Origin of the sequence: Zobellia uliginosa, assembly GCF_900156625.1 — a bacterium.
Taxonomy (GTDB): domain Bacteria; phylum Bacteroidota; class Bacteroidia; order Flavobacteriales; family Flavobacteriaceae; genus Zobellia; species Zobellia uliginosa.
Genome location: NZ_FTOB01000002.1, coordinates 460,983 through 518,653 on the forward strand (window position 1 = coordinate 460,983; position 57,671 = coordinate 518,653).

43 protein-coding genes and 1 riboswitch (2 of these 44 cut by a window edge) are annotated in these 57,671 nt (G+C 43.1%); of the genes, 19 read left to right on the forward strand and 24 right to left on the reverse strand.

Annotation, left to right across the window (positions count from 1 at the left end; translation table 11 throughout):
• From BW980_RS06540 to thiD, 6 genes are all read right to left on the reverse strand, one after another.
• Positions 1 to 652 carry the 5' portion of an alpha-L-fucosidase gene (locus BW980_RS06540; RefSeq protein WP_076454127.1) on the reverse strand. Its footprint begins 860 nt before the window's first position, so 652 of the gene's 1,512 nt are visible here — the first part of the coding sequence; its start codon is at positions 650 to 652; the stop codon falls past the left edge of the window.
• A gap of 23 nt (positions 653 to 675) precedes the next feature.
• The gene (locus BW980_RS06545; RefSeq protein ID WP_076454128.1) at positions 676 to 1,425 is read right to left on the reverse strand and encodes a 3-keto-disaccharide hydrolase; all 750 of its coding nucleotides are present in this window, start codon (positions 1,423 to 1,425) and stop codon (positions 676 to 678) included.
• A 159-nt stretch (positions 1,426 to 1,584) separates the two neighbouring features.
• Complete coding sequence (locus tag BW980_RS06550) at positions 1,585 to 2,187, reverse strand: short chain dehydrogenase (protein WP_076454129.1); 603 nt, start codon at positions 2,185 to 2,187, stop codon at positions 1,585 to 1,587.
• A gap of 7 nt (positions 2,188 to 2,194) precedes the next feature.
• Positions 2,195 to 2,464 carry a CBU_0592 family membrane protein gene (locus BW980_RS06555; RefSeq protein WP_076454130.1) on the reverse strand — a complete coding sequence of 90 codons (270 nt, stop codon included), beginning with the start codon at positions 2,462 to 2,464 and terminating at the stop codon, positions 2,195 to 2,197.
• 45 nt (positions 2,465 to 2,509) lie between these two features.
• Complete coding sequence (locus tag BW980_RS06560; protein ID WP_394333489.1) at positions 2,510 to 2,758, reverse strand: ArsR/SmtB family transcription factor; 249 nt, start codon at positions 2,756 to 2,758, stop codon at positions 2,510 to 2,512.
• A 95-nt stretch (positions 2,759 to 2,853) separates the two neighbouring features.
• Complete coding sequence (gene thiD / locus BW980_RS06565; protein WP_076454132.1) at positions 2,854 to 3,663, reverse strand: bifunctional hydroxymethylpyrimidine kinase/phosphomethylpyrimidine kinase; 810 nt, start codon at positions 3,661 to 3,663, stop codon at positions 2,854 to 2,856.
• A 488-nt stretch (positions 3,664 to 4,151) separates the two neighbouring features.
• Between thiD and BW980_RS06570 the strand changes: the two genes are divergently transcribed.
• From BW980_RS06570 to thiH, 9 genes are all read left to right on the forward strand, one after another.
• Positions 4,152 to 17,405, forward strand: a complete 13,254-nt coding sequence (locus tag BW980_RS06570; RefSeq protein ID WP_076454133.1) for a T9SS type B sorting domain-containing protein — start codon at positions 4,152 to 4,154, stop codon at positions 17,403 to 17,405.
• A gap of 25 nt (positions 17,406 to 17,430) precedes the next feature.
• Entirely contained in the window at positions 17,431 to 18,363 is a 933-nt protein-coding gene (locus BW980_RS06575; protein WP_076454134.1) for a PorP/SprF family type IX secretion system membrane protein, read from the forward strand.
• A 10-nt stretch (positions 18,364 to 18,373) separates the two neighbouring features.
• The gene (locus tag BW980_RS06580; protein WP_076454135.1) at positions 18,374 to 20,311 is read left to right on the forward strand and encodes an OmpA family protein; all 1,938 of its coding nucleotides are present in this window, start codon (positions 18,374 to 18,376) and stop codon (positions 20,309 to 20,311) included.
• 184 nt (positions 20,312 to 20,495) lie between these two features.
• A riboswitch (TPP riboswitch) is annotated at positions 20,496 to 20,592 on the forward strand.
• Positions 20,593 to 20,702: 110 nt separating this feature from the next.
• Entirely contained in the window at positions 20,703 to 20,906 is a 204-nt protein-coding gene (gene thiS, locus BW980_RS06585) for a sulfur carrier protein ThiS (protein ID WP_083690393.1), read from the forward strand.
• A 106-nt stretch (positions 20,907 to 21,012) separates the two neighbouring features.
• Entirely contained in the window at positions 21,013 to 22,872 is a 1,860-nt protein-coding gene (gene thiC / locus BW980_RS06590) for a phosphomethylpyrimidine synthase ThiC (RefSeq protein WP_076454136.1), read from the forward strand.
• Positions 22,873 to 22,882: 10 nt separating this feature from the next.
• Positions 22,883 to 23,515 (forward strand): thiamine phosphate synthase, encoded by a 633-nt coding sequence (locus tag BW980_RS06595; RefSeq protein ID WP_076454137.1) that lies wholly within the window; start codon positions 22,883 to 22,885, stop codon positions 23,513 to 23,515.
• Between the two features lie 5 nt (positions 23,516 to 23,520).
• Entirely contained in the window at positions 23,521 to 24,174 is a 654-nt protein-coding gene (gene thiE, locus BW980_RS06600; RefSeq protein ID WP_076454138.1) for a thiamine phosphate synthase, read from the forward strand.
• Between the two features lie 2 nt (positions 24,175 to 24,176).
• Positions 24,177 to 24,947 carry a thiazole synthase gene (locus BW980_RS06605; protein WP_076454139.1) on the forward strand — a complete coding sequence of 257 codons (771 nt, stop codon included), beginning with the start codon at positions 24,177 to 24,179 and terminating at the stop codon, positions 24,945 to 24,947.
• A 10-nt stretch (positions 24,948 to 24,957) separates the two neighbouring features.
• Positions 24,958 to 26,064: a 2-iminoacetate synthase ThiH gene (gene thiH, locus BW980_RS06610; protein WP_076454140.1), complete on the forward strand. Its 1,107-nt coding sequence runs from the start codon at positions 24,958 to 24,960 to the stop codon at positions 26,062 to 26,064.
• Positions 26,065 to 26,084: 20 nt separating this feature from the next.
• Here the strand turns inward: thiH and BW980_RS06615 are convergent, their stop codons facing one another.
• The 17 genes from BW980_RS06615 to BW980_RS06695 form a co-directional block, all read right to left on the reverse strand.
• Positions 26,085 to 26,897: an RluA family pseudouridine synthase gene (locus BW980_RS06615; protein ID WP_076454141.1), complete on the reverse strand. Its 813-nt coding sequence runs from the start codon at positions 26,895 to 26,897 to the stop codon at positions 26,085 to 26,087.
• Positions 26,898 to 27,035: 138 nt separating this feature from the next.
• On the reverse strand, positions 27,036 to 27,800 hold the full coding sequence (locus BW980_RS06620; protein WP_076454142.1) for a YoaK family protein: 765 nt from the start codon (positions 27,798 to 27,800) through the stop codon (positions 27,036 to 27,038).
• Between the two features lie 194 nt (positions 27,801 to 27,994).
• Entirely contained in the window at positions 27,995 to 28,471 is a 477-nt protein-coding gene (locus BW980_RS06625; protein ID WP_076454143.1) for an OsmC family protein, read from the reverse strand.
• A 152-nt stretch (positions 28,472 to 28,623) separates the two neighbouring features.
• A complete protein-coding gene (locus BW980_RS06630; RefSeq protein ID WP_245799983.1) occupies positions 28,624 to 30,216 on the reverse strand; it encodes a glycoside hydrolase family 32 protein in 1,593 nt (530 codons plus the stop codon).
• A gap of 393 nt (positions 30,217 to 30,609) precedes the next feature.
• The gene (locus tag BW980_RS06635) at positions 30,610 to 33,078 is read right to left on the reverse strand and encodes a T9SS type A sorting domain-containing protein (protein ID WP_083690394.1); all 2,469 of its coding nucleotides are present in this window, start codon (positions 33,076 to 33,078) and stop codon (positions 30,610 to 30,612) included.
• Between the two features lie 1,267 nt (positions 33,079 to 34,345).
• Complete coding sequence (locus BW980_RS06640; RefSeq protein WP_076454146.1) at positions 34,346 to 36,487, reverse strand: DUF349 domain-containing protein; 2,142 nt, start codon at positions 36,485 to 36,487, stop codon at positions 34,346 to 34,348.
• A gap of 190 nt (positions 36,488 to 36,677) precedes the next feature.
• Positions 36,678 to 37,418 carry a shikimate dehydrogenase family protein gene (locus tag BW980_RS06645; protein WP_076454147.1) on the reverse strand — a complete coding sequence of 247 codons (741 nt, stop codon included), beginning with the start codon at positions 37,416 to 37,418 and terminating at the stop codon, positions 36,678 to 36,680.
• A gap of 32 nt (positions 37,419 to 37,450) precedes the next feature.
• Positions 37,451 to 38,479 (reverse strand): DUF368 domain-containing protein, encoded by a 1,029-nt coding sequence (locus BW980_RS06650; RefSeq protein WP_076454148.1) that lies wholly within the window; start codon positions 38,477 to 38,479, stop codon positions 37,451 to 37,453.
• 10 nt (positions 38,480 to 38,489) lie between these two features.
• Positions 38,490 to 39,404, reverse strand: coding sequence for a polyprenyl-phosphate transporter (locus BW980_RS06655; protein ID WP_076454149.1), 915 nt, complete (start codon positions 39,402 to 39,404; stop codon positions 38,490 to 38,492).
• 115 nt (positions 39,405 to 39,519) lie between these two features.
• Positions 39,520 to 40,920, reverse strand: coding sequence for a tetratricopeptide repeat protein (locus tag BW980_RS06660; RefSeq protein ID WP_076454150.1), 1,401 nt, complete (start codon positions 40,918 to 40,920; stop codon positions 39,520 to 39,522).
• A gap of 97 nt (positions 40,921 to 41,017) precedes the next feature.
• Positions 41,018 to 42,199 (reverse strand): aspartate aminotransferase family protein, encoded by a 1,182-nt coding sequence (locus BW980_RS06665; protein WP_076454151.1) that lies wholly within the window; start codon positions 42,197 to 42,199, stop codon positions 41,018 to 41,020.
• Positions 42,196 to 43,899 (reverse strand): OstA-like protein, encoded by a 1,704-nt coding sequence (locus tag BW980_RS06670; protein ID WP_076454741.1) that lies wholly within the window; start codon positions 43,897 to 43,899, stop codon positions 42,196 to 42,198. Before BW980_RS06670 ends, BW980_RS06665 begins: the two co-directional genes overlap by 4 nt.
• Before the next feature lie 204 nt (positions 43,900 to 44,103).
• A complete protein-coding gene (locus BW980_RS06675) occupies positions 44,104 to 45,375 on the reverse strand; it encodes an adenylosuccinate synthase (protein WP_076454152.1) in 1,272 nt (423 codons plus the stop codon).
• A gap of 12 nt (positions 45,376 to 45,387) precedes the next feature.
• Complete coding sequence (locus BW980_RS06680) at positions 45,388 to 45,843, reverse strand: Fur family transcriptional regulator (RefSeq protein WP_076454153.1); 456 nt, start codon at positions 45,841 to 45,843, stop codon at positions 45,388 to 45,390.
• 54 nt (positions 45,844 to 45,897) lie between these two features.
• A complete protein-coding gene (locus BW980_RS06685; protein ID WP_076454154.1) occupies positions 45,898 to 48,102 on the reverse strand; it encodes a RelA/SpoT family protein in 2,205 nt (734 codons plus the stop codon).
• Positions 48,103 to 48,206: 104 nt separating this feature from the next.
• On the reverse strand, positions 48,207 to 49,433 hold the full coding sequence (locus BW980_RS06690) for a M48 family metallopeptidase (protein ID WP_076454155.1): 1,227 nt from the start codon (positions 49,431 to 49,433) through the stop codon (positions 48,207 to 48,209).
• A gap of 54 nt (positions 49,434 to 49,487) precedes the next feature.
• Positions 49,488 to 50,300, reverse strand: a complete 813-nt coding sequence (locus tag BW980_RS06695) for a TrmH family RNA methyltransferase (protein ID WP_076454156.1) — start codon at positions 50,298 to 50,300, stop codon at positions 49,488 to 49,490.
• Positions 50,301 to 50,361: 61 nt separating this feature from the next.
• On the opposite strand from BW980_RS06695, the gene BW980_RS06700 reads away from it, so the two are divergent.
• From BW980_RS06700 to BW980_RS06745, 10 genes are all read left to right on the forward strand, one after another.
• On the forward strand, positions 50,362 to 51,162 hold the full coding sequence (locus tag BW980_RS06700) for a DUF6503 family protein (protein WP_076454157.1): 801 nt from the start codon (positions 50,362 to 50,364) through the stop codon (positions 51,160 to 51,162).
• Between the two features lie 49 nt (positions 51,163 to 51,211).
• On the forward strand, positions 51,212 to 51,454 hold the full coding sequence (locus tag BW980_RS06705) for a MoaD/ThiS family protein (protein ID WP_046287574.1): 243 nt from the start codon (positions 51,212 to 51,214) through the stop codon (positions 51,452 to 51,454).
• Between the two features lie 9 nt (positions 51,455 to 51,463).
• Positions 51,464 to 51,874 (forward strand): molybdenum cofactor biosynthesis protein MoaE, encoded by a 411-nt coding sequence (locus tag BW980_RS06710; RefSeq protein ID WP_076454158.1) that lies wholly within the window; start codon positions 51,464 to 51,466, stop codon positions 51,872 to 51,874.
• 77 nt (positions 51,875 to 51,951) lie between these two features.
• The gene (gene moaA / locus BW980_RS06715; RefSeq protein ID WP_076454159.1) at positions 51,952 to 52,935 is read left to right on the forward strand and encodes a GTP 3',8-cyclase MoaA; all 984 of its coding nucleotides are present in this window, start codon (positions 51,952 to 51,954) and stop codon (positions 52,933 to 52,935) included.
• A gap of 4 nt (positions 52,936 to 52,939) precedes the next feature.
• Entirely contained in the window at positions 52,940 to 53,413 is a 474-nt protein-coding gene (moaC, locus tag BW980_RS06720; RefSeq protein ID WP_076454160.1) for a cyclic pyranopterin monophosphate synthase MoaC, read from the forward strand.
• The gene (locus BW980_RS06725) at positions 53,397 to 53,993 is read left to right on the forward strand and encodes an NTP transferase domain-containing protein (protein WP_076454161.1); all 597 of its coding nucleotides are present in this window, start codon (positions 53,397 to 53,399) and stop codon (positions 53,991 to 53,993) included. Before moaC ends, BW980_RS06725 begins: the two co-directional genes overlap by 17 nt.
• Positions 53,990 to 55,063: a HesA/MoeB/ThiF family protein gene (locus BW980_RS06730; protein WP_076454162.1), complete on the forward strand. Its 1,074-nt coding sequence runs from the start codon at positions 53,990 to 53,992 to the stop codon at positions 55,061 to 55,063. The genes BW980_RS06725 and BW980_RS06730 overlap by 4 nt, the downstream gene beginning before the upstream one ends.
• Positions 55,047 to 55,823 carry a sulfite exporter TauE/SafE family protein gene (locus tag BW980_RS06735; protein ID WP_076454163.1) on the forward strand — a complete coding sequence of 259 codons (777 nt, stop codon included), beginning with the start codon at positions 55,047 to 55,049 and terminating at the stop codon, positions 55,821 to 55,823. Before BW980_RS06730 ends, BW980_RS06735 begins: the two co-directional genes overlap by 17 nt.
• Before the next feature lie 27 nt (positions 55,824 to 55,850).
• On the forward strand, positions 55,851 to 56,483 hold the full coding sequence (locus BW980_RS06740) for a WbqC family protein (RefSeq protein ID WP_076454164.1): 633 nt from the start codon (positions 55,851 to 55,853) through the stop codon (positions 56,481 to 56,483).
• Positions 56,476 to 56,796: a DUF6122 family protein gene (locus tag BW980_RS06745; protein WP_076454165.1), complete on the forward strand. Its 321-nt coding sequence runs from the start codon at positions 56,476 to 56,478 to the stop codon at positions 56,794 to 56,796. The genes BW980_RS06740 and BW980_RS06745 overlap by 8 nt, the downstream gene beginning before the upstream one ends.
• Here BW980_RS06745 and BW980_RS06750 read toward each other — a convergent pair.
• Positions 56,776 to 57,671 carry the 3' portion of an endonuclease/exonuclease/phosphatase family protein gene (locus BW980_RS06750; protein ID WP_076454166.1) on the reverse strand. It continues 130 nt past the right edge of the window, so only the last 896 of its 1,026 coding nucleotides appear in the window; its start codon lies beyond the right edge, outside the window; its stop codon occupies positions 56,776 to 56,778. The genes BW980_RS06745 and BW980_RS06750 overlap by 21 nt on opposite strands.

The window sequence follows — 57,671 nt, forward strand, 5'->3', positions numbered from 1 at the left end:
TTCCGTAAAGAATACGGTACTCATCTTCTTGAGGAACTTCCGGGTTAGTATAGGTTACCGAATGTGTGCTTACCGGACGAAGAAAGCTATTCTCTTTTTTAGGGTAAAAGTGCATATGAAAACCATGATGAAAAGTGGTCATGAATTTTAAATTGCGCTTCTTTACCTCTTCACCAATTTGCTTGACGACATCAATTTTAGGCCCCTTGTCAAAGGAGTTCCAGGGATTGACTTTACTTTCCCAAAGCGAAAAACCATCGTGGTGTTCCGCAATGGTTCCTATGAATTTTGCGCCCATGTTTTCAAACATATCTACCCAGCGTTTTGCCGAGAATTTTTCGGCTTTCCATAGTGGTATAAAGTCGTGGTAATCTACATCTCGTCCGTAGGTTTTGGTATGGTAGTCATAAACATCTTTCCCCCATGTCTTTCTCCGGTCGTGTTCGTACATAAAACGGCCGTACCATTCATTTCCATTGGCGGGAACGTTATAAACGCCCCAATGAAAATAGACTCCTAATTTAGCATCTGCAAACCATTCGGGAGCAGCTTTGTGTTGTTTTAAATTTTCCCACTCAGGGATAAATTTGTCTTGAGCGTAGCACCTGCCCATAAGGGCCAATACCAAAAGAAAGGTAATCTTGTTTTTCATTTAAATAATGTAAGTATCCTTGTTTAATTCAGTTCTTGAATTTTTATATTTCTGTAGGTAATCTCGGAACCTTCGGCCTGAAGGGCGATGTTTCCTTTTTCTAAGGGTGTTCCGTTGGCATTTAGGAAGTCTTTCAGTTCATTGACCAATTGTCCGTTTTCATAGAATTTGGCACTTTTCGAGCCTCTTACCTCTACGCGAACCTTGTTCCAACCATCAACTTCATAGTTACCATATTTATCACCTTCTATATAGGTTTTTTTTCCGCTGGAATCCAATAGTTTTTCAGAACCGTCCTTTTGAAACCATTTTACTTTTGGCCCTTTAATGACCCATAGGTCACCTGTATCTCCTTCTTGAATCTGACACTCTAGACAGGTGGGCCAGATTACTTTTTCGCCTTGTACGTGGAATACGATTCCGGCATCACGTTTGGCGTCTTGTCGGGGAGCGAACTTGCGTTTGCCCCATTTATATTCCAACTCTAGGTTAAAATGACTGTACTCATGTATAGAGGTAATCATTCCGAAAGGGGCCTCATCGCCTTTCCAATCATAAAGGACCTTGATTTTGTTTTTCTTTACTTCAAATAATTTTTGATTGTCGGGAAGGACGTTCGGCGTAATGGTGTAACTAATGCCGAGTTCGTTTTGAGGGAACGGATTGATCCATTTTACCGATGATTCAGTCTGTAATGATTCTTGTGGCGTAGCTGAAAAGGATACGCATAGACATAGAATCGACGTGAAAATCGAAATTTTTTTTGTGTTCATTGGTGTGGTGTTCTAAATTAGGTGGGAAATTCCAAATTTAGAATTTATATCGGAGCAACAGATATTTTATATGCTACCACATATGTTTATATCGAAGGAATTTTGGCAAAATAGGAAGCAAAACACCGAAAAATTGCGCAATCGTTAATAAAAAACGATTTAATCGTAGATACGGATGACCCTTCCGTGGTCTCTTCCGTTTACGCTGCGAACATAGGCATTTACGACTTTTTTCATGGGAATGGGATTGTGTCCGGGGAAATAATCCTTGTATTTTTCATAGGCATCCTCCACCATGCCAGAGGAGACGGCGTTTACCCTGATTCCTTTTTCCATTTCTAGGGCAACGGCCTTTATAAAACTATGAATTGCACCGTTTACCATGGCCGCACTGCTGGTCATAACTACCGGGTCGTCGGCTAGAATACCCGTAGAAAGGGTTATTGAGCCCTTTGGGGACAAATAGTTTTTACCGATACGTACCAAATTGACCTGCCCCATCAATTTACTGTTCAGACCGATATGAAAATCGGCTTCGCTCATTTCGTTAAAAGGCGCCCATTTGGCCTCGCCGGCAATACAGATAACAGCGTCTAGTCGGCCTATTTGTTCGAACATTTTGGTAATGGAAGCAGGGTCTTCTATATCCACAAGAATATCTCCCTTGCTTCTGCCGGCAACCAGCACCTCGTTAGCCTCGGAAAAATGGGCCGTTACTTTTTTTCCTATAGTTCCATGTCCGCCAATGACCAATATTTTCATAATATGCCTAGGTTAATCGTTTTCGATTGTTCGCTTTCGGATTTTTTTTCCGGGTTTTATATATAGTAAGAATAGCTATGATACTCCATAACATGTTCGATACAAACGGGGGAATGGCACTGTAGTAGTAACAGTTTCCCGCAATTAGTAATCCGCCAAGTAGGTTTAAATACTTGCTGTAGCCTAAATACTTTTTGCTCTCCATTAAGGTAATGGCGTAGGCTAAGATGATGAGGCCCGAGCCCATCCATCCGAAAACATCGATTAGCAACTTCATTTCAAATAGTAATATCTGGATATATAGATTTGATGGTTAAAAAAATTATAGCAAATATTTTGCGAAATCGGTAATAACGGCCTCGTTTCTTTTGAAATATGACCACTTTCCATGTCGGGTCATAATCAATAGACCACATTTTTCCATGTTTGATAAATAGGTGGATATAGTGGACTGTGATAGCTCTGCTTTCTCCTGTATATAGGTAGCACAAACGCCGTCGTTAAAATGTTTTATGGTTTTATGAGGGGGGAAATTTTTTTCGGGCTCCCTCAGCCATTCCATAATTTGCATACGGGTTGGGTTTGATAGGCATTTGCTTATTTCTACTGCTGTTTTGATATCCATACATGCAAATATCTAAAATTATCGATATGAGTGTGTGGAAATTAACTTTTTTTTAAAAAAAAATGTTGAACAGGGCCCTGGCCCTTGCCAAGTTTTCTGTCCTTACCATGGGCAATAGCTGTATTGAGGTAGGAGCATCCTTCTTTAACGGCGGGTTCCAATGCCAAACCGAGGCTCAGTTGTGCCGCAATGGCGGAGGATAGGGTACAGCCCGTTCCATGGGTGTTCTTGGTCGCGATGTAGTTGTTATGAATAAAAACCGTGTTCTTGGTTTCATAAAGAAATAAGGTGTCGGTCATTTGGTCTGAAACTTCCAAATGTCCCCCTTTCAATAGTACCGAGGTTTGAAATCGATTCCCGATTTCCTTGGCGGCTTCTCCAAGCTTTTCGGAATTTATCTTTTTGCCGATCAGGAGTTCGGCCTCGGGTAGGTTAGGGGTAATGAGGAGGGCATCGCCCAAAAATGATTTTAGACTGTTCAGGGCGGCCGAGTTCAACAGTCTATCACCTGAAGTAGCCACCATTACGGGGTCTATGACGATATTTCTTATGTGGTATGCCCTGAGGGTTTGCTGTACAGCTTCTATGACTTCGGAAGAATGGAGCATTCCTATTTTAACCGCACCGAAGGATATATCCTCAAGAACGGCATTCAACTGTTTTTTTATATGGGGTACGGGTATGGGGTGAATATCAAAAACACCCTGGGTGTTCTGGGCCGTAGTAGCAGTAATGACCGATGCCGCAAAAGCCCCATTGGCACTGATACTTTTTATGTCGGCCTGAATACCGGCGCAGCCTCCGGAATCGCTTCCGGCTATGGTTAATACACTGTTATAAGTTGAATTCATACATATTTGGCAAAACGATAGTGCTAAAAGCGACTCAAATGTATCAAATTAATTTTGAAGGAGGTGGATGTATATATTGGTGATTTGACTAAAATTTACTTACAAAATTTGAAAATAACGAATTGTTGCGAGCCCTGTGTTTTTCACTACCTAACGCGCGGAAATAATCATTTTTAATAGGGTATTTTCCTTCTTTGGGCCTTAATTTAAACATGATTTACTACAACGTTATAGTGCGTGAAAAGATTTTAAAATAAAACTTGACCTTTCGTAGGTATTGCTGTCAAAAGGATAATCGATGAAATGCATTTTCTTAAAATCCCTTCATATACAAAATATCGGTTTTCTCATACACTTCGCCCTTAACAGACAACAATAAATGTAGAATAGTTCATTTGTAGCATACATTTGTCATAATTAACTATTATTTTGTAATCCATTACTTACTATTTTAGTAATCTTGGAATTTTAACACTAACCGCCTTATCATGAATTTCTCACTAAAAACCAGCGTTCTCGCGTTGATAGCTATTCTATTGTATGCTATTAACTCTAGTGCCCAGATTGACAGCAATCGGTTCACCGTACTTCTCTCTCCCCAGAGTTTAGCCACTTGTGGAGCGGGTAACAACTCTTTAGAAGAGGTGTTCATTAGGGGCAAGAATGCATCTTGTCACGATTTCAGTATTACTTTCGACTTGCCACCAGGGGTAGAGTATGTGGCCAATTCGGTCAATGTTACGGCCCAATCAGGTTCTGGCGATTTTGTAGTCACGTACGGAGGCACCCCTTCTAAGCCCATATTTACGGTTCAGCGCCCCGGCGATGCCAATTGGCAGGTAGGCGATGAAGTAACCTTTACTTTTTTGCGTAGTGCAAATTGTGAGGCCGTTAAATTTTTAAATTCAGGTGGTTTGTTTAAAGATGCCCATACCATCAACTTTCAAGATGTAAATGGCGCCAACTCAGATTCTGATACGGAACCAACAATATCATCATATTCCTTAATGGCTGCTTCACTTAATATTTCTGCTATACCCACTATAAATGCAAATGTAGGAGAGACATATACTAGAAATATTACATTGGCACAAGGGGGTAACGGTTGCACAGAAACCTTCACCTATTATGTAGATCTAGGCGTAGATGTTGATGATGCTTACACCTTGTCTTATGCCGGCGAAGTATTAAATCCTGTTTCAAAAGTAGGCCAAGTCTTAACCTATGAAATCGATTTAAACCAATCAGCGTTTGACAAGAAGGTAGGGGATGGCTTGAACAATTGCTTTGATAATGGTGAAGTAATCGTATTTGAGGAAGAGTTCAGGGTAGATGATTGCCTCGATACGGCCATAGTCCATAATACCTATTGGGGGTGTAGTGCAGGGGAAGTATGCCAAGCTGCCGCACCACAGACAGGGTCTCTTAATTTTGGGGCCAATGTGCCAGATATTTCTTTAACGAAGGTTGGGTCTACAAATCCTGACTTATGCAAAGCTGTAACATATACCGTAAAAATTGAGAATACAAACGCTACAGCCGGCTCAATGGCTTTAGATGTTGGTATTATTTTAGGTAGGGGAGGAAATACAACTCCGGTATCAACAGCGGATTCTAATCCTTTGTGGGGCTATGAACGCCATAAAACTCGAAAGTTTTCAAATTTTCGATTTGGGACGAACCCTTCTTTTTTACCTAACAATGTCACGAGTGATATTTATGCCACAACGACAACGAACGTAATACCACCCAATTTTTTTACATCGGATCCTGATGGAGCGGGTGGTTTTGATGATTTGGATAATGATGGGTTTTATGATGATTTACCTCCTGGAGAATCAACAGAACTATCTTTTGATTTTGAACTATCACCTAAGAATAACTGTGGCACAGGCAGATTTGATTATTTGGAATGGGAACACACTTATTTTGATGTCTATTTTAAAGATCAATGTAAAAGTGATCGAATTCCAGAAAGAATAGATTTAAATTATTTTAACATAATTAGAGATTACAGAAGCGTAACAGAAATTGATGCGCCAACGGATATTGTTAACAATGAAGATTTTACTATTAAAATCGCTCCTTCAATGCAAGCAAATGGTGTAGGAACACCAACAATTGATGGAGAGGCTTTGTTTGCTGATAATGGTAATACGGAATGGAGTATTACTATAGAAGTCCCAGCGGGTATGTCATTACAAGCTTCTGCTTCTTCTGAATTTACACAAATAGGCAATTTTATTACCTATTCAACTACTAATATTAATAATATTAGTGTTGAATTTAAGGATTGGGTAGAATTTCCATTAACCTTTTCTTGTGGTCCTAACGGATTACAAGCAATACCGTATACAACCAATTTTAAAGCAACGGGATCTAATGGAACATGTTGGGACCAAAACATTCATTGTGGTACAATTAATATTTACACCCATTGTCCAGGTCCATGTGTTGGTCCGGCAATTGAAGGTTTTGATGCTAAGAGAATTACTGCTGGTTGGACAGATGCTTCAATGGCTACAAAAGTAGTTTTAGATGACAATACAGGTGGTCTTAACAAGTACATGGCGGGTGATCAAATGGAGATTACCACTATAGCGTCTATTAATAATATTTCATTAGATAACTTATATTTTGATCTAACGTACAATACCCAAAGTTTGGCAGCTGGCGGTTCTGACATTATTACCCTTGTAGATGCTCAGATAACCATAAATGATACGCCAACCACATCACAATCTGGTGCTATTACTAATTCCCCCGTATTAACGACCAACGGTACTACGGAACATAGGTTGAGTTTTGATCTTTCAGACTATAGAAGTTTAATTGGAGGTACATATAATTATGAAGGAGATGCAAGCGAACAAGATATAGTTGAATTAGTTCTGACCTTTGAATTTAGCAAAGATTTTGATGACATTGATTATTATGAATTAACTAAGTTAAGGGGAGAGTTCTTTGGATTTACAGATTACCCTGCAAATACTGCTGCAAACAGGGTGGGTTGTGATACGTGGGGAGACAGGGCATTTTACTCAAGACCTCGTATAAACCATAGTAACCAGTCGAGAGCAACCAATGGTTGTGCCCCATCGAATGGTGTGCTATATTGGACCCATAACATGGGACCGGATGATATGCACCCAGATGAATATAGACCAACAACTATCTGGAAAAATACCGTAGTCGATATTCCAGAGGGAGCAAGATTTACAGGGAATATTACTTCTGTACAGTTTGAAAGTAATTCCTATTCAACTACAACAGGTGAATTTGTTGCTACCGAAAGTAATGGTCAAATCATTATTACCCCAGGACCAGGCTTTGTAAATATGGATCAAAATTCCTTGATTCAACCTAGGTTTTATGTGGAGTTTATGGGTACTTGTGAATCTCCTCCTTCAGCTAAATATCAATACACGATAAATTTTGAAAATTTCGCGTATACGGATACACCGGAAGCGGCAAGCATTACGGGCACCAATACTTTTACGTATACGCAGCCAACTTTTATCGTACAATCACCGGCACCAACGGTCAATGGAGATGCATATACAGTAGATTTTGATACTAATATCTCAAATACCAGTCCGGAGGATGTTGATTATAATTGGTTACAGATTACTACCCCAGCGGGCATAAACTTAAATAGTGCATTTACGGTTTCCGGTGGCGTTGAAACCCCGGCAAATTTTTACCAATCCGGAGATAAAATGTGGATTGAAGCTGGCTCTATAGCTACTGGCGACACAAAGACCGTAAGATTTAAAGGAGATTTTGATGATTGTCAAGACCTAACGGTTTTAGTGGAACACGGTTGGGATTGCTCTGGATATCCAGGTTATCCTAATACTTCTACGAGTATAGCCGATTATAGTGCCGTCGGTACCACATGTTATCAGAATTCTACTTCAATTACCTTAGAACCTAAAGGAGCACAAGTACAAGTAGCTATTACCGATGAACCGGCTGGAGCGCAAGATTTGTGTACACCTTTTAATATAGGGGTAGATATGATCAGCGCGCAATTGGCAGATTTAACTTTCCCATATTTAGAATTCGCCATTCCGGGCGGAGATGGTGGTATTACCATAGTAAATACGAATGTGGAATATCCAAAAAATTCGGGAAATATAGAATCGGTTACCGTAACGGTTACGAACGGAACGGCAAGGGTTAATATTATGGAACATTCCGGAATAGCTGCAATTAACGGAATAGCTGGTGACCCTGCCGTGAATACTATAGATGAAAGAACGGCACATATTGATCTTGAGATTCAATTGGAGTGTGATTTTATATCCAATTCAGAATTTACGTTTAAAGCATATGGAGAAAGTCCATGTGGAGATATAGCGGCAGGCAATGGCTCAAGGGTGGTTTCGAGCCCAGTAGAGGCAAACGGTGCAGTAGCTCCTTATAATGCGTTAAGCACTATATACGCATCTCCTGTGCAAGGTTGTGGTATTACAGATAAAATTAGCGTGGAAACCACGATTACTGGTGGTACTACCGGAGGCTCCGACTTTGCAAAAATTAGCCTAAGAACGGGAATTGAATATGTGGCTTCATCATTTTCAAGTGCAGATGGGGCGTCATTTGTTAGTATCAATACGGTAGGTAACCATCAAGAACTTATACTACAATATCCAGCAGGTGTTACAGCGGGCTCTAGAATAGATTTCGACTTTGATTTTATATCAACCAATGAAGGTATTTGTGATGATTTAGAAGAAGTTCGTATCGTAAATTATGTAACAGTGGGCGGTATAACCTGTTCAGCTACTAATTGTGCGGATTTTCAAGTGGCTACAGGTTCTTCCTATGAAATTATGCCTTTGGAAAAACCTATCTTAATAGGCACACCAAACGATAGTTTCTTTACAATAGATACCAGTAATAATTACGAGTATAATTTATCCTTGGAAATCGAAAACGGTAGTAGTGTAGATGCGAATGCCGATTATGCTTACAGTGTCTACTGCGCAGATGTAAACGGTGATATCGACGGAGCTGCCATCGCAACCGGTACCGTTGCATCAGCAATTGCTAGCGGTGCTAGTGTTACAGAAGAAATTATGTTTACCACGGCAGGTGCCGCTTGTTCAGGTACAAATTTTATAGTAGAGTTTTTGCCATCGAGTACTAACTGTCAATGTGAGGCTATTTTAATAGAAGTGCCGGTTGTTTCCGGTGCTCCATTAGATCTAGATAATGATAATGACGGTATTCCTGATGCGGTTGAAGTATATAATGGCGATGCCGATGGAGATGGTACTTTGGATTACGAAGATCCTGATTTCTGTGCTGCCAATTTTGATGGTGTAGACGGATGGGCTTGTACAACAATGGGTTTACCTGATCCTGATGGTGATTTAGATGGTGATGGGACTCCAAATTATTATGATGCCGATTTCCCAACTTGTGGCGGGCTGAATGCTAACGGGGTGTGTATCAATTTTGATACGGATGGCGATGGTATCCCCAACCACTTAGATTTAGATTCTGATAATGATGGTATAACGGATATCGTAGAGGTTGGCGAAGGTAATAGAGATTCCAACGGAGATGGTGTTTTAGATAATATTACCGATGTTGATAATGACGGACTTGCAGATGTAGTCGATAACGACACGACCGACGGTCCCGAAGGTAGTGCGCCTTGTACACCGCAAACTGCTTGTGTACAAACAAACTCTACATCCAATATTTTTGATACGGATGGAGATGGTACTACGGATAATAGTGGCGATTTTGATGGAGACGGACTAATTAATGCTTACGATTTAGATAGTGATAATGACGGTATTTTAGATACGGTCGAAGCACAAACTACAACTGGCTTTAGTGCTCCGGGAGCTATAGATCCATTGACAGGTATACCCGCAGTTGGCACAGATACCGATGGTATTGACCCCATCGATACCGACGGTGATGGTAATCCTGATTACTTAGATCTAGATGCGGATAACGATGGTATTACAGATACTTTAGAAGCCGGTGGCATAGATGCCGATGGCGATGGTGCGGTAGATGGTTTTGTTGATGCCGATAGTAACGGTGTTGCCGATAGCGTAGATTCTACTCCTTTACCAGATGAAGATTCTGATAACGATGGAATTTTAGATCGTCTAGATTTAGATAGTGATAATGATGGAATTACAGATACTACTGAAGCTGGTGGTATGGATGGTGACGGTGATGGCATCATTGATACCTTCATGACCGATACAGATAATGACGGACTTGCGGATAGTGTTGACCCAGTTGGTCCTGCTACTCCGGGTACACCAATTCCGAATCCGGATACGGATAATGACGGTTTAGATGATAGAATAGATCTGGATTCTGAAAATGATGGTATTCCAGATGTAATTGAAGCTGGCGGTCCTGACCCCGATAACGATGGTAGAATCGGTACAGGTCCAATTGCAGATACAGATGGAGATGGACTTTCAGATTTAGTTGATCCAAATGATAATACAACAGGTACACTAGACGATGGCCCAGGTACACCTTTACCAATTGACAATTTTGATGGTGACAGTGTTCCAAATCACTTAGACATAGATTCAGATAATGATGGTATTACAGATACTACAGAAGCTGGTGGACTAGATGTTAATGGTGATGGTGTTGTAGATGGTTTTGATGATACCACTACAACAGATGGTTGGGATGACGCTACAGCAGCATCTCCACTTCCAATTCCTAATTCAGATACTGCAGGCGGTCCAGATTACTTGGATATTGATGCGGATGACGATGGTATTCCAGATAACGTAGAAGCACAGGCTACAGCGGGCTATATTGCTCCTGCAGATGCTGAAGCAGCTAACGGATTAGATACCAATTATCCTGTAGGTTTAACCCCTGTGGATACGGACAATGATTTAATTCCTGATTATTTAGATGCGGATTCTGATGCCGATGATGTCAGTGATGTTGAAGAAGCTGGTCAAGGTACAATGGTAGATCCTTTAGCTGATGCTGATGGAGATGGCTTAAACGATGCCTTTGATGATACTACTCCTGCATATGATGTAAATAATGATTTGGATACAGGTGCAATCGCTACGGATAACGTAGATGATTTAGACACAGCAGAGGTTGATTTTAGATCGATATTAGATTCAGATAATGATGGTATTATGGATACGGTTGATATTGATGATGATAATGATGGAATCTTAGATGTTGATGAAACAGGAGATACGGATGGTGACGGTATTCCAGATAGTATTGATTTAGATTCTGATAATGACGGTATTCCAGATACGATAGAAGCTGGTGGTACGGATACAGATGGGGATGGTCATATAGATTACCCAACTCCTGGTGACCCATCTTCAATGACGGATACGAATAATGATGGTCTTGCAGATGAAATTGCAACGACTCCTTTACCAGATGAAGATTCAGATGGTGATGGTATAGAAGATAGAATAGATTTGGATTCTGATAACGATGGTATTCCAGATGTAACAGAAGCTGGTGGTCCAGATGCAGATAACGATGGTGTTATAGATACTTTTGCTACAGATACAGACCGCGATGGTTTGGCAGATAGTGTAGACCCTGCAGATGCAACTACTCCTGGTACGCCCTTAGAAAATCCAGATACCGATGGTGACGGATTTGATGATAGAATAGATACTGATTCTGATAACGATGGTATTCCAGATGTAACGGAAGCTGGTGGTTCTGACCCGGATAACGATGGTGTTATCGGTACAGGTCCAATCGCCGATGCAGATGGTGACGGACTTTCAGATATCGCGGATACAGATGATAGTACCACTCCAACGGCTACAGATGGTCCGGGTACAGCTTTACCTATAGATAATTTTGATGGTGATGCAAATCCTAACCATTTAGATATAGATGCAGATAATGATGGTATTCTAGATGTAATTGAAAATGGAACAGGTGCTTTAGATACCAATAATGATGGTGCTATTGATAAAGCTGATGATGTTTATGCAGATGCAAATGACAATGGTCAAGCCGATGCTACAGAAGGTACTGCGCCATTAAATACGGATACTACTGGCGGTGCAAACTATATAGATATAGATGCAGATGATGATGGTATTCCTGATAATGTTGAAGCACAACCAACTGCGGCTTATAATGCTCCAGATGATGCTTTTGATGCTGAAGGTTTAGATACCCAATATGCCGGTGGAATTACACCAGAAGATACAGATAATGATTTAATTCCTGATTACTTGGATCCAGATTCTGACGATGATGGTACGCCAGATAGTATTGAAGCGGGGCAAGGCACTATGACTGATCCTTTAGCTGATGCTGATAATGATGGATTGAACGATGCGTTTGATGATACACTTGGTACAGATGTAAATAATGACTTGGATACAGGTGCTGACGGTACGGACAACGTAGATGACGTAGATACGGCTGAAGTTGATTTCAGATCTATACTAGATCGCGACCAAGATGGTATTATGGATATCGTGGATTTGGATGATGACAACGATGGTATTTCAGATTTAGATGAAGCCAACGGAGTTGACCCGAGTGCCGATGATGATAATGATGGTATTGTAAACTATTTAGATGATGCTCCTGCCGACCCATTAGTGGGTGATGTAAACGGAATTGTTGAGCCAGCATTCGATTTTGATGGTGATGGTATTCCTAACCACTTTGATATCGATGCGGATAACGACGGAATATTTGATGTATATGAAGCGGGTAATGATGCTTTAGATACTAACAATGATGGTGTTATCGATAGTGTTGATACTGGTTTTCTAGATGCCAATAACGATGGACAAGCAGATAGTTCTGAAGGTACAATACCTTTAACTACGGATACCACGGGAGGTCCTGACTTCTTAGACATAGATGCGGATGATGATGGTATTCCAGATAATGTAGAAGCACAACCAACGGACGCGTATGTCGTTCCTGCAGACGCTTTCAACAGAGATGGTGTAGATACCAATTATCCTAATGGTCTAAGACCGGAAGATACAGATAGCGACTTAACCCCGGATTATATAGATTTTGATTCGGATGATGATGGAACTTCGGATGTAGTTGAAGCAGGTCAAGGTGCAATTACAGACCCATTGGCCGATGCTGATGGAGACGGGTTGAATGATGCTTTCGATGATACGTCGGGTAACGATGTAAACAATGATTTGGACACAGGTGCTATTTTGACGGACAATGAAGATGATGTTGATACTGCCGAGGTTGATTTTAGATCTATACTAGATCGTGACCAAGATGGTATTATGGATATTGTTGATTTGGATGATGATAATGACGGTATTCCGGACTTAGAAGAATGTAGCGGTATGGGTAGCGTATCATTAATTCCTGATGGAGATTTTGGTGTTGCAGATGTTGCTAACGATACCTATTACAACGGTGCAGGTAATGGTTCGGGTAACCCGGATAATTATAATACATATACCAAACCAATGCCAGCCAGTATTACCACAACTTACGGTAATGGTGAACCTAGACCTTCCGATGGAAACTATGCATTGGTAACAAACTCAGTAGGGTTGTCATATGTGGCAGGTGAGCCTATTCCTAACTTCTGGTTAGATATAGAAGACTATACCACAGATGCTCCTGGAGAGATAGGATACTTTGCTCTTTTCAACGCAGATGGTACGGCAGGTCGTTTCTACGAACAAACGATTACTGGTTTAAAGGTAGGGGAAACCTATGAGTTTAAAACTGCCATTATCAACCTGTTCAATCCTGGATATGCAGATAACGGTACGGAACAGTTCTTAGGTACCACACCTATTGCACCAAATGTTTCAATGTTAGTACTTGATAGTGGAGGTACTATTGTAGACCAATATAATTCGGGAGATATTCCTAACGATGGGGAGTGGAAAGAAGTTTCTTTGATTTTCACGGCAACGGATACAAGTATGACTTTCGCTATTGACAATAATACAGGCGGAGGAGTTGGAAATGATTTTGGTATCGATGGTATTTCTTTGACGCAATCCTGTGATTTTGATGGTGACGGTATACCAAACCCATTCGATCTAGATTCTGATAACGATGGTATTCTAGACATTGTAGAAGCTGGAGGAACCGATACGGATAATGATGGTCGTGTTGATGGCTTCACGGATGCAAATGATGATGGTCTGGATGACGATACGGCAGCAAATCCGTTACCATTACCAAATACAGATACTGCAGGAAATCCTAACTTCTTGGATATAGATGCAGATGACGATGGTATTCCGGATAATGTTGAAGCACAACCTACAACAAGTTATATAGTTCCTGCGGACGCTTTTAACAGAGACGGTGTAGACACCAATTACCCAACGGGCTTGATTCCTGAAGATACAGATGGTGATTTAACGCCAGATTATTTAGACTTGGATTCTGAGGATGATGGTATATCTGATATGTTAGAAGCGGGTCAAGGTACATTAACAGATGCTTTAGCGGATACTGATGGGGATGGTCTTAACGATGCTTTTGATGATACGCCAGGTAATGATGTAAACAATGATTTAAATACTGGAGCTATTGCTACCGATAACGAGGATGATTCGGATGTCGCTGAGGTAGATTTTAGGTCGGTATTGGATTTTGATGGTGATGGTATTCCAGATACGGTAGATCTTGATGATGATAACGATGGGATCTCAGATTTAGATGAGGCTAACGGAATCGATCCAAGTGCCGATGATGATAACGATGGTGTTCCTAACCATTCCGATGATAATCCAAGCGATCCTGCAATCGGAGATGTAAACGGAACAACGGAACCAGCCTTCGATTTTGACGGTGATGGTATTCCTAACCACTTTGATATTGATGCCGATAACGATGGTATTGTAGATGTTGTGGAAGCTGGCAATGGTGACCTTGACACGAACAATGACGGTGTTATTGATAGTAATGATGCCGGATTTGCCGATGCAACCGGAAACGGTCAAGCAGATAGTTCAGAAGGAACAACGCCACCAAACACAGATGGTTCAGGTGAAGCTAATTTCTTGGATATAGATGCAGATGATGACGGTATTCCAGATAATGTGGAAGCACAGCCTACGGATGCTTACATAGTTCCAGCGGATGCTTTTGACACAGTGGGATTAGATACGAACTATCCAGGTGGCATTGAGCCAGAAGATACAGATAACGATGGTACTCCTGATTATATAGATGATGATTCAGATGCAGATGGTATATCTGATATGTTAGAAGCGGGTCAAGGTACTTTAACAGATGCTTTAGCGGATACTGATGGGGATGGTCTTAACGATGCTTTTGATGATACGCCAGGTATAGATGTAAACAATGATTTGGATACAGGAGCAATTGCTACTGACAATGAAGATGATGCAGATGTGGCTGAGGTAGATTTCAGGTCAATGTTAGATTTTGATCAAGATGGTATTCCAGATACGGTAGATCTTGATGATGATAACGATGGTATCTCAGATTTAGATGAGGCTAACGGAATCGACCCAAGTGCCGATGATGATAATGATGGTGTTCCTAACCATTCCGATGATAATCCAAGCGATCCTGCGATCGGAGATGTAAACGGAATAACAGAGCCAGCCTTCGATTTTGACGGTGACGGAATTCCTAACCACTTTGACATCGATGCCGATAACGATGGTATCGTAGATGTTGTGGAAGCTGGCAACGGTGACCTTGACACGAACAATGATGGTGTTATTGATAGTAATGATGCCGGATTTGCCGATGCAACCGGAAACGGTCAAGCTGATAGTTCAGAAGGAACAACGCCACCAAACACAGATGGTTCAGGTGAAGCTAACTTCTTGGATATTGATGCAGATGATGATGGTATTCCAGATAATGTGGAAGCACAGCCTACGGATGCTTACATAGTTCCAGCGGATGCTTTTGACACTGTGGGATTAGATACGAACTACCCAGGTGGCATTGAGCCAGAAGATACAGATAATGATGGTACTCCTGATTATATAGATGATGATTCAGATGCAGATGGTATATCTGATATGTTAGAAGCTGGTCAAGGTACATTAACAGATCCATTGGCAGATGCTGACGGAGATGGTCTTAACGATGCCTATGACGATACACCGGGTAATGATGTTAACAATGATTTGGATACAGGAGCTATTGCTACGGATAACGAAGATGATGCTGATTTAACTCAGGTAGACTTTAGAGATGTTCTTGACTTTGACGGGGATGGTATTCCAGATACAGCAGATCTTGATGATGACAACGATGGGATCTCAGATTTAGATGAGGCTAACGGAATCGATCCAAGTGCCGATGATGATAACGATGGTGTTCCTAACCATTCCGATGATAATCCAAGCGATCCTGCAATCGGAGATGTAAACGGAACAACGGAACCAGCCTTCGATTTTGACGGTGATGGTATTCCTAACCACTTTGACATCGATGCCGATAACGATGGTATCGTAGATGTTGTGGAAGCTGGCAACGGTGACCTTGACACGAACAATGACGGTGTTATTGATAGCAGTGATGACGGATTTGCAGATACAACTGGAAACGGTCAAGCTGATAGTTCAGAAGGAACAGTACCACCAAATACAGATGGAACTGGTAAAGCTAACTACTTAGATATTGATGCAGATGATGACGGTATTCCAGATAATGTGGAAGCACAGCCTACGGATGCTTACATAGTTCCAGCGGATGCTTTTGACACAGTGGGATTAGATACGAACTACCTAGGTGGATTGGTTCCAGAAGATACGGACGGTGATGGAACGCCTGATTACTTAGATCTTGATTCTGAAGATGACGGTATTCTAGATATTGAGGAAGCTGGTCAAGGTACCTTTACAGGTGTTGATTCTGATTCGGACGGTTTAGATGACGGTTTTGACGATACGCCAGGTTTAGATGTAAACAATGACTTGGATACAGGTACAGATGGTACGGATAACGATGATGATACTACAACACCGGAAGTAGACTTTAGAGAAATAGGTGATAGTGATGGAGATGGTGTTCTTGATACACAAGAAGAGGCAGATGGTACGGATAAGAATAATCCATGCGATTACGTCATTGAGAATGTAACTTTAGCTTTCTCAGGAGATTACTTGGTTGCTGATTGTGATGGCGATGGTGTAATTAACGGGCAAGAGATTGATGATGAAACCAATCCAGAAGATCCTTGTGATTACATTGAGCGTAGCATAACCTTAGAGCAAGGTGGTGATTATTTAATCTCTGATTGTGATGTAGACGGATTGACTACTTCCCAAGAAGAGGCTATAGGTACGGATCCAGATGTAGCGGATACCGATGGGGATACCATATCCGATGGTCAGGAGATTGAGGACGGAACAGATCCCCTTGACCCTTGTGACTCCTTGAACGGTGTACCTACTTTAGCGGCAGGTTGCAGTGAAGAGTTAGTAGAAACAGGTATATCTGTTATCAATGAAATAATTACCGCGGATGGTGATGGTATTAATGAAGAGTTCTTAATAGATAATATCGAATCTTACCCTGATAATACGGTACAGATCTATAACAGGTGGGGTATCATAGTTTATGAGATGAATGGTTATGATAATGTTACGAACACCTTCAAAGGTGTTTCTAACGGAAGGATAACTATTTCTACCGATTCAAAATTACCTGTCGGGACATATTTCTATATAATCAAGTATGATAACAAAGGAGAGAAACTTAGTAAGGTAGGACACCTATATCTCAACAGATAAAAACGTTCCCAATAAATAAATAATCATGAAAAAAATAGAAATAATATTTTTGTCCCTGTTCACCGGTCTGGTCTCGGTCTATGGTCAGCAGGATGCCCAATATACCCAGTACATGTACAATACGATCTCGGTGAACCCTGCCTATGCGGGCTCCCGCGGGGTGTTCAGCATCGCGGCGTTGCACCGTTCGCAATGGGTGGGCCTCGACGGGGCCCCGACGACGCAGACGCTGAACTTCCATACGCCGGTCTCCAATAAAGTGGGACTGGGACTTTCGGTGGTGAACGACGAGATCGGTAACGGTACGAACCAGGACACCTACGTCGACGCGGCCTTTTCCTATACGGTAAAGACGTCGGACGAAGGCAAGCTGTCCTTCGGCCTGAAGGCGGGGGGGCACCTTTTGAGTGTCGATTTCTCAAAGCTGAGGAACTACGGTGCGGAGAGCAATCTTCCGAACATCGACAACAAGTTCTCGCCTAATATCGGAGCGGGGGTTTATTACCACACGGACCATTTCTATGCGGGCCTATCGGTACCGAACTTCTTGCAGACGGAGCACTTCGATAATTCCAACACCGACAGCAGTTCTTTTCTGGCGGAGGAGCGTATGAACCTCTACTTTATCACGGGCTACGTGTTCGATGTAAACCAAAGGTGGAAGTTCAAGCCTGCGGCCCTGGTCAAAGCGGTCAAGGGCGCGCCCCTACAGATCGACCTTAGCGCGAACTTCCTTTTCAACGACAAGTTCTCCTTGGGGGCGGCCTATAGATGGGACGCCGCGCTGAGCGCGCTGTTCGGTTTCCAGTTGAGCGACCAGTTCATGGTAGGGGTGGCCTACGACAGAGAGGTGACCGATCTGGGGGCGACACGGTTCAACGACGGCTCCTTCGAGATTTTTCTCAGGTACGAGTTTCTTAACCGTTACAAACGCGTGATCACACCAAGATTCTTTTAATATACAGGACATGAAAAAAGCAAGATATATATTCTGTGGACTGGCGGTAATGGCCATGGTGGCACGGGCACAGGAGAAAAAAATACGCAAGGCCGACACGAAGTTCACGAACTATTCCTACGCCTCTGCGATACGTTCCTATGAGGACCTGGTCGCGGACGGTCATACGGAAGAGGAGATCTTCAAGAATTTGGGGAACGCCAACTACTACAACGCCAATTACGATGAGGCCTCCAATTGGTACGCCCAACTCTTCCAGTTGGGGATAAGGGATATCGACCCGGAATATATGTACCGCTACGCCCAGACCTTAAAATCGCTAAAAAAGTACAAGGTCTCTGACGTATGGATGAACAAGTTCAAGACGGCAAGGTCGAAGGACCAGCGCGCCCTGGCCTTTGATAACAACGAGGACTACCTTGAACGTATAGAAGCGAATTCGGGCCGCTATGAACTGAAAAACCTGGGGCTGAACTCCAAGGTATCGGATTTCGCGCCTTCCTTCTACGGGAATGACCTGGTCTTTTCCACGGCAAGGGACAGCGGACTCATATCGAAAAACATCCACAGGTGGAACGACGGTGCCTTTTTGAACCTCTACAGGGCCACGGGCGACGACCAGGGCAATTTTACGGCACTGGACAAGTTGGACCGGAAACTGAACAAGAAAACACATGAGTCCTCCACGGCCTTCACCAAAGACGGCAAGACCATGTACTTTACGAGGAACAATTCCGACAAGGGAAAGTTCTCTAGGGACGAGGAGGGGGTGAGCCGATTGAAGATATACAGGGCTACGTTCGTCGACGGCGAATGGAAAAATATAGAGGAACTTCCCTTCAACGATGACAGCTACTCGGTGGCACACCCGACCTTGAACAAGGACGAAACGAAACTGTACTTCGCTTCCGATATGCCGGGAACGGCCGGGGAGTCGGATATCTTTTCGGTAGAAATAAACGAGGACGGTACCTTCGGTACACCACAAAATTTGGGCCCGCAGATCAATACGGAGGCCAGGGAGACCTTTCCCTTCGTAACGGGTTCCGATATTTTGTATTTCTCCTCTGACGGACATCCCGGTCTGGGCGGTCTCGATATATTCGCGACCGACCTGAAGGACGACAGGGGGAAGGTAATCAACGTAGGGAGACCTTTGAACGGTGAAGAGGACGACTTCTCCTATATCGTGAACGAGGAGACCCGAACGGGCTTTTTCGCCAGTAACCGAAAAGGGGGACAGGGCAATGACGATATCTATAGTTTTATCGAAAAGGAACCATTGGACTTCAGCTGCCATACGAACATTACCGGGGTGGTGAAGGATGAGGAGACAGGCGACCTGTTAGCCGATGCGATCATCAAGGTATACGATACGAAGAAGGACCTGGTAGCCAGTTCGCAAACGGATGCGAATGGCGCGTTCGCCATGGAAGGCGACTGTGCCGATGGCAAGTACAGGGTGGTGGCGTCCAAAACGGATTATGACGAGGGCGACAAGATATTCACAACGGTGAACGCGAAGGACGCTACAGGCATAGAAGTGGTATTGGCACGGACGGACAAATCGGCACCTGTCGGTACCGACCTTGCCAAGTACCTGAACATCGAACCGATCTACTTTGATTTCGACAAGTACTTCATCCGTGAGGATGCCCGTATCAGCCTTAACAAGGTATTGGCCTACCTAAACGAATATCCCAATGTTAAGGTACGGGTAGGTTCGCATACAGATTCTAGGGCCAACGACAACTATAATCTACGCTTATCGGCCAACAGGGCGAAGTCCACGGCGGCATACTTGGTGGAACAGGGAATCGATGAAGGCCGTATCTCCTTTGAGGGCTTTGGCGAGACGCAGTTGACCAACGATTGTAGCAATGGGGTGCCCTGTACCAAGGAACAGCACCAGATGAACAGACGTTCTGAATTTATCGTAGTGGAATAAGACGAAATAAATACCTGAAGGGAAGAAGGGGAAGTAGCTATGCTCTTCCCCTTTTTTATACCACAGAAATACTCCTCGGACTTAAGTAGGGAAGGGGGGTATATTTTTTATGGCCTATCGATCAAAAAAACAAACTTCTTACGTTTTTTCAATTTTATAACATTTTCATTCTATACATTTGTAGAGTAAACTTTAGGGGTGTTCCCCATAAATGGAACTGAGACATACCCTTTGAACCTGATGCGGTTAGTACCGCCGAAGGGAAAAGTTGAAAAACATTTTGCAATAAATGTTTACAGCCTTTTCATTGATGTACCCTGTTTTTCCTTTGGGTACCTTCGTTTCAAAGACTTCTCGGACCTCTATCGTTACAGTATAAAATGTATTCTGTATGATAACGATAAACATGAACCAACAGCGGTTGCAGGTCGGTGCCAAGACCACCATCTATCAATTTTTACAACAAATCGATTCTTCCGTAAGCGGCGTTGCAGTTGCCATTAACGACCAAGTTGTGCCACGAAGCCATTGGGAAACCCGTTCTCTGCAAGACGACGATACCGTTCTAATCATTCAGGCCGCCCAAGGCGGATAGGAATAAGGCCGTATTGTCCCGTCCCTTAGCATTTCCAATAAAAAAACATAAAAAATCATATAAACACGCCAATAGCGAATAGCTTGACGCACTTAGCCATAGAAAAATGAAAAAAAGAGACACCGCCCCAAAAGAAGGTCAAATTACAAGACATCCTTTTCCAAATTCGAAAAAAATCTATGTAAGCGGAAAAATATACCCAGAGCTTAAAGTGGCCATGCGTGAGATTACTTTGAGCGATACCAAAGATTCCCTAACGGGGAAGCTAACACCTAACGAACCCGTAACGGTATACGATACATCGGGACCCTACACAGATCCCGAAAAGAAAATAAACGTACACAATGGTATAGAGCGCATACGCGAACCGTGGATACTTGACCGTGGCGATGTGGAACGACTTGAGGGCTTCTCTTCTGAATACTGCAACCAACGCTTGAACGATTCTAGCCTTGACCATATGCGTTTTTCACACCTAAAAACACCCTTAAGGGCGAAAAAGGGAAAAAACGTAACCCAGTTGCACTACGCCAAACAGGGTGTAATTACTCCTGAAATGGAATACATCGCCATCCGTGAAAACCAAAGGATCGATGAGATGACGGAGATTACCAAGCAGCACAAGGGCGAACATTTTGGGGCGGCTATTCCCCCAAAAATAACACCGGAGTTTGTTCGTGACGAAGTGGCTCGAGGTCGTGCGGTTATTCCTTCCAATATAAACCACCCAGAAGCGGAACCTATGATTTTGGGTCGTAACTTTTTGGTGAAGATCAATGCGAATATCGGTAACTCGGCTACGACCTCTTCCATTGAAGAGGAAGTGGAAAAAGCGGTTTGGGCCTGTCGTTGGGGAGCCGACAATATAATGGACCTCTCTACCGGTCAAAATATTCACGAAACCCGCGAATGGATCATTCGTAATTCCCCGGTTCCCGTAGGTACCGTACCGATCTACCAAGCACTGGAAAAGGTAAACGGTGTTGCCGAAGACCTTACTTGGGAAATTTTCAGGGATACCCTAATCGAGCAGGCTGAACAGGGAGTGGACTACTTTACGATCCATGCGGGCGTTTTGTTACGTTACGTTCCTATGACGGCCAAACGGGTTACCGGTATCGTTTCCCGTGGCGGTTCCATCATGGCGAAATGGTGTTTGGCGCATCATAAAGAGAGTTTCCTATACACCCATTTTGAAGATATCTGCGAAATCCTGAAGCAATACGATGTGGCCTTTTCATTGGGTGACGGACTTCGACCGGGTTCGGTGGCCGATGCCAATGACGAAGCCCAATTTGCCGAGTTGGAGACCTTGGGCGAATTGACAAAAATTGCCAGAAAGCACGAAGTACAATGTTTTATCGAAGGTCCGGGTCACGTGCCCATGCATATGATCAAGGAGAATATGGAAAAGCAGATAGAGGTTTGCGACGAAGCCCCGTTTTACACCTTGGGCCCATTAACGACCGATATCGCTCCTGGTTATGACCATATAACTTCAGGAATCGGTGCGGCCATGATCGGTTGGTACGGATGCGCCATGCTGTGTTATGTTACGCCAAAGGAACATTTGGGCTTACCGAATAAAGATGACGTTCGAACTGGGGTGGTTACCTATAAGTTGGCGGCCCATGCAGCGGATTTGGCAAAAGGACATCCTGGGGCACAGCATCGAGATAATGCCTTGAGCAAAGCGCGATTCGAATTCCGCTGGGAAGATCAGTTCAACCTGGGCTTGGATCCAGAATTGGCCCGTGAGTACCACGATGAGACCTTGCCTGCGGAAGGAGCCAAGATCGCGCACTTTTGCTCTATGTGCGGCCCTAAATTTTGTTCCATGAAAATATCTCAGGAAGTACGTGATTTTGCCGCTGCCAATGATATCGTAGATAACGAAGTCATTCAGAAAGGTATGGAAGAAAAATCAAAAGAATTTAAGGATAAAGGCTCGGAAGTGTATTTGTAAAACCTGAACCATGATCGTTCTCATTGCCCCGGAAACCGATGTGCCCAACGAACTTGAAACCTTGAACCATTTGTTTCAAGAAGGGTTGGAGTATTATCACCTACGTAAACCTAATAAGGATTATGCGGGGCATGTGGCGTATTTAAAGGGTATCGATAAAGCCTACCATAATAGGGTCGTAGTTCACCTGTACCATCGCTTGATCGCTGATTTTGATTTAAAGGGAATCCATTTTCAGGAGCAAAAGCGAAGGGAGATACTGGGAAAGGACGCATTAAATGAAAAGGCTCCAGATACGGTGATGGAACATTATATGGCATCGTTGGAAGTAGACCGTTCCAAGGTCAAGAGCATAAGTTCTTCGTTTCATGAACCGAATGAGCTGCAAGGCTGTAACTTTGAATTCGATTACCACCTATTGAGTCCCGTGTTTTCTTCCATTTCAAAGATTGGATATGAGGGTAGGGGATTCAATGTCAACCATATCGACAAAAAGATCATAGGTATGGGGGGCGTAAGCAAGAACAACTTGCCTGAAATTCAAAAATTAGGATTTCGGGGCGTTGGGGTCTTAGGAGGGATATGGAACAGTAAAACGCCAATTGAAGAGTTCAGGGCGATGCAAGAATTTTATAGAAACTAGTGAACATGAACATACCGAAACTACATTACATATCGCAAGGAAAGACACCGGAAGAGCATCTGGAAAATATTCAGAAAGCCTGTACATCGGGAGCTGAACTGGTGCAATTGCGTTTAAAGAACGTAAAGAAAAGCGTGGTGCTCAAAACTGCGGAAAAGGCAAGGGAGCTAACAGCGCATTTTCAGACACGCTTAATTATCAATGACCACTATCAAATTGCCAAAGAGGTACAGGCGGATGGGGTGCACTTGGGTAAAACCGATGCCGACCCCGTAGTGGCCCGAAAGCTATTGGGCGATTACTATATCATAGGGGGAACGGCAAATACCTTGGACGATTGCTTGGCTTTGGTAAAGAAAGGTGTCAATTATATTGGTTTAGGACCTTTTCGTTTTACGACTACCAAGGAAAACCTGAGCCCCATCATTCCACTGATCGGATACCAGGGCATTGTTGGGGAATTAAATTCCGATATGCCTATTATCGCCATAGGTGGCATTACCATAGATGACGTTCCCGAGATTTTAAAAACAGGGGTTTATGGTATTGCAGCATCTGGGGAGATTACAAAGGACTTCAATAAAATAAACGCCTTTCATAAACTTTTGAAGGCCCCTTCTACCAATGAACAGGTTTGGAATAGGGAAACAAAATTTTAAATATGACAGATATACTTCAAATAGCGGATAAGACTTTCTCGTCAAGATTGTTTACCGGTACGGGCAAGTTTTCAAGTTCTGAAAAGATGCGGGAAGCTATCTTGGCTTCAGAAAGTGAGCTGGTTACCGTAGCCCTTAAAAGGGTAGAGGTAGAGAATAAGTCGGACGATATGCTCAAAAGCCTTAATGCGGAACATATCAATTTATTACCGAATACTTCCGGGGTGAGAACGGCCAAAGAAGCGGTTTTTGCGGCACAATTGGCGCGTGAGGCCCTAGAGACGAATTGGATGAAATTGGAAATCCACCCAGATCCCCGCTACTTATTGCCCGACCCGATTGAAACCTTGAAAGCAGCCGAGGAATTGGTGAAATTAGGCTTTGTGGTAATGCCCTATATTCATGCCGATCCGGTTTTGTGCAAACGCTTGGAAGATGTTGGGGTGCAATGTGTAATGCCCTTGGGCGCACCCATTGGCAGTAACAAAGGCTTGAAAACCGATGATTTCCTAAAGATCATCATTGAACAGAGCAATGTACCGGTAATCGTAGATGCCGGTATTGGGGCGCCATCACATGCGGCCTATGCTATGGAGCTGGGTGCCGATGCCGTATTGGTGAATACGGCCATTGCGGTAGCCCAATGTCCGGTTGACATGGCAGTTGCCTTTAAAATGGCGGTAGCGGCAGGTAGGATGGCATATAGCGCGAAATTGGCCCCGATAAAGGAAGTGGCCGAAGCCAGTAGCCCCTTGACCTCATTTTTGAATTAAAACCGAGTATATGGCCTTTAAAGATACATTTGAACAATACGATTGGGATACGCTGGAGCGGGAAATTTATGCCGTGACCGAAGCGGAGGTAGCAGCGGTGTTAAAAAAGGAAAGTATTTCCTTGGATGATTTTAAGACCTTGATTTCCCCGGCCGCCAAACCCTTCTTGGAGAAAATGGCGCAGCGCAGCCATCAGTTGACCAAGAAGCGTTTTGGGAATACCATACAGATGTACCTGCCCATGTACCTCTCCAATGAATGCCAAAATATTTGTACGTATTGTGGATTTAGTATGACGAACAAAATCCCCCGAAAAACCTTAAGCGATGCCGAAATTCTAAAAGAGGTGGCGCATATAAAGAAATTGGGGTACGACCATATTTTATTGGTGACAGGAGAGGCGAACAGAACCGTTGGAGTTTCCTATATTAAACATGCCATAGAACTGATCAAAGACCACTTTTCAAATATCAGTATGGAAGTACAGCCCCTCGGGCAGGCAGATTACGAATTGTTGATGGAAGCCGGGTTATATGCGGTTTTGGTATACCAGGAAACCTATCATGAAGCCACGTATAAGGTACATCATCCTAAAGGGAAAAAATCCAATTTCCATTATCGTTTGGATACACCTGACCGATTGGGGAAGGCCGGAATCCATAAAATAGGATTGGGGGCCTTGTTCGGTTTGGAAGACTGGCGGGTCGATAGTTTTTATACGGCCCTGCACTTAAAATACCTGCAAAGGACGTATTGGAAAACGAAGTACAGCATTTCTTTTCCTCGGTTAAGACCGCATCAGGGCGATGTGCAGCCCAAAGTGGAAATGACCGATGCCGATCTGGTCCAGCTGATTTGCGCTTATCGTCTTTTAGATGAGGATGTGGAGCTTTCTATGTCTACCCGTGAAAGTGAAACCTTTCGAAACAACATTATAAAGCTAGGGATTACTTCCATCAGCGCCGAGTCTAAGACCAACCCGGGGGGGTATACGGCCGAGCCCGAATCTTTGGAGCAGTTTGAGATTTCCGATGAACGTTCTACAGGGGAAATCAAGGAAATGATTAGAAAACAAGGCTATGAGCCCGTTTTTAAAGATTGGGAAGTTTTCGCCTGATGAAGCTGAATTTACACCGACTAAAGCTCACCGAAAATCTTGGTAAACCTTTCCGGTAGATCGTCTGTTACTTTGAGATGTTCCCCGGTAAAGGGATGAATGAATTCCAAGGAATAGGCATGCAGGTAGAGGCCTTTACCCATTAAGATAAAGCCTTCTTTACCATAGGTTTTGTCACCGAGAATAGGGTTGCCCATAGCCGATAAATGTTTCCGTAACTGATGTCGCCTTCCGGTTTTGGGGGCGAGCTTGACTAAATTTAAGTATTCGTATTTTTTTGAGGGAACCGAACGGACGGTTTCAAAATGGCTTTCGGCAGCTTTATCGTCTATTGGATCTGTAATTTTTCCCGAGAGCGGCATTTTTCCGATCGTTGTCGCATAGTATACTTTGTGGACTTTTTTTTCTTCAAAAAGTTGGTTGAGTTTACGGATGCTGCTACCTGTTTTTCCCGTCAATAAAAGTCCCGTTGTAGCATAATCCAGTCGATGTACGGGCTGCGGCTTGGTAGCGTCGGATACATCGCACGGTTTTAGGTTTTGGGGCAAGGCGTTTGCAATGGTCTTAAAGCTGTTTCCGCTTACAAGTATACCTGCGGGTTTGTGGATTATGGCCAAGTAATCGTCTTCAAAAAGGACCTTGAGGTCGAAAACCAAAGTCTTGCAAGAGGGGGTTTCCTCAGCTAGGGAAAGTTCTATTTTTTCGCCTCCCTTGAGGTAGGTAGCGGTATGGGCCAAGTGCCCGTTTACCTTGACGCGCTTTTTCTTTAGGGCTTTTTTCCAAGCCGATTTTGTGGGGACGGAAGGAAATACGCCCACACCATACTCTTGCATACGGATAGGGGCGTCAAGTTGCGCTACGATATGTATTTCGGTATATGCGATTTCAAAAAAGAATGGGATTCAAGGTGCAAGTTAAGGCATAGAAACGGATTGAAAAAAAGGGAATTGAACAATGGCAAGCCGATATGGTTATCTGCGAAACGCATGTTTGTGCTTTGCGGTTTTCTTTTGGGTATACTTTCTCCGCGCCTTGATCAAACGGTAGCGGATGTCGTCGTAAAAGAGACTGGCAAGAAGAATGACGGCTCCTACAATGAGGGTGTTCAGTTTAAAGTCCATTTTAGAATAGAGAAAACCGCCCACTAATCCGCCGGCAAAAAAGAAAAGGATAATATAGATGCGTAGCTGGATATTCGACTTAAGTTTTCCTCTGTTAGGATGCAGTTTGGGAAAGAACAATTGGGAGATTTCTATTCCTAAATCCGTAAAGAGTCCCGTTAAATGTGTAGTTCGGACTATGGCATTGGAAATTTTGGTAACATAGGAGTTTTGGAGTCCCATAGCAAATAATAACAAACAAGCGATGGTATCGAACGACTCCAGTTTCATCACATTGCTCGTTAGGGCTATGGATATCAAAACAAGACATTCGATTGTGGTGGGGAGCACAAAAACGTTCAGTTTTTTATTGGCCCGAAACTTTTCAATCAGATAACTTGATAAAAACGAACCGAAGAGAAAAGAAAAAATATATAGAAAATAGATGGTACCCCTCCAGAAGTCAAAATTGGCCACATCATAAATAAAAAGTGCAAAATGTCCGGTGACATTTGTAGTCAACTGCTTGATCGATAAGAACCCCGTTACGTTTACGATGCCTGCAACAAAAGACAATACGGTTGCAATCTGCAGATTGTGTTTTAAGGTTCTGCTTTTGCCTTGATGTCTAAACATTCATTCTTCATTTACCAAATTGCACGGGCAAAGGTCTCATTTTTTTTAAGCTGTACCACTTGTTTCCGCCAAAATTTGCGCTTTGGCCGAGGAAAACCCCATTCCTTTCTTTTTGAGGGCTTGGTTTAGGGAAAAGGAGTCCTTGGGCGGTTGTAATGTCACCACATCATCAAATTATCGATTCGCAATGATTATTAGGCTTCCTTAACGATACAACGTGAATTGTGCCGTACTTTGAAGTTTACGGAATTGGCGATAAAGCAAAGTTCGTTGGCCTTGGTATGAAGCGCCTTTGCTTTCGCTACCATTTCTTCCTTCGTGACGGTAACGATAGGGTTTAAGCTTACCTCCGAAAATTGTCCGCTACCATTGGCGTTCTCCTCCATTATGCCAGTGGCATTGTCCTTGTAATCCGTTACAATGATATGGGCTTCCGAGCACAGGTGTAAATACCAAAGCATATGGCAAGACGATAGGGAGGAAAGAAAAAGCTCTTCGGGGTTGTACTTGCTTCGATCGCCCCTGAAGGCCGGGTCCGATGAGCCGTATATATCCGGTTTATTGTTGATGGAGATAGTGTGACTTCTTTCGAAGGCCCTATAATGGGAAGTGCCCGTTCCTTGGTTTCCTGTCCATTTTACGGTTAGGGCGTAGTCATGTCGTTTTTTCATGTGCTTCTAATGTATACTAGTACAAGTGTTATCTTGGCTCTTGCTTTCCCTCAATCTGATTAATCGATAAATAAGATTAAATGCTCCGGGGTTTGCCTCGAAATCAAGGTGTATTCCTTTTAATGTAGCGCGATCTTGCCCCGAGGTATAGTTTACTTTTTCCCAGGCTTCCAAATGCCCTTGAGGGAATAGATTTTTGTGTCCTTGATTTTCCATGTGCCTTTTTGTGAAAATAAGGAAACCGTATTGAATTTCTCCGAAGGAAAGAAAATATCCGTAAAGTTCAGTTTCCCGCCGTTAACGAAAATTTCAAGGGAAGAGGCGTCGACAAATAGCTGTATGTTCATGGTGTCTTCGTCGTAGTTTAATGGGGCGTAATGTTTTTTCCCGAAAAAGTCTTCTGAAAACTTGGTTTTGGCAGAGTTGGTCCGGTCTACATATAGCATATCCCCACCCTTATCGAAAGTGATGACCAGGTTTTCCCCTAGGTCGTTTTTAAGCTCGAAACCAAAAGAACCGGCCGTGGTTTCCTTTAGGTCGATCTCCATAGCGATTTCAAATTGCGAAGGCGAAAACGAAGCCTCTAGCAGGTGTCTATCTTCGACTTGAAACGGACTTATCAAAGTGGAGTCTTTTCGCAACGCTTGTAATTCTTTTACCGGGCTACTGATTAAATGATAGTCCGCATTGGATCGGGTCAATTTTAATTCCCTCGGAAGTGTCATGGCGCTCCTCCAGTTTTCGGTAGGGACAATTTGGGCGTACTGCCAATTGGACATCCATCCTATGCCGATAATTCTACCATCGTCTTTAGGGATGTTGTTCCATGTAACAAAGGCATAATTATCAGCGCCCCAATCGAGCCATTTCTGTTTTTTTACATCGCTTGTAAAGGTTTTTCCATCAAAATCACCAATAAAATAAGAAGAGGCAGTACCTCCATTAGGGGCATTTTTTTGGATGCTGACGATCAAGGCCCATTTTTCTTCATCGGAGCCTTCAACTTTTATAGGAAAGAGGTCTGGGCATTCCCATAGGCGAATATCGCCGTCTATACCAAAGTCGGAAAGATGGGTCCAATCGATAAGGTTGGGAGAGGCATAAAATTTGACCTTGTCATAGGCGGCCAATACCAAGATCCATTGTTGCGATTTTTCATGCCATACTACTTTGGGGTCCCTAAAATCTTTGATGCCTTCCGTATTCGGAATAACGGGGTTGTGCCCGTATTTGGTCCATTTCACACCTTCATCTAGACTATAGGCGATACTTTGGGTTTGAAAATTGTTTGTTTCGGCTTTTTCACCCTCTAAATTGTGGTGGGTAAATGTGGCTACGATGGGCGGATTCTCCTTGGTGCCGAATTTAGAGGTATTGTTAAGGTCTACCACGGCCCCTCCTGAAAAAATGAGTCCCAATGAATCGGGGTATAGGGCGATAGGGAGGTGTTTCCAATGAACCAGGTCTTTTGATTCGGCATGTCCCCAATGCATTGGTCCCCATACGGTACTATCTGGGTAGTATTGATAAAAGAGATGGTATTTCCCCTTGTAAAAAAACATTCCATTAGGGTCGTTCATCCATTTGGCCTCGGGGGTAAAATGAAATTGTGGACGGTGTTTTTCTTGATAAGGTTCAGGAAGTTTCTGGCTATGCGTTATTTTTTCTGTTTGTTCCTCCTTACAACTTATGGACATACTCATGATGGTGAGCACCAAGACCGAAAAAAATATCATTTTCCTCATAGACAATGGGTATAGGGATAGTTAAAGTTAAGATACCCAATTTAACGAATGTAAAGCTAATAGAAAACTATTTCGATAATTCTACAGGGGTGATTTCGTTCGAATTCATATAGTTTTAATTTTATATGGTTTGTAAAAACGGGGAAGGATAACAAAGTTTTGGATTTTAAATTTCATATATCATCGATTTTTGTCGTGAACGGGTGTGAATAGATATATTTTCGGTTTGGGACGTATGTCGACAAACCCTTTGATGGGCATATAACTTTAAACGAGGGGTGTAACCCCTATAGGACAGCCCCTCGTTAAGGTTTTAAATAATTAGATACTAATCTCTCTACCTTTCTTTAAGTTATAAACTTAAGATCGTTTTTTATATAGAAGGTATACCGTTTATTTTTCAACTAAAAATCTAATCATTTTATTTTCAATTGATAAAAAGTAGATTCCTTTTGGGAGGGAGCTTACATCTAAGGATATCTCGTTTTTACTCGACTGTGTGCTCCCTTTGGCCACATGTTGCCCGGTTGAGTTTATAATGGTATAGGCCACATTTTTTTTAGATAGGCCTGTAGCGTGTAGTCTACCTTCTACGGGATTCGGGTACACTGATATTTTGTTGCTCTCTTCTTCTTGGGGCAATAGTTCCGCATTGGTCTTGGCGCTTGTGTTACTAGATAAATAGACCTTAGCTTTTTGAAAGCCTGTACCTTGTGAGCCGGCCAGTACGTACGGACGGTCTTCGTTAGAGATGTCTATTGCATTGAATAGGGGGTAGGCCGCTTTTTGATTTTGTTTTGACCATGTATTTCCTCCATCATTGGAAAACCAAATTCCGTTACTACCTTCTAACAGTCCTCCAGATCCCATGGCACTTGAGGAAGTGGCATAAATAATATTTGAGTTTTTAGGCATAATGGCTACTTTTCTCATATACTTGTCGGTAAGTAGTTTTTTCCAAGTGTTGCCTTTGTCTTTACTTCGAAACAAACCTCGGTTTTCTCCGAAACCATTTACTGCAACATAGACCCAATTCTGGTGGTTAGGGTCGGTGACGATATCACTAATTCCTTTATACCCTTTATTTCTAATATCTAAGGTTTCATTATTTGCGGGTAAATCATTAAGTTGATTTAACCGGCTCCAGTTTCTCCCTCCGTTGGTTGACCTCCATAGCCCTTTGGTGCCTCCTGCGTAAACGATTTCCCCGTTAAATTGATCGACCGCCGTGTAATTACAGAACTTATCTTTAAGTACCCTTGTCCAGTTATTGCCATCGTTTGTACTTTTGTACACATCGCCATTGGCAGTAACGTAAAGGATTCGATTATTGGAAGGACTCTTAACGTTCATGGAAAGACCATTAACATATTTATTCGATAGGATACCTCGGTTCACTTCGGTCCAACTTGATTTTTCTCCTTTATCAGTGCTTTTGAGTATATAACCTTCTTTACAAGTGACCCAAACTACATTTGCTCGGGAAGGGTCTGCTACAATAGAATGAAAATTACCGCCTTTACCGTCACCCCACCCGTATTTGGGGTCGTCCGTGTTACAATTTTCCCATGAGACCCCCTTGTTAAGGCTTCTCCAAATACCCATATCGGCAAGACCTAAATAAATAAGGTTGGGGTCTTTAGGGCTTATAGCCATATCAACATTAACCAGGTTGTCAACACCTGTACTTTGCCAACCCTTATTACCTATTTTATTGGCATGCAATACCCTGAATTTTACACCTCCATCTTTAGAGCCTAAGACCCATTGGGAATTTGTCCAGTATAAATTATCGGGATTTGACGGATCTTGGGCAATGGTTCTAGCATATCCATCCCCTACACCGGAGTAAGTGCCTTGTGTACTGCCTGAAAATGACGTTTCCCATGTAGAAACATCGGCTATTTTTTGAAAAGTGTTGCCGCGATCTGTAGATAATAGGGTGCCCGACCGTGAGTTCCAACTCGCTACGGCCCTTGTTTCGATAATTCTAAGATTCGAATTCTTAGGATTTATCAATATAATCCCTCCTTGGTCATGAATTTTATTCCAAGTACGGCCCGCATTGGTACTTTTATAAAGCCTACTGTCCAATCCATCGGTCCAATATCGATTGGAGCAGTCTGCTTTTACAGCGGTAAGGTATTGAACGTTAGGATTGTTGGGGTCAATAGCAAAATCGGCTACTTCTGTGAACCCTTCGAAATTGTTATTGGCGGTTAGGTTTTTCCAGTTGGCCCCGCCGTCGGTACTTTTGTAAACATCGGCCACAGAACAGACAGGCCTTCCCTTTCCGGTAAGAATATAGACCTCATTCTCATTTTTAGGGTTTACGACAATTTTGATAATTCGGGTTTTAGGCAGGTTGACATCTACCCTTTCCCAAGTGTTACCAACATTTTTCGTACGCCAAATTTCGGCATTTAAGGTATTCCAGTTGCCTTGATGTCTCGCAGCGTATCCTACGGAAGGGTTGTTAGTGCCAAACTCAATGTCGCTAATGTACGCCTTGCCCTCTGATAAGACCAGTCTCCATGTATCGCCTCCATTAGTTGTTTTATAGAGTCCATCACTTGCTACGAACATTATGTTTCCATTGGTCTTATGAAAACCCATACCGGAAATATGGGTCCCGTGAATGCCTTTGCTGTCGCCACAGACATCCCATGTAGCTCCACCGTCTCGGCTTCTATAAGCTCCACTTAGGTCACTTCCTGCTAGGATAATGCCTGATTGACTTACTCCTATCGAACCGAACCACCCGCCGCCGCCTGGGTTGGTTCGTTTCCAATTATGGGTTTGTGAGTTAATAGTTAGGGTAAAACACATTAAACATAATAAAAGACTAATAGATTTTTTCATTTTATTGGGTTTTGGGGTGAACGAATATTTAGGATTTATACACTATAATTAATGCTTCAAAAACTTGGTTTTGAATCATAGGTGATTTTTCGACATCGGCTTCTATGGATTATATTTAAAGACTGTTGTTTTGACACACGGTATGATCGCCAATAATGGCAACATTTCCATTTCATTTCTTCAGAGTATAAAATGTTGAATTATCGGTGCTATTAGTGTTTATTTGACCATCTCCATCGAATTCATCGGATGGGTTTTTGACTTTACGCATTTTTCTTCTTCAGGTTTCAGGTGGTTCTCGAATGTCGGTTGATATTGTGTGTTAAGGCTGCCAAATGGGCGAACACTCCAACGATTAGACTTAGGTCGTTACTTAAGTGGTATGATTTTATCATTACGGTTCGTTTAGGATATGCCTCTTTGATTTTTGTAGATCAATAAGTCTGAAAACTTGGGCAAAGATATATATTTATAGTATTTTTCCTACTTATTAAATAAGAATCGTAAGAATGTAGCGTAAATGTTATGTTTGCTGGAAAAAACTCCTGTAATATGGGGTTTATATAGAAATTTGATGCTTACATCCTAGGGCTACAATAGCTACATTTTGTTGAATATGTAAGAATATTTGTTTCGGGTATAATGTTTTAGCTGATAAAGAATATAAAGAAGGGCAGGAGAAGTGTTTTATACGATTAGTCGGTATATTGAAAAGCCCCTTTTTATTAGCGCTCTCATTTGCGTCAAATTTTATTATAAATCTTGGCAAGGCATATTCTATTGGGAATACCCTTCAGCTTGCCATATTTTCAATTGAACAATAACTATTTCTTAGCTATAGCCTACTTGCTTCCGTTTGTTGCGAAGCCCCAAAAGCGAAGGTGCCGGGTATATCCTAGCTCTATGGACAGGTTTTCTAACTTATTGGGAATCTTTTCTCCAATTTTTTGACCTCTAGTTTTTCTGGAAATATACATTACTTTGATTTCCATGGAGTTGTGAGTGTATTCAGAGATTGCTCCATAGTCAATGTCTTTACCAGTTTTGAAGGCAATGATTACATGTTATAAATTTAGGTATAGTATTGAATTGTGTTAACGGACGGTTTTCTCCATCCCTTTAGGAAAAATCAGAATTTAAGAGTTACTCGAATTTTCAAATTCTAGGTTTTGGCAATTCGTTCAGATGAATTCAATCATGTATTAAACCGTAAATTCAAGCGTTCGGTTTCATCAAAGTTGATTCTTCCATAATGTCCCGGTTAAATTTAGTCTTCCTGTGCTTCTTCGCCATCTTCCTCTTCGGCATCGCTTGCCCGGTTCAGGTCATTCTTCATGATATTGAGCTTTTTCAGCTTTGCTTTCCAGGTCTCAAGCGTTTCCTTGTGGCTTTCTACCCTTTTTATAACATCACGAACCAACGGATTATCTTCCGATGCGTTGGAGAAAAATTGGAGATTGGTTTCTAGCTGGCGGATTTCGGCCTTGCTTTCCTCTATTTTTTTACGAATAAAACTACGTTCGTTTTGTATGGCCCGCTCGTTATCGGCATCGGCCAATTGTTGAATTTTATTACCGTATTTCAGTAGTTCCGATTCTTGGCGGTCAATATCGAGTTTTTTAAAGATGGCGTCGAGGATCTTGTTAAATTTTTGATCGATGCTCTTCTTCTTAAAAGGCACCCTTCCAATGGATTTCCATTCGGCGATAAAGGCTTTTATCGATTTTAGGTCGTCTTCCCTTGTACCCGATAGTTCAAAGGTCGACAGTCTTTCCAAACAGGCATTTTTCTTGTCGTAGTTTTCCTGTTCTTCTTTTAACCCCTCGTTTTTAAGCGCATGGAGTCGGTCGAAATAATGGTTACAGGCACTTTTGAATTCCTTCCATATCTTATCGGAATATTTTCGGGGTACGTGTCCGATTTTCTTCCATTCGCTTTGAATTCGTTTCATTTCAGGGGTAGCACTGTCCCAGTCCTCACTGTCCTTCAGGGCAACGGCACGGTCGAGTAGGACCCGTTTTTTATCGAGGTTTTCCTGCTGCTCTTTTTTAAGGTTCTTGTAATAGGCGTTTTTATTCCTATTAAAATTTCGGACTGCGGTTTTAAAGGCGTCCCATGTTTTTTCGTTATGGTTTCTTGGCACCTTTCCGGCCGCAAAAAAGGCGGTGCGGAGCTCCTCTAGTTTTTTGATCTGTTGTTGCAGGGCTTTGTGGCTGCTTGCAACGTTTTCCGAAAGTTCCTTAATGGAAGCGATGATTTCGTTCTTACGGATGAGGTTGTTCTCGTATTGGGCATCAAGTTCTTTGTAATGGTCTTGGCGCCTTTGGTGTAATACCTTGGTAGCATTACTAAAGCGTTCCCAGATTTCTTCACGGTGTTCTTGGCTTACGGGGCCTATATCTTCCTTCCAGATTTTGTGCAAGGTCTGTAGGTCCCTAAAGGCTACGGTGAGGTCGGGCTCGTTTGCAAGGGCTTCGGCCCTTTGCACCAGTTTTTCCTTTTCCTCTAGATTGTGTTTGAAATCTAGGTCGCGCAACTCGCGGTTCAAGTGTAGGAAATCGTAAAAAATCTCTATGTGGTGCTGGTAGGTGCGCCATACGTTATTGTACTCGGTACGCGGTATGGGTCCGGCATTGCGCCAGTTTTCCTGAAGTTCCTTGAACGCCTTGTAGGTGGAGTTCATATCTTCATCTACGTTTATTAAACCTTTTAGCTCTTCAATGATCTCAAGTCGCCGGTTTAGGTTTTCCTTCAGGTTTTTTTCAAGGTTCTTATAATATTGGTTGCGTTTTTCACGGTAGTCACTGTAGACTTCGTTAAACTGCCTCTTGGTTACCGAATTGTACTTGAAATCTACTTCGTTGCCGCCTGCGTTTATAAAATCTTCTTTCTTCCCTTCTATAAATTCTTGAAATTTCAGGTCGAATTCTGACTTGATGCCTTCAACATGCTTCTTAATGGCCTGTACTTTTTCGTTACGGACCAATTTTTGAAGTTCGCCCACCAAGTTTTCCATAGACATCGCATGGTAATCTAAAAGCGGAATGGTATGCCGCTCTTGATTATCGGTGTCTTCGGCGTCCTCGGCATTGTTCTCGTCTATTTCTTCGAGTACGGCATCGTCTTCGTTCTTTGCCTTTGCGGTTTCCGCAGGGGCGGTCGGGGCCGTTTCTTCTGTTTGGGTCGTTTCAGGCGGGGTTTCAGCTTCGGCTGTAGTTTCCGTTTCGGGTTCGAGGGGGTCCGACGGCTTTTCCGTTGGTGCCTCTTCCGTTGCTTTAGATGGTTCTTTTTCGGGGATTTCTACGGCTTCCGGTACTTCTTTTGGTGCAGTAGCCTCAGTATTTTCAGTGGTCTCTTGTATGTTTTCTTCCCCTACGTTATGTTGTAGTTCCCGTTCCTTATCTTCCATCGTTTATAAGATATTGATTATGCAGATTGCTAGGGTAAGATACTAACAACCGCTCTAATGACAAAAGGTATGGTCGTATTTTAGCTTTTCTGCACGACGTGGGACTTTGATAAGGAGGTATGTAAGGTGCCGTTTTTTATAGGTCCTCTTGCCTAGATAGTTAGTCTTGGAAAGCGCAGGAAAAAGATGGCTAACGCTCTTGCCAAATTTGCCAAGAACGGTCGGCTTGAAGCTCTAACATGCGTAAACCGTTGGAAATTTGGGCGCCTTGGGCCTCGCCGGCCGTTAAAAACGCGGATTTTTCAGGATTATAGATAAGGTCGAACAAAAAGTGTCGGTCACCGATAAATTCGTAGGGCAGGGCGGGACGTTCCTCAATATTGGGGTGTGTGCCAAGTGGGGTGCAGTTCACCAATACCGTATGTTCTTTTAATACTTCTTCGGTGACCTGGTCATAGCTGATCTTATTTTTTCCGGCACTCCTTGAAACAAAAAGGTAGGAAATGCCAAGCTCTCCCAAAACATAGGCTACGGCTTTTGAGGCTCCGCCAGTTCCCAAGATCAATGCTTTTGTATGGTGCGGCTTTAGAAAAGGTGACATGGCGTGCTTAAAACCATAGGCATCGGTATTAAAACCTTTGAGTCCGTTTTTGTTGAACTGTATGGTGTTTACCGCGCCAATTTTTTCGGCCTCGGGATCGAGTTCCGTCAAAAAGGGCATTATTTCTTGTTTATAGGGTATGGTCACGTTCATACCCTTGATGTCTTTGTTGTTTTTTAGAACATCGGTAATTTCTTCGATGGCTTGAAAGTCGAAATTCTCATACGAGTGGTCGTTCAGGCCCAAGGAAGCGAATTTTTTGGTGAAATATCCGCGAGAGAAGGAATAGGAGATGTTTTTACCGACCAATCCGAACCGTGTTCTTTTCATATTTTGTTTTTTAAGGATAAAGGGAAAATCGATTATACTGATAGTTTAGCTTCTTTTTGGGTCTTTCCGTACCAATCGAGCAAAAGCAATATGGCAACGCCCACCCCGATGAAAAAGATGGCCCACCAAGTTTCCGAACTTGCAAGATCGGGAAAGAAGCGTTCGTAATTACTGATGATTTCCTTTCCGTTACTATCTAGAACCAACTCGCCGGAAGCATCGGTCTTAAAGATCGTGCGTTTCCATGGCCATACCACCCCCAGTGAACCGGTTATAAAACCGATGATGACCGCGGTGGTGATGTGTTTATAATGTTTGAGTACATAGGTCAATAAATGCGAAAGGCTCACCAGTCCCGTGGCCGAACCCGCAGTGAATACGGCTAAAATAACCAAGGTGTCGATCCGTTCGGTGTTTTGGGTAAAGCTAAAGTCGCCGCGTAATACTTCGGCAAAGGTATCGTAGAGGGCATTTACCGAATCGACCAACAAGAGCACATAGTTGCCCAAGAGGATAAGGATAAAAGAGCCCGAAAGACCGGGAAGGGTCATGCCTGAAACACTGATGATACCACAGGCGAAAATGAAGAAAAGGTTATCATTTTCCTTAGCGGGATTGAGAAAGCTGATAGATATACCCACGATAAGTCCGATGATACCGGCCGTAATGGTTTTACGGTTCCAGTGCTCAAAGTCTTTTGAAATGTAATAGATGGATCCTAAGATCATACCAAAGAAAGCGGCCCAGACAAATAGCTCTTTGCGTTCTAAAAAGTAATCGAGCAGTTTGGAAACGCTAAAATAACTGACCAGCATACCAAAAATAAGAAGGGAGAGGAAGGTTCCGTTGATGTAACGGAAAAAACTCTTGAACCTTCCGTTCAAAAGCAACTTGAACGCCTTTCCGTTGACCTTCTGTAACGAGTAGATAAATTCTTCATAAAAACCTCCGACAAATGCAACTATACCTCCAGAAACACCGGGCACTTTGTTAGCGGCGCCCATGCACAGACCTTTTATGACCAAGAAAAATTTGTCAAGAAATGTTCTGGTATTGTACATGATAGGGGACTTATTTTTTCGAAGCAGTTCTTTCGAGAATAAAAATAACCAAAAAGCCGGTCAATGCGGCAATTATGGCGATCATAAGTTGATTGTCGCCTTCAAAATTAAAGGGACTCACGTTTTCGTCTATCGTAATGATTTTTTCGCCAATGGTCTTGGTGTCGAGTACGCGCTTCCAAGGCCATATTTTATTCAATGAACCTACAATAAAACCGGTCAGTAAGGCAAGGGTCAGGTTTTTTTGGTGGTTGAACATCCATTTTAGTACTTTGGCAAAACTCAAGAGCCCGAAAATGGCCCCTACACCTACGATCCCGATAATCTTGAAATCGAGATTGTGCACCGCATCGATTATGGTTTTGTACGACCCCAGCAATACCAAGATAAAGGCTCCGGAAATACCGGGCAGGATCATGGCACAAATCGCCAAAGCTCCCGATAGAAGAAGATAGGGGAGGCTATGGGCACTTTCGGAGGGAGGTAAAATGGTGATATAATAGGCGATGGCGGCTCCTAAGACCAATGCGATAATGGTTTTTGCATCCCATTTTTGAACTTCCTTGCCCACGAGCAAAATGCTTGCAATGACCAGTCCGAAAAAGAAAGACCAAATGAGAATGGGCTTGTTCTCCAACAACCAGCTTACCAGTTTGGCCAAAGAGAGTACGCTTATACCGATCCCCAAGAACAAGGCCATCAGAAAATTCCCGTTCAACTTGGTCCATGCGGCCTTAAGTCCGTTTTCCTTGAGTTCCTTAAAGAGGGAAAGGTCTACGTTGTTGATCGAGGTAATCAGCTCTTCGTAAATTCCCGAAATAAAGGCTATGGTTCCTCCGGAAACACCTGGTACAACATCGGCAGCACCCATGGCCATGCCTTTTAAGGTAATGAATGTATAGTCAAGCAAATTTCTTTTTTCCATGTAGATTATTCGTTGAAAAGCAAAAATAGCTTTTAAAATTTGAACCTAGGAAAAAATGGAACAAGCCCTTATGATTTTTATGGATTAAAAATATAAGGGCTTGGTGGTAAGGTGGTTATTTTGCTGCTTTTTCTGCCTTTTCCACAGCTTTCAAAACCCATTCGGATTTGGTGTACTGGGGAAATTCCTCAAAGAAAAGCGACAATTTTTGCAAATCTAGTTTTAAGGCGTCCATCAAGCAGATCCGACCGTTGATCGTATCGTTGTTCGCCAAGTGGAAACCCGCCATTTTATATTTGAGCTCGGCACTCTCAGGATAGAATTCTTGACCTTGTGACAGTATTTGAAGGGCTGTGGCGGCATCTTCGTTATTATAGACCACATCGGCCCAGTTTAGCCAGGTCTTTAATTCGTAATTGCCAAGGTCTACGGCCTGCTTAAAGGCAAAATCGGCTTGATCGTACTTTTTGAGCGCGGCATTGATGTAGGCGCATTTCTTCCAGTACAATGGGTTTTCGCCATCTATGTTCAAAGCCTTGTTTATGTAATAGAGGGCTTTTTTATAATTGTTTCGTCTGTAGTAAAAATCGGTAATGGCCAACCAACCCTTATCAAGTAAGGGGTCTTCGTGTACCGTATGGTAGTAGTAATACTTGGCCATTTCGTCATTCCCCAATCGCTCGTGACATTTGCCGATACGCAAATAAGCATGTGAGGTAGGGTCATCCATTTTAATGGTGGCCTCATAATTGTCGATGGCTTCATTGTATTTGCCCATTTTTTCTAACACCTTTCCCTTTTCAAAATAAGCACCTATAAAGGTGTCGTCGGAAATGATGGCAAAGTCAAAGGCACCCAGAGCTTCGGGATACATCTTTTTGTAAATATATTGCTTGCCCAGTTGATGCCAGGCCACTTCGCAATATGGGTTTCTTTCTAAGTAATCGTTCAGGTATACAATGGCTCCGTCATGATCTTCTAGAAATTCAAAGCAGTAGATTACGTTGTAAAGCGATGAATAATCTTGTTCATCGAAGGATACACAGCGCATAAAACTTTCTTTGGCCAATTTAAAATCGTCCATGAACAAGTACTCCATCCCTAGTAAGGAATGAATGTCAAAGCTGTTTTCCGACAGGTCGAGTGCCTGGTTCAAAAGCGCGACCGCAGCTTCATGGTTATCTTTCTTTGAATAGATATTGGCACGTTGGATAAAGATCTCTTCGTTGGTTCCGTCCAATATTTGAAGTTCGTCCAAATACTGTTCGGCAAGGTCAAGGTGGTTTTCAAAAACCAAAACCTCAATATCCAACAACTTGAGTTCAATAGAACCTGGGTGCTGTTGCAGACCGATTTTGATCGCTTTCTTCGCCAGTGCTATTTTGCCATTGTTCAAATAATGATGTATGATGTCTTCAAAATCTTCGGCGTCAAAGAAATAGACGTCGTCGGTTTTAAGCATCGATTCAAACTTGGCAATTGGCCTATTGGGCCTTTCGTTGGATTCTAACGCCATAGAAACGTTTTGGTTAAACTATGTTATTAAAAGTAGCCTTTTGATGGGTTCTTTTAAAACTGATTGCCGCTATATTATTAACAAATTAGTTAACAGCTTATTGCTTATAACCTTCTAAAACTTCAAGTATTATGCCACAACCGCTTTCAATTTCCTCGGCCGACATGGTTAAGGGAGGTGAAATTCGTACCGCACGGGGCTCAAAGAGCAACCAAAATAAGATCAAACCTCTTTTGGCGCACTCCAAAATTACGTGATTTGCTATTTCGGCATTTTCCATAATCAAGGCGAGCATGAGGCCTTTTCCCCTAATTTCCCTAATTAGTCGGTGTTTTAGCAGCTTTCTGACAAGGGCTTCCTTTTTTAGGGTGTCCGCGATCAGTTGGGTCTCGGTAATTTCCTTTAGGGTGGCCAAGCAGGCCGAGGCAATAACCGGGTTTCCGCCAAATGTGGTGATGTGTCCCAATTTCGGACTGTCCTGTAGGCTAGACATAAGCTCGTTTGAGGCGGTAAAGGCTCCTACGGGTAGTCCGGAAGCCATGCCCTTGCCCATGACCAAGATATCGGGTACACAATCGTAATGTTCAAAGGCGAAGAGTTTTCCGGTACGGCCAAAACCGGGTTGGATTTCGTCTAAGATCAGCATAGTGCCGGTAGCGTTACAACGCTGGCGCACTTTTTTTAAATAGCGATTGGTAGGTTCTATAAAACCCGCCCCGCCTTGTATGGTTTCCAAAATTACGGCCGCAGTCTTGTCGGTGATCTTTTCGAGCTCGTCTTGGTTATTGAACCTGATAAACCCAACATCTGGTATCAGGGGCCTAAAGGCACTTTTGCGTTCTTCGTAGCCCATTACGCTCAAACTGCCCATGGTGTTTCCGTGGTAGGCGTGTCGGGCGGCCAACAATTGACTTCTTCCGGTGGCCCTACGTGCCAGTTTTAAGGCACCTTCGACCGCTTCGGTACCGCTGTTTACCATATACGTGGTTTCTAGGGAAGGGGGTAAAAGTGAAGCGAGTAACTTTGTATAGGCTACCGCTGGTTCTTGAACGTATTCCCCATACACCATTACGTGCATATAGGTTTCGGCTTGTTTTTGTACGGCCTCCACAACCTTGGGGTGGCAGTGTCCGAGGCTACATGCCGAGACTCCCGCAACAAAATCTAGATGGGCCTTGCCATCGGTATCGTAAATATAGCTGCCTTTGGCATGCGAAATCTGCAAAGCCAACGGGTAAGGGGAGGTTTGTGCCTGATATTTTAAGAAATCTTCTTTCATTGTATCGGACTTGAAGTCACCTTTTGAACTTTGGGCCTAAGCTTGGGAGCCGGGGCCTTGTCGTTTGAAGAAGGAATTTTGTTGACCGGATCGCCCGAGTTTTGGCTGCGTTCCGCCTCTTCGGCATCAATGTCGATAGGGTTGTCAATGCCCCGTATGACCGGTAGTACAAGATTGTTGTCGTCTTCGTCGAAAATGTCGTCTTTGGTTCTGATACGCTCATCGCCACGCCAGATGAAACCTTTGAGTTTCCGGCTCTCAACGGGGAGTTCCTTTTCAGGGAATATATCGCCATTGGGTTCGGTAAAGAAGGTAAGGTCTTCCACATCGTTATTGGCCATGACAATATTGATTCGGCTGCAAATGGTTTTGTCTATGCCTATAAGTTCGTCGTCGTCATTGTACATATAGTAAATGACCTCGGTGTTCTTGATCAGGTCGATATACTTGAGTTCGTTGTCTTCGAACTTACCGAAGAGGTCTTTTCCCTTAGCCTGGTTGTAGCCGGTTTTTCCAATACTGTCCAAAGAGATGATAAAAGCGTTTTCCAGTACTTTTAGGGAATCTAGTTTTTCGGTTTCAAGGTTTGATATAAGGTGTATACTATCGCCCGTCATCTGGTTTTCGCCGTTCCATATGACCGGATTCCGGATCAGTTGGGTGATTCCCGTTTTTTCCGAAGAAAATATAGAATCGCACTTACCGCTCAAATCGGTCTTGTAGAATTTGGCATTTCTAAATGCCCGAAGTACGCGGTTTTCGGGTTTTCCCGTTATCATTAAAGTATCGCCGTGCATATAAAGCGAATCTTGCTCTACCAAACTTATGGATACGGCCCGTTTGGTTGCAAAAACCGAATCTTTCGCCTTGAATACTTCGGCATAGTGGGCACGAACAATACCTTTGTTTATGGTGTCGGTCACTACAATGTTATTGGTGGCCGAAGCAAATTCACTTGCCTTGTCAAAATATACGCTATCGCCTTGTATGATGCGATTATTGTAGTCGATACGGGTATTTTTTATTCCGTAGCCACTTTCGACTTTCGTATCGTAAAATCCGCGTTCACAATAAATTTTATAGGTTTCGCCCGTTATGGTCGAAGGACCGTACATATAGGCGTTCTTTGATGTGGTATAATAGTCGAGGCGGTCAGAATCTAAGGTGTACTGGGGGTTTTCAATGTGTACACTGTCTAAAAACTGGTACTTGTCGAGTTCCATAAAGTAACGGCCAATTTCGCTGGTAAGGGTATTGGTAGAATCGACAATGGTGCCCGAGCTGTTGTAATAGGCCTCTTGTTTTTCACGGTCAAAATAGAGCGTATCGGTTTTTAAGGTCATTTTGCCACTTTTTTGGTCGGTCTCTAAAAGAACCTCCTCAAAAGCCTTGGCAAGTTTGGTCTCACCGTCATAATTGATTTTCCCGCTGGTCATTTCAATGGAGTCGCCCTGTTGTAAACGAACGTTGCCCAAGGCCCTTAAGCGGTTTTCTTTTTGGTAATAGATAGCGATATCGCACCATAGGTCGGCTCCTTGGTGTTCGAATTGAACCTGTCTGTCGTCTTTACTGAATATTGAGGCACCAGGAAACTGGGCTTCGTTTTTTGTGAAGTTGGCACCGTAAACAATATTGATCTGTTTACTTTGGGTAGTATCGGTTACGGTTGTCTTTTTGTCTTGCCCATAGCATATAAAGATGGGACAAAGGAGTAGTAAAAAAATACGAAGTAGATTCAAGGCTATCGGATATTTTGCCCAAAAATAGGCTTTTTTTAAAGGAAGTGATATAGTTTAGGATAGATTTAGGACGATTGTAGGTAGTGTGGGAAACCTAGTTTATCCACCATCATCCTAAACTATATCATTATAATATATTCCGAAGTTCTGCTAAAAATCTTTAGACTATCTGTGGATGGTCTGCGTACGGTCAGGACCTACGGATACAATTTTGATCGGCACTTCGAGTTCTTTTTCTAAAAAATCGATGTAGGCCTGTAAGGCTTCCGGTAACTGATCGGCATTGTTCATTTTGGTAAGGTCTTCAGACCAGCCCTTCATTTCACTATAGATAGGAGTTACGTTCTCGGGCTCTATGTTGAAGGGAAGGTGCTCTATTTGTTCGCCCTTGTAATTATAAGCGGTACAGACTTTTATCTTGTCAAAACCACTTAAAACATCGGCCTTCATCATCATCAATTCGGTAACACCATTGATTTGTACGGCGTATTTAAGGGCAACCAAGTCTAACCAACCGCATCGTCTCGGACGTCCTGTGGTGGCGCCGAATTCGTTACCGACACGTGCCATGGTTTCACCGTCTTCATCAAAAAGTTCGGTTGGAAAAGGTCCGCTGCCGACCCTTGTGGTGTAAGCCTTGAAAATACCCTTGACGTCACCTATCTGGTTCGGGGCAACCCCAAGACCTGTACAGGCACCTGCGGCAGTAGTGTTACTGGAGGTAACGAACGGATAGGTTCCGAAATCGATATCCAATAAAGAACCCTGGGCTCCTTCTGCCAATATTTTCTTTCCGCTTTTTTGAGCTTGAAAAAGGTATTCCTCACTATCGATAAAGGTCAGTTTTTTCAACTCGCTAACCGATTCGAAGAAATCTTTTTCCAATTCGGCCAAATCGTACTGTATGTCTACGTTGTAGTAGGCGATCATGGCCTCGTGCTTGTTGGCCAAGTTACGGTACTTCTCTTTCCAGTCAGATAATTCAAGGTCTCCGATCCGCATACCGTTACGTCCGGTCTTGTCCATATAGGTAGGTCCGATCCCTTTAAGGGTGGATCCGATTTTGGCCTTACCTTTTGAGGCTTCGGAAGCGGCATCGAGTAAACGGTGCGTTGGCAGTATCAAATGCGCCTTTCTTGAAATGAACAATTTAGCCTTGATGTCTATATTGAACTTGTCTAGGGCGTCAAGCTCTTTTTTAAAGATAACGGGGTCGATAACCACACCGTTACCTACGATGTTTATGGCCTCTTTGTGGAAAATTCCCGATGGAATGGTGTGCAGTACATGCTTTATTCCATCAAATTCCAAAGTGTGTCCCGCATTGGGGCCACCTTGAAATCGAGCTATAATATCATAATCTTTGGTAAGAACGTCAACGATTTTTCCTTTTCCTTCGTCTCCCCACTGTAATCCTAACAATAAATCTACTGCCATCTAAAATTTTGGTTAGCTGTTTGTGTTTTCTTTTTTATTTCGAGTACCATAAAAATAGAGGGAGTGTGTGTTGATTTTTATATCAAATACCTCCTCAATGGTTTTCTTTATCGATTGAATACGAGGGTCGCAAAACTCCATTACCTCACCGGTGTCGGTCAAGATAACGTGGTCGTGTTGACGGTCAAAGTATGATTTCTCGTATTGCGCCTGATTTTTACCGAATTGGTGCTTGCGAACCAATTTACATTCTAACAAAAGTTCAATGGTATTGTAAAGGGTGGCGCGACTTACCCTGTAATTCTTGTTTTTCATGTTTATGTATAGCGACTCAATATCAAAATGTTCTTCGCTATCATAAATTTCTTGAAGTATGGCGTAACGTTCGGGTGTTTTCCTGTGCCCGTTTTCTTCTAAAAAGTTGGTGAAAACATTCTTTACGATTTCTTGATTTTTGTTCTCTGCCATAATTAGGTTCTGTTCGTCAATTTGCAAATGTACGGTTATATTTTAATTAGAATTCTAAATTCTTGTGACTTTATCGATTCCGTTGATTTTCTTTAAATTGACGATAAGCTTTTTGAGGATGCCGATATTTTTGACCACTACGGTGATTTCTCCAACGAAAGTTCCTCCGTCGGTACTGAAGTTAAGGTTTCGGATATTTACGTGCATATTGTCCGATATAACTTCGGTAATCTCGCTTACGAGTCCGAGGTTGTCAATACCCGTTAAACGTATAACCGATTGGAATTCCTGTTGTGTAGAATCAATCCACTTGGCACTGATGATCCTGTAGGCGTAATTGGACTGTAACTGTATGGCATTGGGACAGTTCTTCTTATGAACCTTAATGCCTTCGTTAACACTGACAAAGCCAAAAACATCGTCTCCAGGGATGGGGTTGCAGCATTGCGATAGTTTGTATTCGAGTTTTTCTTCTTCCTTCCCAAAAACCAGAACATCGAACTTGCTGGTGATCTCCTCCTTGTTGATTTCGTTGGGGGCGGAGGCCCGGCGGATCTTGTTCTTAAAGAAGCTGATGAAGGCATTGGAATACGAAGAGGTAAAGTCTTTGATCATCTGATTGTCGATCGCACCTATTCCTACCCTATAAAACAGGTCAAGACTGGTTTTTAGCTTGAAGAAGGTGACCATTTTGTTCACCGTATCCTCGTTCAGGCTTACTTTTTGCGATTTCAGTTTTCTTCTCAAGACTTCCTTGCCTTCTTCGGCAATGGACTTTTTCTCTTCGCGCAAGGAAGATTTTATTTTGGATCTTGCGCGCGCAGTGGTGGCGTAATCGAGCCAGTTTTGGTTCGGTTTTGCCTGGTCGGAGGTGATGATTTCCACTTGGTCGCCACTATGCAAAGTGGTATTCAAGGGAACGAGTTTGCCATTGACCTTTGAACCCCGGGTGCGCATACCGACCTCGGTGTGTATATTGAATGCAAAATCGAGCGGGGTGGCCCCTTTGGGCAAGGACTTCAGTTCACCCTTGGGGGTAAATACAAAAATTTCCTTGGAATAAAGGTTGAGCTTGAACTCCTCTACAAAATCAACGGCATTGGTATTGGCGTTTTCAAGGGCTTCCTGTAAACGGTTCAGCCAAATTTCGATACCTTGTTCTTTTTGGTCCCCATGTTTGTACTTAAAATGGGCCGCATAGCCTTTTTCGGCAATCTCGTGCATACGTTCGCTACGTATCTGTACTTCTACCCAACGGGCTTTTGGCCCCATTACCGTTATGTGCAAGGCTTCGTAACCCGTGGTTTTCGGGGAAGATATCCAATCGCGAAGTCGCACAGGGTTGGGGGTAAAGTGATCGGTAACTATGGAATAGATTTTCCAGGCGAGAAACTTCTCGTTCTGTCGATCCGATTTATAAATAATGCGAATGGCAAATTTATCGTAGATTTCGTCAAAGGCGACATTTTGGGCCTTCATCTTCCTGCGGATGGAAAAAATCGATTTCATCCGTCCTTTGATGTAATAGTTTAAGCCCTCTTCTTTTAGCGATTTGTCTATTACGCCCGAAAAGGCATCGATATAAGCCTGCTGTTCTTCTTTTGAGTCTTCAATCTTTTCCTTGATGTCGTTGTAGACATCGGGTTCCGTATACTTAAGACTAAGGTCTTCAAGTTCCGTTTTAATATTGTAAAGTCCGATACGATGGGCCAAAGGGGCATAGATGTACAGGGTTTCCGAGGCCATCTGTACCTGTTTGTGCTCGGGCATGGCATCCATGGTGAGCATGTTGTGGTAGCGATCGGCTATTTTAATGATGATGACACGAACATCGTCGTTGAGGGTCAGCAGCATCTTCCGGAAGTTTTCCGCCTGCTGCGAGGTGTTCATGTCCTTTTTAAGGTGGGCGATCTTGGTGAGTCCGTCAACAATACGGGCGACTACCTTGCCGAACATGCGCTCAATGTCATCTAGCGTATACTCCGAATCTTCCACAACATCGTGTAAGAGGGCCGAAGCAATGGAAGTTGCATCGAGGCCGATTTCCGAAGCCACTATTTTGGCCACGGCAATCGGATGGAATATATAGGCTTCCCCAGATTTTCTACGTTGGTTTTTGTGGGCGTCTACCGCTATTTCAAAGGCAGAGCGAATCAGTGTCTTATCGTCGTCCGATAAGTGTTGATAGCTTATGCGTAGCAATTCTTTATATTGCTTGGCTATCTGTTTGTTTTCTTTTTCTATAGCTTCCTGCGTCATAGTCAAATAAAAATAGCACAATCTTAGGAGCCTTACAACAAAAATTATACCTCTTTTTAAGCTACGGACAATGTGTCCTTATATTGTGGCCGCCATCATCTAGGCTATCGTTTTAGGTTTTGAATGCGCTGCAGAAGGGTAGGATGCGAATAATGCATAAAAACAAAGGCCGGATGTGGCGTAAGGTTGCTCAGACTGTTCTTTGATAACTTTTTTAAGGAGGTGATCAAGGGGGTGGCGGCATAGGTCGCCTTGGCATAATCGTCGGCCTGATACTCGAATTTTCTTGAAAAATGGTTCATGATCAAACCGGTGATCTCTGAGATAGGGCTGTATAGAATGGCAAAACCGATCAGGGCGGCATGAAAACTGGGCCGTGATACGCCAATGGCCGTAGATACATCGGGATTGTTGACGAACAGTGATAGAACGAACAAGGTAAGTCCGGTCAGTAAAATTGAAGCTATAAGGTTGAAAATGATATGCTTTTTCTTGTAGTGACCGACTTCGTGTGCCAAAACGGCAACTATTTCTTCCTCTTCCAAGTCGTTGATCAGGGTGTCGTAAAGGGTAACCCGTTTTTCCTTGCCGAAACCTGAAAAATAGGCATTGGCCTTGGTAGATCGTTTTGATCCGTCTATCACAAAGATGTTGTTGAGCTCAAAACCGACATTTTTGGCAAAGGTCTCAATCTTGGTTTTGAGGCTTCCGTCTTCAAGTGGGGTCTGTTTGTTAAAGAGCGGTACGATAAGCTTGCTGTAGAAAAGATTCATGAATACCGTAAAAAGCGTTATAAGTGCCCAAGCGTAGAGCCAAAAGCTGGTGCCCGTCCATTGAAAGAACCAAATGATAACGGACAGTAGGAGTCCGCCTACCACCACGGTCATGGCCCATCCCTTTATCTTATCTAAAAAGAACGTAGCCTTGGTGGTTTTGTTGAACCCGAATTTCTCCTCGATAACGAAGGTCGAATAATACGAAAGGGGAAGGGTTAGCACATCGCTTCCTATCATGATGACGCCAAAGAACAAAAGGGCCATGGGAATAGCTTGGTCGGTTATGGTGCGTACCCATTGGTCTATCCATTCAAATCCTCCAAAAATCAAAAAACCTATGGTCAAAAGAAACGAGAAACTAGAAGTGATAAGTCCAAAACGATAGTTGGTCTTTTTATAGGCCTGCGATTTTTTGTATTCGGTTTCATCGAATACGTCGTTGAGTTCTTCCGGTATGGGGTCGTTGTAGCGTTTGGAGTTCAAATAATCCAGTACGGTCTCAATAACGAACTGCAATACGAGAATGGTGATTATAATATAAAACAGCATGCCCATTGGATAGTGGTTTTTGGTAAAATGGTGTAGGTCGCCTAAAAAATAAAACAGGACCTATTTAAACTTCCGTTGTCTTTTTGCTTCAAAGATAAGAATAGCGGCCGAGACCGATACGTTCATAGAATCGATTTCACCTTGCATGGGTATGATGATGTTCTGTTTTGAGCTGTTGAGCCATTCTTCTGAGAGTCCGTCCGCTTCGGTGCCGACAACAATGGCCGATCCTGGCTTGAAATCGGTTTCGGTATAGCTTTCGGAGGCCGAAAGGGCCGCACAGTAAATGCTGATGTTTTGGGCCTTGAGAAAATCGATTACCTCCGTGCTGCTGCCCATGGCTATATTATTGGTAAAAACGCAGCCCACGCTAGAACGGATAATGTTGGGGTTGTAGAGGTCGGTCTTGGGGTTGGCAATGAGTACGGCGTCAAGATTTGCCGCATCGGCGGTACGCAGTAGTGCCCCAATGTTCCCGGGTTTTTCGGGTGCTTCCGCAACAAGGATCAAGGGGTTTTTCTTGCTCAGCTTTAATTCGCTTAACAAGGTGGGCTTACTTTGGGCAATGGCCAAAATACCTTCGGTGGTCTGTCTGTAGGCCAATTTTTGATACACTTCCTTGCTGATCTCGATATAATCGGGTGTCGATAAATTATTTTCAAATAGCGATAAGGTTTCGTTGAAGTCGATCAACTCGGGTTGAAAAAGCACTGTTTCAAAGTGGTAGCCCCCTTTCAGTGCCAATTGTATTTCCCTTTGGCCTTCCACAATAAAAAGTCCGGTTTTCTTCCGTTCCCTAGACTTTTCCTTTAAAAGCAGTATTTTCTTGATCAGCGTATTTTGAACGCTCGAGATTTGCTTAGATTTGTGCATACCGCAAATGTAAATAAAAGAGCCTTTGTGCGACCTATAGAGCTAAAACTAAAACAAACAGATGAAGCGAATTTTAACGATTGTATTGATTTTGGGACTATCGAGCTGTAAAGAGGTGGCCAAGAGTGAAAAGAAGGTAGGAACGAATGTGAAAACGGAGGCGGTTGTAGCGAATGAGAGGTATCCGGAAGCCTTGGTCAAGGTGTTCGATGCCCATGGGGGATTGAAAAACTGGAAGGGCAAACGCACTTTGAGCTTTAACTTGCCGAAGCCCAAATCGATAGAGGTGCATACGGTAGATCTATATTCGAGAAGGGATAAGGTCGAAATTTCCCCAGTAACAATGGGGTTTGATGGGGATGTGGTTTGGTTGCTCGACGAACAGGGTTCCTATAAAGGCAATCCCGCACTATATCATAACCTGATGTTCTATTTTTATGCCATGCCCTTTGTTTTTTCCGATTCGGGAATCAACTATAAACCGGCCGAAGATTTAGTGTATGAAGGAAAAAGCTATCCGGGAATCCATATCAGTTACAACGATGGGGTCGGGGCTTCTTCAAAAGACGATTATTACTTGCACTACGATCCCGAAACCTATAAAATGGCATGGTTGGGGTACACCTTTACCTATGGTAGTAATGAAAAATCGGAAAATGTACGTTGGATACATTATAATGATTGGATAGATGTAGAGGGGGTACAATTGCCGAAATCTATAACATGGCACAATTATGAGGGCCGTACGATCAAAGAGGCGAAAGAGCCTACCGTTTTTGAAAATATAAGTTTGCAAGAGACTTCAAGGCCCGATTCGTTTTACGCGAAACCTGAAAATGCCAAAGTCGTCTTAAAGGACTAAGGAGTGCTGTTTTTTTAAGTAAATTGTATCTTTAAACTTTTATTTGAATATGGAAGTATTGTTATTCGGGATTGCCAAGGATATTGTAGGTACATCGTCATTTCGTTTTGAAGGGGGCGATGTCGTGCCCCAATCGGTTTTGGAGTTAAAGGAAAGACTCAGTGAGACCTTTCCCGAGTTTGATAATCTCTCGTCTTTGGCAGTGGCGGTAAACAGTGAATATGCCGATGATAGCAAGGGCTTGAACCTTGGTGATGAAATTGCGATAATTCCCCCCGTAAGCGGTGGGTGATATTGAAATATGATTGTAGAAATTGTAGATGAAATTGCCCCTGGGCAGGTATATGCCGAGCTTTCACACCCCAATAGCGGTGGTATTTGTGTTTTTGTAGGGGCCGTGAGGGAGTTTACCGACAATGAGGAGGTAAAGGCCCTTGAGTTTGAGGCATACAAAAGCATGGCCCTCAGGGAAATGGAAAAAATAGCTGGCGAAGCGACCCAAAAATGGGAGCTGAACAAGGTGGTCATCCGCCATGCCGTAGGAAAAAAAGAGGTAGAGGAACCCGTTGTGGTAGTAGGGGCTTCGTCGGCGCACCGCGATGCCTGTTTCGAGGCCTGTCGCTATTTAATAGATACCTTAAAGGAACGGGTGCCGATTTGGAAGAAGGAAATTTTTAAGAATAAGATGGTATGGGTTTCGGCCCATCCATAAATAGAAGAAAAGTCGGATTTTGTAAAAACGACTTGGGAGATAACGGTTGAATTGACCGAAACGAGAACGATAGATGTATGTTGGTAGACAATCATAATAGAACCATTAATTACGTTCGCTTGGCAGTGACCGATCGTTGCAATTTGCGTTGTAATTATTGCATGCCTGCCGAGGGAATCAATTTTGCAAAGAATGATAAGCTCTTCACTATTGATGAACTTTCTAGACTGAGTGAGATCCTCGTATCACAGGGTGTCGATAAAATTCGGATTACGGGAGGGGAACCTTTTGTTAGAAAAGATCTGATGGTACTCATGCGCCATTTATCACAACTTGAAGGGCTTAACGATATTTCCGTGACTACGAACGCTACTTTGATCGGCCCTTATATTGATGAACTCAAGGAATTAGGCATAAAGAACATCAATGTTAGCATGGACGCCATCAATCGCGAGACCTTTGAAAAAATCACCCGTCGCGACCATTATGATACCGTACATAACAATATCATTAGGCTGATTACCGAAGGTTTTAATGTAAGGATCAATTTTATTGCCTTGGAGGGACAGAATACCGAGGATATATTGCCGATGCTGGAGCTTACCAAGCATTATGGGGTTTCGGTACGCTTCCTTGAGGAAATGCCCTTTAACGGAGGAAGCAAGACCTTTGAAAGTATTGCGTGGGACTACAAGCGGATTTTGGCCTATGTGAAAGAGCGCCATCTCGATTATTACGAGTTGCCATCGCCCAAAACATCTACATCGATCAATTATAAAATTCCGGGCTTTAAAGGAAGCTTTGGGGTTATTCCTTCCTTTAGTAGAACGTTTTGTGGCTCGTGCAATCGCTTGCGAATTTCGGCTACGGGAGATGTCATTACCTGTTTGTATGCACAACCGAGCATGAACATACGCGATATTTTACGGGGGGAAGGGTCAACGGAAAAAATCAAGGAAAGTATTTTGAAAGCCATAGGAAGCCGTTCTAAAACGGGCTTCGAGGCGCAACAAAAGTACAAAGGCGTTTTCGCCAATTCAATGACTTCAATAGGAGGCTAATTTCATGGAAAAAAAACTCTCACATATCGATGCCTCGGGTAACGCGGCAATGGTAGATGTATCTGAAAAAAAAGTAACGGCACGGATGGCAAGGGCCTCGGGGCAAGTAGAATTTCCCAAGGAGGTTTTTGAGACCTTGGCGGCCCAAGATTTTCTGGGTAAGAAGGGAAGCATTATCCAAACGGCGGTCATTGCCGGTATTCAGGCCGTAAAAAAAACATCTGAGCTTATTCCGCTTTGCCATCAGATCAACCTGTCAAAAGTACAGATCGATATTGTACCCAAAGAGACGGCTTTAGAAATAAGCTGTACCGTAAAATGTACGGAAAAAACGGGAGTTGAAATGGAGGCACTTACAGGTGTTTCGCTTAGTGCATTGACCATTTACGATATGTGTAAGGCTTTGTCTCACGATATACGGATTACCAATGTTCAATTAGAAGAAAAAACAGGAGGAAAGAATGATTATAGGTCCTAAAATATACGGTTTGGTGCTGGCCGGAGGAAAAAGTACCCGCATGGGAAAAGACAAAGGCTTGATTCCCTATCACGGTATACCGCAACGCGATTATCTCTATAGCCTGCTGGGCAGGGTGTGTGAAAAGACCTTTTTAAGTATCAGGCCGGAACAAGCGGAAGAGATGGCCGAAGGCCTTGAAGTGGTTATTGATGAAAACAAGTATAGAGGGCCGTATAACGGACTCCTATCCGCGCATTTACAGTATCCTGACGTGGCTTGGTTGGTGTTGGCCTGCGACCTTCCCTTGATGGACCTTAAGGCGTTACAGGAATTGATCGCCGCTCGCGACCCGAATATGGTGGCGACTTCATTTGCCCAAAAAGAAAATCCTTTGCCCGAACCGCTATGTGCTATTTGGGAACCCAAGGCTTTTAAGGAAAGCTTGGCCTATCTGGAAAGCGGAAACGGTACCTGTCCTCGAAAATATTTGATTAACAGCGAAGTAAAATTGGTTTTCCCCGATAACCCGAATGTGCTTTTAAATGCGAATTCAGAGGAGGAATACAAGGAAGCTATCGTAAAACTTGCGGTGGAATGAATGCGGAACGCTATGACCGACAAACGATTCTAAAAGAGTTTGGTATGGAGGCCCAACTGAAATTGCAGTCGGCCAAAGTACTGGTGATAGGCGCGGGCGGACTCGGAGTTCCCGTACTTACCTACCTTAACGCTATGGGGGTAGGTACTTTAGGCATTGTAGACAATGATGTGGTGTCGCTTTCAAACTTGCACAGACAAGTACTGTATTCTGAAAAAGATGTACATACGCCTAAAGTTGCTACTGCTGTCCATAAGTTAAAAGAGCAGAATTCGGAGACCGAAATAATTTCGTACGAAACTTTTTTGACCCGAGAGAATGCGCTTGAGATTTTAGCCGATTATGATGTGGTCGTCGACGCTTCCGATAATTTTCCGACCCGATATTTGGTGAACGATGCCTGTGTTATTTTAGGAAAACCTTTTGTTTATGGTGCCTTACACAGTTTTGAAGGTCAGGTAAGCGTTTTTAATTTTAAAGGGGGGCCAACCTATCGCTGCCTTTTTCCTGAAATGCCGAAGGCCGATGAGGTACCCAACTGTAATGAAAATGGGGTTTTGGGTATTGTACCTGGAATCATCGGTAATTTTCAAGCCTTGGAAACCGTAAAAATGATTACGGGAATAGGGGAGACCCTTTCGGGGAAATTGTTGCTCTTTGATGGGTTGTCGAACAATTTCCAGAAAATACGGTTTACGGTAAACCCCGAAAACCTAGAGATAAAAACACTTCGTGAAAGTTATGATTTTGACTGTGGCCTACCCATGGCATCCATTACATCTGAGGCTTTCCGGCAGCTTGTTGAAAAGAGCGAAGTAGAACTTATAGATGTCCGTACCCCAAAGGAGTTTGAAAGGAAGCACTTGTCTTTCGCTAAAAACATCCCACTTTCCGAACTTGATGAACGGCATGGTGAAATTTTAACCGATGGGCCGATCTATGTGGTCTGCCAATCTGGGGTGCGAAGCCGAAAAGCCGTGGAAAAACTCAAAGGAATCTACGCCAAGGCCAATTTGATCAATGTTGAAGGGGGAATGAACCAAATTTCAAGGCATGCTCTTAAGTACTGAGAACCTGGTGCTCTTGTGTTTGGGTTTCTTTATTGTGGCCACCCTCTACTCTTCGGTAGGTTTTGGGGGCGGTTCTAGCTATTTGGCTTTGTTGACGCTGTTTTTGGGTGGTTTTTTTGCCATTCGTTCCATAGCGCTGATCTGTAATTTGGTGGTGGTTTCGGGTAGTACCTATTTGTACTTCAAGAACGGTCATGCTAAGTTAAAGGATTTTTTGCCCTTTGTTCTGGCTAGTATTCCCATGGCATTTATAGGGGCTTCTTTTCGCTTGGAAGAACATGTTTTTTTTCTGTTGCTAGGGTTTTCCCTAGTGACCTCGGCCATTTTTCTGACCTTGCAGACCTTTTCGAAAAGGGACCCCTCTGAAAAAGTGTCGGACTACCCGAAGTGGATGACCTATTTGCTAGGGGGCGGTATCGGCCTTTTGTCAGGACTCGTAGGTATTGGCGGGGGCATTTTTTTGGCGCCTATCCTCAACCATTTGAAATGGGACAAGTCTATTAAAATTGCGGCATTGGCCAGTTTTTTTATTCTGGTGAATTCAATTTCCGGACTTGCGGGGCTGGTTCAAGGGGGGATGTTGGAGCTTCCTTGGAAGGAAACCCTGGCCCTTGTGGTATCGGTTCTTGTCGGTGGTCAACTCGGAATTCGCATCAGCTTAAAACGATTTACCCCTAAAGGTATCAAAAGAATTACCGCCTTATTGGTTTTTGTTGTAGGGGTTCGTATTTTGCTCAAATATATTCCACAGGTATTCTGAACAAATAGTTTTTAAAAAGTAATAACATTGAAGATTCTTTTGAACCCGGCCTATGTTCCGGATATAGCAAGTTTTTCGGTAATTGCCCAACACGAGGTTTGTTGGGAAGTAGAAGATAATTTTCAGAAACAGACCTACCGTAACCGGGCCTACATTTGTAATGATTTGGGAAGACATATGCTCAGCATACCCATTCGCCATCTTGGGGGAAGCCAAGGTCGGCAGAAATACAAAGACGTTAAACTTGAAAACACTTATCAGTGGCAACGTCAGCACTGGAGAACCTTGCAAACCGCGTATAGGACCTCGCCTTTTTTTGAATTCTACGAAGATGAAATTGCGCCGCTTTACGAAAAACCATACGAGTATTTGTTAGACTTTAATCTTTTGAGCATACAGACCGTATGCGATTGCCTTCAGTTAGATATGCCCGAAGAAAAGACGGTTACGTTTGAAACCAAGCCGGAAAGCATGTTTGACGGTCGATTTCTTGTGAATGCAAAAAACAAGCTGGATTTCGCGCCCGAAACGTATACGCAAGTCTTTTCCGATAGAAATAGTTTTGTGGCGAATACAAGTATTCTTGATTTGTTGTTTAATGAAGGAACCAATGCCCTGAGCTATCTAAAGGCCCAGGACTTAAGCTTTTTAAATGCTTAGGTTTTTCTTGCACTATGGGATCCATTTTTTGCTTCCCGTTCTGGTAGGATGGTATTTCTATAAGGAATACCGAACAAAGGCCATACTCATACTATTGGCGGGTATAATTATCGATCTTGACCATTTGTTGGCAAGCCCCATCTTTGATCCCGATCGTTGTAGTATCGGCTTTCATCCCTTACACAGTTACTGGGCCATTGCCTTATATTTTGGATTGCTGTATTTTAAAAAGACGAGAATTTTCGGGTGGGCCTTGCTGATACATATCTTGGCCGATGCGACCGATTGTTTCTTACTCTTTCAATCGGAATGAGGCCATAACCGGAAAGTGGTCCGAATACTTATTGTCGTAGTTTTTGTGGGCCATAACTTCAAAGTTGGCATCGGCCATAATAAAATCGATGCGAATAGGAATCTTTAAAAAGTTGTATGTTCGTCCGTAACCCGAGCCTTTTGCTATAAAGGTATCTTGCATATCACCCTTGATGGTATGGTAGACCGAAGAGAATTGAGTGTTGTTGAAGTCTCCGCAAACCAAGGTTTTATAAGGGCTTTTGGCTTTGTGTTCGGCTATGATCTGTGCTTGGTGCTGTTGGCGTTTGAAGGCGTTGGTCACCCTTCTGTACAAGCGGTCTGAGGACTGTGAGCGCAACACGCCCGTGCCAGGGGTAATGCCCAGTGATTGCATGTGCAGGTTGTAGAGGCGTATCGTGTCTTTTTTGTAGAGGATGTCGGCATAGGAACCATTGTTGATGCTGTTCGGGAAATTAATGAGTTCCGCATTGATTATGGGGTATTTTGAAAATATGGCCATGTGCACCTTTCCTCCTGTCGGAATGCGCTTTAGGAAGTGATAGGGGTAGTCTAAATAATCTACCTGCATATCATGGCCTACCTCTTGAAAACTAATGATGTCGGGTTTCTCTTGTTTGACCAAATTTTCGATCTCTTCTGGGATGTTGTCGTTGTCTAAAAAATGATATCGGTTGAAAGCCCGTACGTTATAGGTCATTACCTTTAGTTCGTCTTCTTGAAAATCAATTGATTTTGGGGCGATTTTGATAAAAGTGCCCAAGGTAAAATAACCAAAGACCAAAACGAACAATGAGGTAAGCGCTTGCCATTTTAGGTTCAATAACCAATATAGAAAAAAGAGTCCGTTGACGACCACCAAAGCGGGTACACCCA

Excerpts from the sequence above, each read along its gene's own strand:
- BW980_RS06635 (WP_083690394.1), bottom strand. The coding sequence starts at position 33,078 with ATGAAAAAATCTATTAGTCTTTTATTATGTTTAATGTGTTTTACCCTA.
- moaC (WP_076454160.1), top strand. The coding sequence starts at position 52,940 with ATGGAAAAAAAACTCTCACATATCGATGCCTCGGGTAACGCGGCAATG.
- BW980_RS06655 (WP_076454149.1), bottom strand. The coding sequence starts at position 39,404 with ATGGAAAAAAGAAATTTGCTTGACTATACATTCATTACCTTAAAAGGC.
- BW980_RS06735 (WP_076454163.1), top strand. The coding sequence starts at position 55,047 with ATGCTCTTAAGTACTGAGAACCTGGTGCTCTTGTGTTTGGGTTTCTTT.
- BW980_RS06685 (WP_076454154.1), bottom strand. The coding sequence starts at position 48,102 with ATGACGCAGGAAGCTATAGAAAAAGAAAACAAACAGATAGCCAAGCAA.
- BW980_RS06680 (WP_076454153.1), bottom strand. The coding sequence starts at position 45,843 with ATGGCAGAGAACAAAAATCAAGAAATCGTAAAGAATGTTTTCACCAAC.
- BW980_RS06595 (WP_076454137.1), top strand. The coding sequence starts at position 22,883 with ATGATCGTTCTCATTGCCCCGGAAACCGATGTGCCCAACGAACTTGAA.
- thiS (WP_083690393.1), top strand. The coding sequence starts at position 20,703 with ATGATAACGATAAACATGAACCAACAGCGGTTGCAGGTCGGTGCCAAG.
- BW980_RS06580 (WP_076454135.1), top strand. The coding sequence starts at position 18,374 with ATGAAAAAAGCAAGATATATATTCTGTGGACTGGCGGTAATGGCCATG.
- BW980_RS06550 (WP_076454129.1), bottom strand. The coding sequence starts at position 2,187 with ATGAAAATATTGGTCATTGGCGGACATGGAACTATAGGAAAAAAAGTA.
- BW980_RS06745 (WP_076454165.1), top strand. The coding sequence starts at position 56,476 with ATGCTTAGGTTTTTCTTGCACTATGGGATCCATTTTTTGCTTCCCGTT.
- BW980_RS06690 (WP_076454155.1), bottom strand. The coding sequence starts at position 49,433 with ATGGGCATGCTGTTTTATATTATAATCACCATTCTCGTATTGCAGTTC.
- BW980_RS06570 (WP_076454133.1), top strand. The coding sequence starts at position 4,152 with ATGAATTTCTCACTAAAAACCAGCGTTCTCGCGTTGATAGCTATTCTA.
- BW980_RS06705 (WP_046287574.1), top strand. The coding sequence starts at position 51,212 with ATGGAAGTATTGTTATTCGGGATTGCCAAGGATATTGTAGGTACATCG.
- BW980_RS06730 (WP_076454162.1), top strand. The coding sequence starts at position 53,990 with ATGAATGCGGAACGCTATGACCGACAAACGATTCTAAAAGAGTTTGGT.
- BW980_RS06725 (WP_076454161.1), top strand. The coding sequence starts at position 53,397 with ATGATTATAGGTCCTAAAATATACGGTTTGGTGCTGGCCGGAGGAAAA.
- BW980_RS06650 (WP_076454148.1), bottom strand. The coding sequence starts at position 38,479 with ATGTACAATACCAGAACATTTCTTGACAAATTTTTCTTGGTCATAAAA.
- BW980_RS06545 (WP_076454128.1), bottom strand. The coding sequence starts at position 1,425 with ATGAACACAAAAAAAATTTCGATTTTCACGTCGATTCTATGTCTATGC.
- thiC (WP_076454136.1), top strand. The coding sequence starts at position 21,013 with ATGAAAAAAAGAGACACCGCCCCAAAAGAAGGTCAAATTACAAGACAT.
- thiH (WP_076454140.1), top strand. The coding sequence starts at position 24,958 with ATGGCCTTTAAAGATACATTTGAACAATACGATTGGGATACGCTGGAG.
- BW980_RS06630 (WP_245799983.1), bottom strand. The coding sequence starts at position 30,216 with ATGAGGAAAATGATATTTTTTTCGGTCTTGGTGCTCACCATCATGAGT.
- BW980_RS06620 (WP_076454142.1), bottom strand. The coding sequence starts at position 27,800 with ATGTTTAGACATCAAGGCAAAAGCAGAACCTTAAAACACAATCTGCAG.
- BW980_RS06700 (WP_076454157.1), top strand. The coding sequence starts at position 50,362 with ATGAAGCGAATTTTAACGATTGTATTGATTTTGGGACTATCGAGCTGT.
- BW980_RS06605 (WP_076454139.1), top strand. The coding sequence starts at position 24,177 with ATGACAGATATACTTCAAATAGCGGATAAGACTTTCTCGTCAAGATTG.
- BW980_RS06645 (WP_076454147.1), bottom strand. The coding sequence starts at position 37,418 with ATGAAAAGAACACGGTTCGGATTGGTCGGTAAAAACATCTCCTATTCC.
- thiD (WP_076454132.1), bottom strand. The coding sequence starts at position 3,663 with ATGAATTCAACTTATAACAGTGTATTAACCATAGCCGGAAGCGATTCC.
- moaA (WP_076454159.1), top strand. The coding sequence starts at position 51,952 with ATGTTGGTAGACAATCATAATAGAACCATTAATTACGTTCGCTTGGCA.
- BW980_RS06660 (WP_076454150.1), bottom strand. The coding sequence starts at position 40,920 with ATGGCGTTAGAATCCAACGAAAGGCCCAATAGGCCAATTGCCAAGTTT.
- BW980_RS06710 (WP_076454158.1), top strand. The coding sequence starts at position 51,464 with ATGATTGTAGAAATTGTAGATGAAATTGCCCCTGGGCAGGTATATGCC.
- BW980_RS06625 (WP_076454143.1), bottom strand. The coding sequence starts at position 28,471 with ATGAAAAAACGACATGACTACGCCCTAACCGTAAAATGGACAGGAAAC.
- BW980_RS06695 (WP_076454156.1), bottom strand. The coding sequence starts at position 50,300 with ATGCACAAATCTAAGCAAATCTCGAGCGTTCAAAATACGCTGATCAAG.
- BW980_RS06675 (WP_076454152.1), bottom strand. The coding sequence starts at position 45,375 with ATGGCAGTAGATTTATTGTTAGGATTACAGTGGGGAGACGAAGGAAAA.
- BW980_RS06665 (WP_076454151.1), bottom strand. The coding sequence starts at position 42,199 with ATGAAAGAAGATTTCTTAAAATATCAGGCACAAACCTCCCCTTACCCG.
- BW980_RS06575 (WP_076454134.1), top strand. The coding sequence starts at position 17,431 with ATGAAAAAAATAGAAATAATATTTTTGTCCCTGTTCACCGGTCTGGTC.
- BW980_RS06555 (WP_076454130.1), bottom strand. The coding sequence starts at position 2,464 with ATGAAGTTGCTAATCGATGTTTTCGGATGGATGGGCTCGGGCCTCATC.
- BW980_RS06640 (WP_076454146.1), bottom strand. The coding sequence starts at position 36,487 with ATGGAAGATAAGGAACGGGAACTACAACATAACGTAGGGGAAGAAAAC.
- BW980_RS06615 (WP_076454141.1), bottom strand. The coding sequence starts at position 26,897 with ATGCAAGAGTATGGTGTGGGCGTATTTCCTTCCGTCCCCACAAAATCG.
- thiE (WP_076454138.1), top strand. The coding sequence starts at position 23,521 with ATGAACATACCGAAACTACATTACATATCGCAAGGAAAGACACCGGAA.
- BW980_RS06560 (WP_394333489.1), bottom strand. The coding sequence starts at position 2,758 with ATGCAAATTATGGAATGGCTGAGGGAGCCCGAAAAAAATTTCCCCCCT.